This is a genomic window from Ruminococcus sp. D54t1_190329_F1 (assembly GCF_015551645.1).
Taxonomy (GTDB): Bacteria; Bacillota; Clostridia; order Lachnospirales; family Lachnospiraceae; genus Blautia_A; species Blautia_A faecis.
Window position 1 is genome coordinate 57,672 of the sequence record NZ_JADNDC010000002.1, and the last position, 57,671, is coordinate 115,342.

General features: G+C 44.1%; 47 protein-coding genes, 3 pseudogenes and 1 other annotated feature (2 of these 51 cut by a window edge). Of the genes and pseudogenes, 43 read left to right on the forward strand and 7 right to left on the reverse strand.

The window, feature by feature from the left end:
- The 3 genes from I2D69_RS01150 to I2D69_RS01160 all read left to right on the forward strand — a co-directional run.
- Window positions 1-689, forward strand: partial view of a class I SAM-dependent methyltransferase gene (locus I2D69_RS01150; RefSeq protein ID WP_148461235.1) — the 3' portion only. It extends 73 nt beyond the left edge of the window; 689 of the gene's 762 nt are visible here — the last part of the coding sequence; the start codon falls outside the window, past its left edge; its stop codon occupies window positions 687-689.
- 71 nt (window positions 690-760) lie between these two features.
- Window positions 761-1,639 carry an Hsp33 family molecular chaperone HslO gene (gene hslO / locus I2D69_RS01155; RefSeq protein WP_195379265.1) on the forward strand — a complete coding sequence of 293 codons (879 nt, stop codon included), beginning with the start codon at window positions 761-763 and terminating at the stop codon, window positions 1,637-1,639.
- Window positions 1,640-1,750: 111 nt separating this feature from the next.
- Window positions 1,751-3,667: an NAD(+) synthase gene (locus I2D69_RS01160; protein ID WP_173769580.1), complete on the forward strand. Its 1,917-nt coding sequence runs from the start codon at window positions 1,751-1,753 to the stop codon at window positions 3,665-3,667.
- Between the two features lie 87 nt (window positions 3,668-3,754).
- Here the strand turns inward: I2D69_RS01160 and I2D69_RS01165 are convergent, their stop codons facing one another.
- Complete coding sequence (locus tag I2D69_RS01165; protein WP_173717448.1) at window positions 3,755-4,216, reverse strand: hypothetical protein; 462 nt, start codon at window positions 4,214-4,216, stop codon at window positions 3,755-3,757.
- A gap of 184 nt (window positions 4,217-4,400) precedes the next feature.
- On the opposite strand from I2D69_RS01165, the gene addB reads away from it, so the two are divergent.
- Both addB and addA read left to right on the forward strand, forming a co-directional pair.
- Window positions 4,401-7,733 carry a helicase-exonuclease AddAB subunit AddB gene (gene addB, locus I2D69_RS01170; protein WP_195379266.1) on the forward strand — a complete coding sequence of 1,111 codons (3,333 nt, stop codon included), beginning with the start codon at window positions 4,401-4,403 and terminating at the stop codon, window positions 7,731-7,733.
- Window positions 7,733-11,488: a helicase-exonuclease AddAB subunit AddA gene (gene addA, locus I2D69_RS01175; protein ID WP_195379267.1), complete on the forward strand. Its 3,756-nt coding sequence runs from the start codon at window positions 7,733-7,735 to the stop codon at window positions 11,486-11,488. Before addB ends, addA begins: the two co-directional genes overlap by 1 nt.
- 272 nt (window positions 11,489-11,760) lie before the next feature.
- Here addA and I2D69_RS01180 read toward each other — a convergent pair whose 3' ends face one another.
- Complete coding sequence (locus I2D69_RS01180) at window positions 11,761-13,170, reverse strand: RsmB/NOP family class I SAM-dependent RNA methyltransferase (protein ID WP_195379268.1); 1,410 nt, start codon at window positions 13,168-13,170, stop codon at window positions 11,761-11,763.
- Window positions 13,171-13,476: 306 nt separating this feature from the next.
- On the opposite strand from I2D69_RS01180, the gene I2D69_RS20395 reads away from it, so the two are divergent.
- The 3 genes and pseudogenes from I2D69_RS20395 to I2D69_RS20605 all read left to right on the forward strand — a co-directional run.
- Entirely contained in the window at window positions 13,477-15,978 is a 2,502-nt protein-coding gene (locus tag I2D69_RS20395; RefSeq protein WP_173718778.1) for a LuxR C-terminal-related transcriptional regulator, read from the forward strand.
- Between the two features lie 75 nt (window positions 15,979-16,053).
- Window positions 16,054-17,547, forward strand: coding sequence for a hypothetical protein (locus I2D69_RS01190; protein WP_148461243.1), 1,494 nt, complete (start codon window positions 16,054-16,056; stop codon window positions 17,545-17,547).
- Between the two features lie 332 nt (window positions 17,548-17,879).
- Window positions 17,880-18,689: pseudogene (locus tag I2D69_RS20605) on the forward strand (RluA family pseudouridine synthase); the annotation flags it as partial.
- A 9-nt stretch (window positions 18,690-18,698) separates the two neighbouring features.
- On the opposite strand, the pseudogene I2D69_RS20610 reads toward I2D69_RS20605, so the two are convergent.
- Window positions 18,699-18,875 (reverse strand): annotated as a pseudogene (locus I2D69_RS20610) (DUF6783 domain-containing protein).
- Here I2D69_RS20610 and I2D69_RS20615 point away from each other — a divergent pair.
- The 25 genes and pseudogenes from I2D69_RS20615 to I2D69_RS01320 all read left to right on the forward strand — a co-directional run.
- Window positions 18,813-19,115: pseudogene (locus tag I2D69_RS20615) on the forward strand (DUF6783 domain-containing protein); the annotation flags it as partial. The pseudogenes I2D69_RS20610 and I2D69_RS20615 sit on opposite strands and share 63 nt — an antisense overlap.
- Window positions 19,112-19,624, forward strand: coding sequence for an HD domain-containing protein (locus I2D69_RS01200; protein ID WP_173716379.1), 513 nt, complete (start codon window positions 19,112-19,114; stop codon window positions 19,622-19,624). The pseudogene I2D69_RS20615 and the gene I2D69_RS01200, both read left to right, overlap by 4 nt.
- Window positions 19,625-19,897: 273 nt before the next feature.
- Window positions 19,898-20,251, forward strand: a complete 354-nt coding sequence (locus I2D69_RS01205) for a PadR family transcriptional regulator (protein ID WP_173716380.1) — start codon at window positions 19,898-19,900, stop codon at window positions 20,249-20,251.
- Between the two features lie 5 nt (window positions 20,252-20,256).
- Complete coding sequence (locus I2D69_RS01210) at window positions 20,257-20,982, forward strand: DUF1700 domain-containing protein (protein WP_173716381.1); 726 nt, start codon at window positions 20,257-20,259, stop codon at window positions 20,980-20,982.
- Complete coding sequence (locus I2D69_RS01215) at window positions 20,979-21,845, forward strand: DUF4097 family beta strand repeat-containing protein (protein WP_195379270.1); 867 nt, start codon at window positions 20,979-20,981, stop codon at window positions 21,843-21,845. Before I2D69_RS01210 ends, I2D69_RS01215 begins: the two co-directional genes overlap by 4 nt.
- A gap of 93 nt (window positions 21,846-21,938) precedes the next feature.
- Window positions 21,939-22,124, forward strand: a complete 186-nt coding sequence (locus I2D69_RS01220) for a PspC domain-containing protein (protein ID WP_021924744.1) — start codon at window positions 21,939-21,941, stop codon at window positions 22,122-22,124.
- Between the two features lie 207 nt (window positions 22,125-22,331).
- The gene (locus I2D69_RS01225) at window positions 22,332-22,520 is read left to right on the forward strand and encodes a small, acid-soluble spore protein, alpha/beta type (protein WP_118583262.1); all 189 of its coding nucleotides are present in this window, start codon (window positions 22,332-22,334) and stop codon (window positions 22,518-22,520) included.
- Between the two features lie 359 nt (window positions 22,521-22,879).
- Complete coding sequence (pdxS, locus tag I2D69_RS01235) at window positions 22,880-23,755, forward strand: pyridoxal 5'-phosphate synthase lyase subunit PdxS (protein WP_173770640.1); 876 nt, start codon at window positions 22,880-22,882, stop codon at window positions 23,753-23,755.
- A 1-nt stretch (window position 23,756) separates the two neighbouring features.
- Window positions 23,757-24,356, forward strand: coding sequence for a pyridoxal 5'-phosphate synthase glutaminase subunit PdxT (gene pdxT / locus I2D69_RS01240; RefSeq protein WP_148461249.1), 600 nt, complete (start codon window positions 23,757-23,759; stop codon window positions 24,354-24,356).
- 173 nt (window positions 24,357-24,529) lie between these two features.
- Window positions 24,530-25,834 (forward strand): O-acetylhomoserine aminocarboxypropyltransferase/cysteine synthase family protein, encoded by a 1,305-nt coding sequence (locus I2D69_RS01245; protein ID WP_195379271.1) that lies wholly within the window; start codon window positions 24,530-24,532, stop codon window positions 25,832-25,834.
- 322 nt (window positions 25,835-26,156) lie between these two features.
- The gene (locus I2D69_RS01250) at window positions 26,157-27,839 is read left to right on the forward strand and encodes a GGDEF and EAL domain-containing protein (protein ID WP_195379272.1); all 1,683 of its coding nucleotides are present in this window, start codon (window positions 26,157-26,159) and stop codon (window positions 27,837-27,839) included.
- Window positions 27,840-28,164: 325 nt separating this feature from the next.
- Entirely contained in the window at window positions 28,165-28,860 is a 696-nt protein-coding gene (locus I2D69_RS01255) for a polyphosphate polymerase domain-containing protein (protein ID WP_195379273.1), read from the forward strand.
- A gap of 110 nt (window positions 28,861-28,970) precedes the next feature.
- The gene (locus tag I2D69_RS01260; protein WP_173770636.1) at window positions 28,971-29,642 is read left to right on the forward strand and encodes a DUF4956 domain-containing protein; all 672 of its coding nucleotides are present in this window, start codon (window positions 28,971-28,973) and stop codon (window positions 29,640-29,642) included.
- A 137-nt stretch (window positions 29,643-29,779) separates the two neighbouring features.
- A complete protein-coding gene (locus I2D69_RS01265) occupies window positions 29,780-31,681 on the forward strand; it encodes a CotH kinase family protein (protein WP_173770635.1) in 1,902 nt (633 codons plus the stop codon).
- Between the two features lie 294 nt (window positions 31,682-31,975).
- On the forward strand, window positions 31,976-32,947 hold the full coding sequence (locus tag I2D69_RS01270; RefSeq protein WP_173770634.1) for a hypothetical protein: 972 nt from the start codon (window positions 31,976-31,978) through the stop codon (window positions 32,945-32,947).
- Between the two features lie 265 nt (window positions 32,948-33,212).
- Window positions 33,213-33,917: an ABC transporter ATP-binding protein gene (locus I2D69_RS01275; RefSeq protein ID WP_173770702.1), complete on the forward strand. Its 705-nt coding sequence runs from the start codon at window positions 33,213-33,215 to the stop codon at window positions 33,915-33,917.
- A gap of 7 nt (window positions 33,918-33,924) precedes the next feature.
- Complete coding sequence (locus I2D69_RS01280) at window positions 33,925-37,995, forward strand: FtsX-like permease family protein (protein WP_195379274.1); 4,071 nt, start codon at window positions 33,925-33,927, stop codon at window positions 37,993-37,995.
- Window positions 37,996-38,138: 143 nt separating this feature from the next.
- Window positions 38,139-38,420 (forward strand) — a binding site (T-box leader).
- A gap of 38 nt (window positions 38,421-38,458) precedes the next feature.
- Complete coding sequence (locus I2D69_RS01285; RefSeq protein WP_148461253.1) at window positions 38,459-41,110, forward strand: valine--tRNA ligase; 2,652 nt, start codon at window positions 38,459-38,461, stop codon at window positions 41,108-41,110.
- Window positions 41,111-41,124: 14 nt separating this feature from the next.
- Window positions 41,125-43,137, forward strand: a complete 2,013-nt coding sequence (locus tag I2D69_RS01290; RefSeq protein ID WP_148461254.1) for an LTA synthase family protein — start codon at window positions 41,125-41,127, stop codon at window positions 43,135-43,137.
- A 373-nt stretch (window positions 43,138-43,510) separates the two neighbouring features.
- Complete coding sequence (locus I2D69_RS01295; protein WP_178090561.1) at window positions 43,511-44,803, forward strand: folylpolyglutamate synthase/dihydrofolate synthase family protein; 1,293 nt, start codon at window positions 43,511-43,513, stop codon at window positions 44,801-44,803.
- Between the two features lie 67 nt (window positions 44,804-44,870).
- Complete coding sequence (locus tag I2D69_RS01300; RefSeq protein WP_021925740.1) at window positions 44,871-45,023, forward strand: hypothetical protein; 153 nt, start codon at window positions 44,871-44,873, stop codon at window positions 45,021-45,023.
- A gap of 15 nt (window positions 45,024-45,038) precedes the next feature.
- On the forward strand, window positions 45,039-46,403 hold the full coding sequence (locus I2D69_RS01305) for a hypothetical protein (protein WP_118583241.1): 1,365 nt from the start codon (window positions 45,039-45,041) through the stop codon (window positions 46,401-46,403).
- Window positions 46,404-46,526: 123 nt separating this feature from the next.
- Window positions 46,527-46,871, forward strand: coding sequence for an STAS domain-containing protein (locus I2D69_RS01310; RefSeq protein WP_148461256.1), 345 nt, complete (start codon window positions 46,527-46,529; stop codon window positions 46,869-46,871).
- Complete coding sequence (gene spoIIAB, locus I2D69_RS01315) at window positions 46,871-47,296, forward strand: anti-sigma F factor (protein WP_148461257.1); 426 nt, start codon at window positions 46,871-46,873, stop codon at window positions 47,294-47,296. The genes I2D69_RS01310 and spoIIAB overlap by 1 nt, the downstream gene beginning before the upstream one ends.
- Window positions 47,297-47,308: 12 nt before the next feature.
- Window positions 47,309-48,031, forward strand: a complete 723-nt coding sequence (locus tag I2D69_RS01320) for a SigF/SigG family RNA polymerase sporulation sigma factor (RefSeq protein WP_148461258.1) — start codon at window positions 47,309-47,311, stop codon at window positions 48,029-48,031.
- Between the two features lie 93 nt (window positions 48,032-48,124).
- On the opposite strand, the gene sstT is transcribed toward I2D69_RS01320, so the two are convergent.
- From sstT to I2D69_RS01335, 3 genes are all read right to left on the reverse strand, one after another.
- A complete protein-coding gene (sstT, locus tag I2D69_RS01325) occupies window positions 48,125-49,348 on the reverse strand; it encodes a serine/threonine transporter SstT (protein WP_148461259.1) in 1,224 nt (407 codons plus the stop codon).
- A 202-nt stretch (window positions 49,349-49,550) separates the two neighbouring features.
- A complete protein-coding gene (locus I2D69_RS01330) occupies window positions 49,551-50,051 on the reverse strand; it encodes a QueT transporter family protein (protein WP_148461260.1) in 501 nt (166 codons plus the stop codon).
- 253 nt (window positions 50,052-50,304) lie between these two features.
- Window positions 50,305-50,928, reverse strand: a complete 624-nt coding sequence (locus I2D69_RS01335; RefSeq protein WP_148461261.1) for a helix-turn-helix transcriptional regulator — start codon at window positions 50,926-50,928, stop codon at window positions 50,305-50,307.
- 176 nt (window positions 50,929-51,104) lie between these two features.
- Between I2D69_RS01335 and I2D69_RS01340 the strand changes: the two genes are divergently transcribed.
- The 10 genes from I2D69_RS01340 (at window position 51,105) to I2D69_RS01385 (ending at window position 57,107) form a co-directional block, all read left to right on the forward strand.
- Window positions 51,105-51,296: a DUF6462 family protein gene (locus tag I2D69_RS01340; protein WP_148461262.1), complete on the forward strand. Its 192-nt coding sequence runs from the start codon at window positions 51,105-51,107 to the stop codon at window positions 51,294-51,296.
- A gap of 15 nt (window positions 51,297-51,311) precedes the next feature.
- The gene (locus tag I2D69_RS01345; RefSeq protein ID WP_148461263.1) at window positions 51,312-51,632 is read left to right on the forward strand and encodes a hypothetical protein; all 321 of its coding nucleotides are present in this window, start codon (window positions 51,312-51,314) and stop codon (window positions 51,630-51,632) included.
- Window positions 51,633-51,721: 89 nt separating this feature from the next.
- Window positions 51,722-52,798 (forward strand): AAA family ATPase, encoded by a 1,077-nt coding sequence (locus tag I2D69_RS01350; RefSeq protein ID WP_195982653.1) that lies wholly within the window; start codon window positions 51,722-51,724, stop codon window positions 52,796-52,798.
- Window positions 52,799-52,872: 74 nt separating this feature from the next.
- A complete protein-coding gene (locus I2D69_RS01355; protein WP_148461265.1) occupies window positions 52,873-53,301 on the forward strand; it encodes a hypothetical protein in 429 nt (142 codons plus the stop codon).
- On the forward strand, window positions 53,276-53,701 hold the full coding sequence (locus I2D69_RS01360; protein ID WP_148461266.1) for a hypothetical protein: 426 nt from the start codon (window positions 53,276-53,278) through the stop codon (window positions 53,699-53,701). Before I2D69_RS01355 ends, I2D69_RS01360 begins: the two co-directional genes overlap by 26 nt.
- Before the next feature lie 15 nt (window positions 53,702-53,716).
- A complete protein-coding gene (locus I2D69_RS01365) occupies window positions 53,717-53,998 on the forward strand; it encodes a hypothetical protein (protein WP_195379275.1) in 282 nt (93 codons plus the stop codon).
- A 63-nt stretch (window positions 53,999-54,061) separates the two neighbouring features.
- Window positions 54,062-54,943, forward strand: a complete 882-nt coding sequence (locus tag I2D69_RS01370; RefSeq protein ID WP_148461268.1) for a sigma-70 family RNA polymerase sigma factor — start codon at window positions 54,062-54,064, stop codon at window positions 54,941-54,943.
- A 345-nt stretch (window positions 54,944-55,288) separates the two neighbouring features.
- Window positions 55,289-55,693, forward strand: a complete 405-nt coding sequence (locus I2D69_RS01375) for a RusA family crossover junction endodeoxyribonuclease (protein WP_227198737.1) — start codon at window positions 55,289-55,291, stop codon at window positions 55,691-55,693.
- A 323-nt stretch (window positions 55,694-56,016) separates the two neighbouring features.
- On the forward strand, window positions 56,017-56,220 hold the full coding sequence (locus tag I2D69_RS01380; protein ID WP_227198736.1) for an antA/AntB antirepressor family protein: 204 nt from the start codon (window positions 56,017-56,019) through the stop codon (window positions 56,218-56,220).
- 230 nt (window positions 56,221-56,450) lie between these two features.
- Window positions 56,451-57,107 carry a Rha family transcriptional regulator gene (locus I2D69_RS01385; RefSeq protein WP_148461271.1) on the forward strand — a complete coding sequence of 219 codons (657 nt, stop codon included), beginning with the start codon at window positions 56,451-56,453 and terminating at the stop codon, window positions 57,105-57,107.
- 164 nt (window positions 57,108-57,271) lie between these two features.
- Here I2D69_RS01385 and I2D69_RS01390 read toward each other — a convergent pair whose 3' ends face one another.
- Window positions 57,272-57,671, reverse strand: the 3' portion of a protein-coding gene (locus tag I2D69_RS01390; protein WP_148461272.1) for a Uma2 family endonuclease. It continues 143 nt past the right edge of the window; 400 of the gene's 543 nt are visible here — the last part of the coding sequence; the start codon falls outside the window, past its right edge; its stop codon occupies window positions 57,272-57,274.

The window sequence follows — 57,671 nt, forward strand, 5'->3', positions numbered from 1 at the left end:
CCTGGGGCAAATGGCTGAAGCAGCAGCTTGCAGCGCAGGGAATCACAGACGGACTTGTGCTAGATCTTGGCTGCGGCACGGGAACCATGACTGAGATACTGGCAGAGGCTGGCTATGACATGATCGGAGTGGATAATTCCGGGGAAATGTTGGCAGAGGCCATGGAGAAACGGGTAGAGTCCGGGCATGACATCCTGTATCTTCTTCAGGATATGCAGGAGTTTGAACTTTATGGAACCGTACGGGCTGTGGTAAGCGTGTGTGACAGTCTGAATTACATAACAGAGGAAGAGGAGCTGGAGCATGTGTTTGCCCTGGTAAATAATTATCTGGATCCTCAGGGAATTTTTCTGTTTGATATGAATACGGTTTATAAGTATCAGACTATGATCGGGAATACTACGATTGCTGAGAACCGGGATGAGGGAAGCTTTATCTGGGAGAACAGTTATGATGAGGAGACCGGGATTAATACATATGAGCTGGCTCTGTTTATTCCAAGAGAGGACGGACTTTATGAGAAGGATGAGGAGGTTCACTATCAGAGAGCCTATTCTTTGGAGAAGATCAAGGAACTTATTGGAAAAGCGGGGATGGAGCTTCTGGCAGTGTATGATGCTTATACACTGGAGCCACCGAAGGAAGATAGCGGCAGGCTTACCTTTGTAGTAAGGGAACATGGTAAATGATAATATAATAATAAGATAAATAGCTATAGGATTACGATTAACATTATAACAGTATAGATTGGAGAATACACATGAATGATTATATCATCCGCGCGACTGCAGCTAACGACCAGATCCGTGCATTTGCGGCAGTGACCACTGAGATGGTGGAGACTGCAAGAGAGCACCATAATACAAGTCCGGTGGCTACGGCAGCGCTTGGAAGACTTCTGACTGCAGGAGCCATGATGGGCTCCATGATGAAGGGGGAAAAAGATGTTCTGACCCTTCAGATCAAGGCCGGCGGTCCCCTTCAGGGAATTACGGTAACTGCCGATTCCCAGGGAAATATAAAGGGCTATGTAGGAAATCCAGATGTCTGCATTCCAGCAAATTCCAAAGGTAAGCTGGACGTTGCAGGAGCAGTTGGTCCTGGATTCCTGACTGTGATTAAAGATATGGGGCTAAAAGAGCCTTACAGCGGACAGGTTATGCTTCAGACCTGTGAGATTGCAGAAGACCTGACCTATTATTTTGCAACAAGTGAGCAGGTACCGTCCGCAGTTGGACTTGGAGTCCTGATGAATAAGAATAATACAGTACGTCAGGCTGGTGGATTTATTGTACAGCTGATGCCATTTGCAGAGGAAGAAGTGATTTCCAGGTTAGAGCAGAACGTACAGAAGATCAACTCTGTCACCAACCTGTTAGAGGAGGGACATACCCCGGAGAGTCTGCTGGAGAAAGTGTTGGAAGGCTTTGACATGCAGATTAACGAGAAGATGGACACCCGCTTCCACTGCAACTGCTCCAAGGAGCGAGTAGCGAAAGCGTTGATCAGCATCGGCAGAAAAGAATTAAACGAAATGATCCAGGAAGGCAAGCCAATCGAGATGAACTGCCATTTCTGTAATACCAACTACAATTTTACAGTAGAAGAGCTGAAAGAAATTCTAAGAAGATGCAAATAAGCTGAATTGAGACAGAATCACTATTTTCCGTCGTAGACGCACATCTTGCAGAAAGCCTTTTTCAAACATGCTCTAAGGCGTGGAAATGGTTAGATAAGAGAGGACTAGGATATGAATCAGGGATTTATTAAAGTAGCGGCAGGAACGCCGCAGGTTACAGTTGCTGATTGTAAGGCCAATACCAGTGCAATTCTGAAAGTAATCCGTGAAATGGAGACACAGCATGCAAAGCTGATGGTACTGCCGGAGCTTTGCATCACAGGCTATACCTGCCAGGATCTTTTCCTTCAGAGAAGACTGCTGGACAGTGCCTGGGAGAGCCTTCTGACTATTGCAGAGGAGACTGCGGATGTGGATGCGCTGATCTTTGTGGGACTTCCTATGCGGATGAACGGCAAGCTCTACAATGTGGCAGCAGCATTGAACCACGGAAATATTCTTGGATTTGTACCTAAGACTCATATTCCCAACTATAATGAATTCTATGAGCAGAGACACTTTGCTTCTGGGGCGGATGTGTGGACAGATGTGACAGTTGGGGAGGAAAGCGTACCTTTTGCCAGCAATCTGATTTTCTCATGTGAAGGATTGCCGGAGCTGACAGTTGGCGCAGAAATCTGCGAGGATCTGTGGGTTCCACTTCCGCCTAGTGTAAATCTGGCACAGGGCGGTGCCCATATTATCGTCAATCTTTCAGCCAGTGATGAGATGGTTGGCAAGGATTCCTACCGCCGTGATCTGGTGAAGGGTCAGTCTGCCAGACTGGTGTGCGGCTATATTTACGCCACAGCAGGAGAGGGTGAATCCTCCCAGGATCTGGTATTTGGCGGACAGAACCTGATCGCAGAGAATGGCACCATGCTGGCAGAGGCGAAGCGCTTCCAGAACACTGTGATCTACGGAGAAATTGATGTGCAGAGACTGGCAGATGAGAGAAGAAGACTTTCCACCTATCCGGCATCTGATGATGCTGACTGCCAGATCGTACCTTTTGAGGTGGAAGTGGAAGAGACCTCTCTTACCAGGAAGTTTGCCCCCTATCCTTTCGTACCTTCTGTAAAAGAAGAGCGTGATATGCGCTGTGAGGAGATTCTGAACATTCAGGCTATGGGACTTAAGAAAAGAATGAGCCACATCCACTGTCAGAAGGCAATGGTTGGTCTTTCCGGGGGACTTGATTCCACACTGGCATTGCTTGTAATTGCACGTACTTTCCAGCTGATGGGACTGCCATCTGAGAATATCCGCTGCATTACCATGCCATGCTTTGGCACCACAGACAGAACTTACCAGAATGCCTGCAAATTAAGCCAGTGCCTTGGTGCTGCTCTGACGGAGGTAAATATTAAAGAGGCGGTAAATATCCATTTCCGTGATATCGGTCACGACGATTCTGTTCATGATGTAACCTATGAGAACTGTCAGGCCAGAGAGCGTACGCAGATTCTTATGGATATGGCAAACCAGGAGGGAGCACTTCTTGTGGGAACCGGTGACCTTTCCGAGCTTGCTCTTGGATGGGCAACCTATAATGGAGACCATATGTCCATGTATGGTGTAAATGCCTCTGTTCCCAAAACGCTTGTAAGACATCTTGTCCGCTATTATGCAGATACCTGCGGAGAGAAAGAGCTGGAAGAAGTTCTTCTGGATATTCTGGATACTCCGGTAAGTCCGGAGCTTCTGCCGCCTAAGGACGGCAAGATCGCGCAGAAAACAGAAGATTTGGTTGGTCCTTATGAACTTCATGATTTTTATCTGTATTATATGCTTCGTGCAGGCTTTGAACCGGATAAGATCTATCGCATTGCCTGCCGTACCTTTGAGGGTACCTATGACAAGGCTACGATTCTGAAATGGCTGAAAATCTTCTACCGCAGATTTTTTGCCCAGCAGTTCAAACGCTCCTGTCTTCCTGACGGCCCGAAGGTAGGTAGTGTGGCGCTGTCTCCAAGAGGTGACCTGCGTATGCCAAGTGATGCAAGCGCAGCGGTATGGATGGAAGCTCTGGAGAAGCTTGAAGTATAAAACGATTGTGCGGTATGCTTTCCATGTATTTTACAGCTGTATTTCGCGGAGCATGCAGCTGTAAAGGCAGGAAATAATTAGGTTTGTTTATTGCTCTGCCGGCGGAGAACTTACATGGTTCTCCGCCTTTTTTAATGCATCTTCAATGGCAGAAATAAGCAGCTGTGACGTATATTTCCTGTCTGTGGAATATTTCAGGTCGTCCAGGGACTGGCTGTCAACAATCTGGCTGGCCAGTGACTCCAGAGAAGGCTTTACCAGCGGAAACATGGCAGTGGTGCTTTCACTTAAATTTACCAGCTCAATAGACTGGATATTGTTTTGATCTACTGTAACTTCCACGTCAAAAGTATTTTTATTCAAAGTAAGGGAACTGCGGTAAACGCCAGGCGTATAAAGCCCCTCTCCAGCAGCAGAAGTGGTCTGGCTTTTTCCAGGCCCGAACATAAAGTAGATCAGGATTCCCAGAAGAACAGCAAGAATCAGAAAGGCGATGGTATATACCACTTCCTTCATATGTAACACGATGATCCTGGTTTTCGAACTCATGGACTGCGCCTCCTGTATCGCACTGATAATGAAAAAAATAATCCTGGCCGCAAAACCAGGCTCTAATCTTCTTATTCTATCCTATTATCAAAGCATGGAAAATATGATAGAATATAAAACAGAATGATTTTTTATCAGATATAGGCTTTTTTATTCCATACAATTGGCAGAAGGAGGAAAAAACGTGTCCCTACAATTCATCATCGGCAGCTCCGGTATTGGCAAGACGCATTATGCATGTGAACAGATCATCCGGGAATCTATGGAAAATCCACAGCACCTGTACTATATTATCGTCCCGGAACAGTTTACCATGCAGACACAGAAAAACGTAGTCGAAATGCACCCCGGAAAGGGAATCCTGAATATCGATGTGCTCAGCTTTCAGCGCCTTGCCTATCGTATTTTCGAGGAGACAGGCGGTGCCATGGAAGTGCTTCTGGATGACACTGGAAAAAGTATGGTTCTTCAGAAGTTGGTGCAGCAGCATCGCAAAAATCTGCCCTACCTTGGCAACCAGATGAACAAACCGGGCTATCTGGACGAAGTGAAATCTCTGATTTCAGAATTTATGCAGTATGATATCCGGGAAGAAGAACTGCAGGACATGCTGGGAAAAACAGGGGAAGACTCTCTTCTTCATATGAAAATGCAGGATGTGGGTGTCCTTTATCAGGCCTTTCTTCAGTATCTGGAAGGTCATTATATGACCGGCGAAGGCGTGATGGACGCTTTGAAAAAAGCTATTCCTTTTTCTGATAAACTGAAAAAATCCGTACTCCTTCTGGATGGCTTCACCGGTTTTACTCCGGTGCAGATGAACGTGATCCGGGAACTTTTAAATGTCTGCGATAAGGTTCTGGTAACTGTCACCATGGATGCCAGAGAAAATCCTTTACAGATGGGAAAACCACATCAGTTATTCTATATGAGCAGGAAAATGATCCACACCTTGTCCGGTCTGACCAGCAATCTGGATGATCCCGTTCTTCTGAAGGATGAGAGAAAGGGCCGCTTTGGAAATTCCACCTCTCTTGACTTTCTGGAGAAGCATCTTTTTCGCTACAGAAGATCTGTCTATGAGAAGAAACAGGAAGAAATCTGCATATTTGCAGCAGAATCCCCTGTAAAAGAACTGGAAGAGACAGCCAGGAGAATACGCCGTCTGGTCCGTGAAAAAAATCTGAAATACGGAGAAATCGCTGTGATTACCGGAAATCTGGAGGCGTACAAAAGTATTGCATCTCAGGTATTCGAGGAATCCCGGATCCCTTATTTCCTGGATGAGAAGCACACCATTCTGATGAACCCATTTATAGAATATATTCGTGCTGTTCTTGAAATGGTTACAAAGGGTTTTTCCTACGAAAGTGTTTTCCGGTATCTGCGCTGTGATATGTCCGGCCTTGGAAGGGACCAGGTGGATATGCTGGAGAATTATGTGCTTGCCCTTGGAATTCGCGGCTACAAAAAGTGGTCCGAGAAGTGGGTGAGAGTTTACCGGACCATGGATCCGGAGGATATTCAAGTCCTGAACGAATACCGGGAAATATTTGTGAGGGAGGCTGAGATCCTGGCTCAGGGATTTTCCAGTGGAAAGAGAAAAGTATGTGAATATTGTTATAGTTTATATCAGTTTATCGAAAGCTGTGAAATACAGAAAAAACTAAAGAAACAGGAGCTTTTCTTTAAAGAAAAAGGAGAAAAAGCTCTGGAAAAAGAATACGCCCAGATATACGGAATTGTTATGGAACTTCTTGACCGCATGGTAGAGATCCTTGGAGAGGAAGAAATTACAAGAACGGAATTTGTCCAGCTTCTGGAAACTGGTTTTGCCAAGTCAAAGGTTGCGCTGATCCCGCCCAGTATGGATCAGGTCCTTGTTGGAGATATGGAAAGAACCCGTCTGAAAGAAATAAAGGCATTGTTTTTTGTAGGTGTAAACGAGGGGAATATTCCGAAAAATACAGACTCTGGCGGAATTTTGACCCAGATGGACAGAGAATTCTTTGCAGATGAGGGAATGGAGCTTGCACCAGGTCCGAAAGAGCTGATGAACACCCAGCGCTTTTATCTGTATCTGAATCTGACAAAGCCAAGTGAGCATTTGTGCCTTTCCTACAGTTTATCAAATGGAAAAGGAGAACCTATAAGTCCTGCATATCTGATCCACAGTATACAGGCTCTATATCCCGGACTGGAGGTGAAAAATGCAGGTGATGAGGAATTCAGCCTAAACGCCATGGAGCTTCCGGGAACCAGTCTGGAATGCTTCCTGAAAGGTCTTGGAGAGGGCGCTGTGGGACAGGGAAGTCCTTTGTACAGCGAGCTTTACAGCTGGTATCTTAGAAGTCCTAAATATAGGACTTTAGCCAGGAAGCTGGTGGAGGCTTCCAGAACCAGAAAGCCTGCCGATATTATCAGCGAAAGTGTGGCAAAGGTTCTCTATGGAGAGGTGTCGCCCTACAGTGCCACCAGGCTGGAGCGTTATTCTGCCTGTGCTTTTGCCCATTTCCTCCAGTATGGTCTCAAACTTACGGAGCGTGCAGAGTATGAATTCCGCGCCATGGATATGGGAAATATTATGCACAAGGTGCTGGAGTCTCTGATAAAGGAAGTGAACAAAGAAAAGCTTTCTCTGGCAGAGCTTTCTGAGGAAGAGAGGGATGCGCTGGCAGACCGTCTGGTAGATACAATAAGTGCAGATTATGGCAATACCATTCTAAAAAGCAGTGCACGCAATGAATATATGATCCAGCGCACCAAGCGAATGGTACGAAGAACTGTGTGGGCAATTCAGAAACAGCTGAAATCCGGGGAATTTGAGCCGGAAGGTGTGGAAGTTGTTTTTCAGGGCGGTCGGATCGATCGCGTGGATACTATGGAGACAGATGATGGGAAGTTGTATGTCAGGGTTATTGATTATAAGACCGGGAATACTTCTTTTGATCTGGTTTCTTTGTATCATGGTCTGCAGCTGCAGCTGATGATCTACATGGACGGTGCCCTTACCGTAGAGCAAAACAAGCATAAGGATAAAGAGGTGATTCCTGCAGGGGTATTTTATTACAATATTAAGGATCCTATGATTCAGGAAAAAATAGATGCAGATATAGAGACTGTCCAGGAGAAAGTGCTGAAGGAACTAAAGATGAATGGACTGGTTCTGAAAGACAAAGAACTGGTACAAAAAATGGACAGTTCCCTTGTGTCAATTCCCGTATCTTTTAACAAGGACGGAAGTTTCCGGAAAAATTCTTCTGTAGCCTCAAAAGAGCAGTTTGATATTTTAAACCGTTATGTAAAAACAAAGATTTCTCATATCAGACAGTCCATTATGACCGGAGATGCCCAGGTTTCTCCATATATGCTGGGAAAGAAAAATGCCTGTACCTACTGTCCTTACAGTGGCGTATGCGGTTTTGACATGGACATTCCAGGCTATGAATTCCGCAGGCTGAAAAACTTTACAGATGAAGAGCTGTGGGATGCTTTTGTGAAGGAGGTGGATGAATAATGGCAGTGAACTGGACGAAAGAGCAGGAGCAGGTTATTAATTTAAGAAACCGGAATATTCTGGTAAGTGCAGCAGCTGGTTCCGGAAAGACTGCGGTGCTTGTGCAGCGAATTCTAAAAAAGGTGATGGATCCGGAGCATCCTGTTGACATTGACAGGCTGCTGATCATGACGTTCACAAGAGCAGCAGCAGGGGAAATGCGGGAACGAATTGCAAATGCCCTGGAAGATGCTCTCTGTGAGAATCCAGACAATGAGCATCTGCAGCGCCAGACTACCTTGATCCATACGGCGCAGATCACCACGATAGATGGCTTCTGTGCTTATGTGATCCGCAATTATTTCCATCTTATTGGTCTGGATCCTGGTTATCGGACAGGAGAAGAGGGAGAATTGAAGCTTCTGAAAGAGGACGTGATGAAGGAGCTTCTGGAGAACTATTACATAAAAGATGACAAAAAGTTTAAGTATTTTATCGAATGCTACGCATCAGGCAAAACAGATGATGGAATCAAAGAACTGATTTATTCTCTGTATAATGCTGCCATGAGCAATCCATATCCGGATACCTGGCTGGAAGAATGCATAGATAGTTATAGAAATATGGATTTAGAGTCTGTAAAATCATCAGAATGGATGAATTTGTTATGGAAAAACATTACGGAGGATCTTTGCCAGGCAAAGGAACTGATTACCCAGGCAAGAAGCTTTTGCAATGCGCCAGGAGGACCATACCTGTATGATGAAGCACTGCAAAGTGATCTCATCCTCATTCGTGCAGCAGAAGAGAAAGCCGCCGCCGGTGATTTTGACGGAGCAGGAGAGCTTCTTGGCAAACCGGCTTTTGCCGCTCTTTCCAGAAAGAAACCAAAAGATCCTGTAGATGATACGCTGAAAGAGCAGGTAAAATCTCTTCGGGAAAATGCAAAGGATATTTTAAAGGATATTGGAACACGGTATTTTTCCGTAAAGGAGGAGGAACTTCCAGTGCTTCTGGAAACCTGCCGGGAGCCTGTAGAAATGCTGGTGGAGCTTACCAGGGAATTTATCCGTATGTATGGAGAGAAGAAGCGGGAAAAAAATATTCTGGACTTTACGGACATGGAGCATTTTGCGCTGGAAATTCTGATTCAAAGGGTTCATGCAGCGGAAGAAAATGGCGAAAACGACGGTAATTGGACTGGAGAGAGCAAGTATATTTATCACATGAGTCCGGCAGCACGTGAACTTTCCCTGAAATATGACGAGGTCATGGTGGATGAGTACCAGGACAGTAACCTGGTACAGGAAATGATCACTAACTGTGTTTCCGGCTGGGCAGATGGAAGAAAAAATATATTCATGGTAGGTGATGTGAAGCAGAGCATTTACCGGTTCCGCCTTGCCAGACCAGAGCTTTTTATGGAAAAGTATGAACAGTACAGTTTAACGGACAGTACGGAACAGCGAATCGATCTTCATAAAAATTTCCGCAGCCGGTCTCAGGTATTGGATAGTGCAAACTTTATTTTCCGTCAGATTATGGGAACAGATCTTGGTGGAATTGCCTACGATAAAGCCGCAGCTCTTTATCCTGGAGCTGTGTTTCCGGAAGGAAACAAGGAAAGCTTTCTTCCTGCAGAAGTTCTTCTGGTAGAAAAGGATTCTGAAGAACTGGAGGATCTGATGGAAGGAAAGGATGCCCGGGAACTGGAGGCTCTTGCTATTTCCCACAGAATTAAGGAAATTGTGGGAAAAGAGCTGGTACTTGATAAAGAAACCAAAGAATATCGTCCTGCGAAATACGGAGATATTGTAATCCTTCTTCGCACCGCCTCCGGCTGGTCAGAAACCTTTACAGAGGTGCTTTCTGCCCACGGAATTCCTGTGTATGCCGCTTCAAAGACGGGATATTTTTCCGCACTTGAGGTGGTTACGATTCTGAATTATCTGCAGGTCTGCGATAATCCTCTTCAGGATATTCCTTTGACGGGTGTGCTGAGGTCGCCGCTGGTGGGATGTACTACCCAGGAGCTTGCCGTTTTGCGGGAAGAACATCCGAAGGGGATGCTGTATGACAGCGTGTTGAATTTCCTGGAAGAATATGAGGGGCAGGAAAGAACTCTTTACAACAAATTACATGGTTTTATAGTCCTGCTGAATGAAATGCGTGATCTTGCGGTGTACACTCCTGTGCATGAGCTGATTCTTGAGATTCTCCGCAGAACCGGCTATGGTAATTATGCGAAAGCTCTGCCAAATGGTGCACAGCGGAGCGCCAACCTCGCTATGCTGGTGGAAAAGGCAATGGATTATGAGAAGACCAGTTACAGAGGCTTATTTAATTTTGTCCGATATATTGAACATTTGCAAAAATATGAAGTTGATTATGGCGAAGTAAATCTTTCTGGCGCAGGAGAAGGTTCCGTGGAAATCATGACGATCCACAAGAGCAAGGGACTCGAGTTTCCGATTGTAATCCTTGCCGGTATGGGAAAACAGTTCAATATGCAGGATCTGAACGCCAGACTTCTGATTCATCCGGATTACGGTCTTGGCGCTGACGCCATTTTGCCAGACCGGCGGATGATTGTGTCAACACTGTATAAGCAGGTGATCCGCCGTAAGCTTCTGGAAGAGACTCTGGGGGAGGAAATCCGAGTACTTTACGTTGCCCTGACGCGTGCCAAGGAGAAACTGATCATGACCGGAACAATAGGAAATCTGGAAAAAAGGCTGCTTTCTTTATACAGATTCCGCGAAAATGAACAGGAACTTCTTCCGGCAGAAACGAGACTGAATGGAAAAACTTACTGGGATTATGTGCTTCCTGCGCTTGCAAGGCACCGCTGCATGGATGAACTTTTTGAGGAGTTTGGATTGCTGCCATCCCATGATAATCTGCTTTATGATGATCCGGCAGAGTTTCAGGTGAAAAGGATCACAGCGCGGACTTTAACGGAGGCTGAAGTGGTGGAACAGGCTGTCGGGCAGATGGAAGACGATATTCTGGATAACTGGGATTGTGAGAAAATCGTGGATCCTGAAATCAAAGCGGAACTGGAAAAGCGTTTTGGATTTGTATATCCTTATGAATATCGTAAAGATATTCCGGTGAAGGTCAGCGTATCGGATTTGAAAAAGAAGAGTTACCATGAAGATACGGATATTGAAGAAGCTGTATATTTCGAACCGGACATTGTTCCGCTGGTTCCAAGATTTATTGAGGAAAAGAAGGAAACGGAAGAGGCGTTCACAGGTTCGGCAAGAGGTACTGCTTACCATCGTGTGATGGAATGTCTTGAGTACAATAAAACGGATAGTGCACAGCAGCTGAAAGAGCAGATCAACGCATTGGTTCAGAGCAAAAAAATGTCTGAGGCAGAAGCAGAATGTATCAGAATTTCAGATATTCAGTCTTTTGTGAATGGGGCACTGGGGCAGAGAATGAAAGTCGCTGCATTATCGGGGCTTCTTTTCAGGGAACAGCCTTTTGTCATTTCCAGAAGTGCTGCTGAAATAGATGAGGCATGGGATCCCAAGGAACGTGTGCTTGTGCAGGGAATCATAGACGCTTATTTTCTGGAAGGGGATGAGATCGTGCTGGTTGATTACAAGACGGATCGTGTGCGCAGGGGGGAAGAGCAGAAGCTGGTTGATCTGTATCACACTCAGCTGGAGGATTATGCTCAGGCACTTCATAGAATGACTGGGCGCAGGGTGAAAGAGAAGTATATTTATTCCTTTACGTTGAAAAAAGAGATATTGTTAGGATGATTGCTTGTGTTCGCAGAAGGTGCGTGGATGTGGCGTGCCTGATCTGAGAACTGTGCGAAGAACCCGGAAAATCTAAGAGGACAGGATTTTGCTAAAAGCGAAGACATGAGAGGCCAAACTCGCTCCTTCGGAGCTCAGACAGTGTCCTCTCATGTCTTCAACGCAAAATCCTGTCCTCTAAGATTTTCTCGGAACCTCCGCAAAGCCCTCAGACCAGGCACGCCACATCCACGCACGTCGCAGGCGGAAGGGAAAGCGAAAATTTGACAAACTTACACTCTCCACCCCGCTGGATACTTATTTTTCAATGTCCCATTCACAAGTTTTCCAAACCCAAGGGGATACCCTTCCACACAAAGCAAATGCCATCCTTTAGAATGAGCAGCCTCCTCAGGCTCAATTGTAAGAGTTTCCCCTTTCAGATACCGCTCCAGTCTTGGATCATCTACAGAAAGGGAAATCACAGCTTCAGCTTCATTTTTCCGGAAAGCCAGTGCAAGCGGCTGAGCCGGTTCAAACCGGTTTTTCTTCAGATCTCCCAGATAAAGTCCGTTCCGAATAAACGTAAGTCCTCTGAAATTATAGGAAACAGACGGCAGATAATAAACTTTATCTGCCCGGACCTCCACCCGGTTCCAGTCAAACTCCTGGCCATCTAAAGTTTTCAACCCGATTTCTCTGAAAAATTCTTCCATATACTTCCGGACATCTGCAGCCAGACGACTGGTCTTAGAAGTACCAGCGGAAGGTCCAGCCGTTCCCTCCTTTTGCAAGAGGGCTAGAAAATGCCCCTCCCCCTGCATCTTATGGGGAAAAATGCGCACACATTTTTTCAGTTGTGGATTCCCATCTCCCCATTCAGGATTTCCGGTGGAAAAGCCCTCATAATCCTCCATGGAAATCAGAGACAGTTCCGGCCGTTCCCTGAGAAGCCAGGAAATGATCTGCTCATCCTCACAAGGTGCAAAGGTACAAGTAGAATAAAGCATCTGTCCTCCCGGCTGCAGCATGTCTGCCGCATTCAGACAAAGCTGTTTCTGAATTCTGGAAAGCTCCTCAGACTTCTTAGGAGTCCAGTCTTTGGCAAGAGCTTCCTCCTTACGGAACATCCCCTCTCCGGAACAAGGTGCATCCAGAATGATCTTATGGAAAAATTCCGGAAAATTCTTTACCATTTTTTCAGGCTTTTCATTGGAAACAAAAAGATTGGGAATCCCAAACAGTTCCAGGTTTCGAAGCAGTGCTCTTGCCCTGGTAGTGCTGATATCATTTGCAACCAGAAGTCCTTCACCCTTTAGGGCGGAACCAACTGCAGTTGCTTTTCCTCCAGGAGCTGCACACATATCCAGCACATATTCCCCTGGCTCCACCGGAATACGGGAAGCGGGGGTCATGGCACTTGGTTCCTGAAGATAATAAAGTCCAGCCTGATAAAGAGCACACCGGGATGGCCTTACATCCTCATTGTAAAAATAACCATTCGAAACCCATGGGATTTTTTTCACTTCAAAGGGCACAATCTGTTCAAACTCCTCACAGGAAATCTTTGCCGTGTTTACCCGGAGCCCATAAGTACGCGGCTGTTCATAAGCTGCCAGAAAAGGTTCAAAATCATCCCCAAGCATATCCTTCATCCGATGAAGAAAAGCCTGAGGCAGAGCTGATAATCTATCTGAATCCATAGAAAAATCTCCTTAGTACTGAAATAGAATGATATGAGTGTCAGATTTACTGCGTAAATTTCACGAAAACAGTGAAACACATCTTGCAGAAAGCATTTTTTAAACACATTTTAGTATAGCGGAAGAAAAAGAACAAGTCAAACATAAGCAAAAGCAAAAGAATCCATTGGAATTTCCTGTCTTTTCCACTATAATTAAAAATAGAATGATCATTAGAGCGTGTTTGAAAAATTATTCCTACAAATCATACTCCGGAAACGGTGTAAACAGCAATATACTTATAAAACAAGAGAGTGAGGGTATGAAATGCCAAAAGAAAAAATCAGCCTGAATTCTATTTACATATCAGAACGTTTACAAAAATCCCTGCAGCCTGTTTCCAACAGCGCGCTGACAGCCATAACAGCCCCTATGGGATATGGCAAAACAACCGCCGTAAACTGGTATCTGTCCAGACTGGCGAAAGACACTCAGGCTTTGCTGATCCGGATCAGCATCTACTCCCAAAATCTTTCCATCTTCTGGAAAAGTGTGCAAAATGCATTTTCCTTCGCAGGTCTTAACTTTCTGGAAAACTACGACTGCCCGGAAGATGAAGCCTCCGCTGGATTTTTGACGGAAATTCTATGCTATCAACTGGAAAAATGTGAAAATTGTTATATTTTTATAGATGACTTTCATCTGTTAAAAGATGACCGGGCGGCCACTTTCCTGTGCAGAATGGCAGGGAGGATTCCGGAAAATGTGCATCTGATCGTAGCAAGCCGAAATCATTTTATCAGTGATGACTGGATTGTAAGACTTGGAGGAAGACTTCACAGAATAGAAATAGACGATCTGCGTCTAAACGCTGGGGAGCTGTCAGCCTATATTCGCCGCTGCGGAACTAGCCTGACAGACAGCCAGCTTGAGCAGCTTCTGAAATCCAGCGAAGGATGGTTCGCAGCTGTTTACCTGAATTTGTGTTCTTTTTCAAAATCAGGAGAATTGCCAGGAAAAACATCTGATATTTACCAGATGTTTTCCGCTTCCATGCTGAATCCTTTGCCAGAAGACAGAAAAGAATTTTTAAGTGCCATGGGGCTTGCAGATGAATTCACGGAAGAGATGGCAGAATTTATTACAAAAAGAGAAGACGTACACCAGATCCTGAAAACGCTCACCAGGCAGAATGCTTTTGTCACCTGCCTGAATGACGGGCAGACTTACCGCTTTCACCATATGATGAAAGAGTGCGCGTTTCGTGCGTTCAGAACACTGGATGATTCCAGACAGGCTTTCTATTATGAAAGATATGGTGCATGGTATGAAAAATATGGTGCCTATATCCATGCCTTGTCAGCATACCGGCGAAATCAGAATTTTGCAGCTATTCTCCGGGTGGTGCAAAAAGATGCCGGAATCTTACTTGCTTCTCTAAAACCGGAAGAGGTTCTGGAAGTTTTGAACAGATGTCCGGTTTCCGTTTTAAAAGAATATCCGCTTGCAATTCTGGTTCTTATGAGATGCATGTTTAACTGGAAAAATATTCCCAAAATGCTGGAACTGAAAGAACTTCTTCTGGCATCCATCAGAGAACATCCAAAGCTGTCTGAGGAAGAGAGAGGAAATCTTCTGGGCGAATGCGACCTGATCCAGAGCTTTCTTATGTACAATGATATTTCGAGAATGAGTCAGTTTCACCGCAGTGCCAGCGAGAAGATGACAAGACCTGCCATCAGTATCCGAAGTGACGGAGGCTGGACGTTTGGCTCCCCATCTGTACTTATGATGTTTCACAGGAAAAGCGGAGATCTTGACAAAGAGCTGGAAGAGATGAACCAGTGTATGCCTCATTATTACAAGATCACAAACGGACACGGACAGGGTGCAGAAACGATTATGAGCGCAGAGGCTCACTTTATGCGCGGAAATTTTGTTGATGCCCACATAGCATTGGAAAAGGCTTATACCCAGATTCAGGGAAACGGGCAGGAGAGCATTGCACTTTGCTGCGATTTTCTGGCACAAAGGCTGTCTATCTGCATGGACATAAAAATGAGAAATACATTTGAAGAACGTCGAAAAGAACTGCTGCAGGGGCATAATACCACCTGGGTCAATATTTTTGACAGCACCTGCGCCTATTACTATGCAGTCACCGGACAAACGGAGCGGATTCCGGCTCTCTTTGGAGCGCATATGCTTTCTACGGTGAATTTTCTGGCACCTGGGAGACCGATGATGGAAATGATCGAGAATCAGGTTTATCTTGCCCAGGGAGAATATTCGAAGGTGATCGGAAGAAGCGAATCCATTCTTGCCATGTGTCAGGCTCTTCACTACGATCTGGTGGCGCTTCATGTGCAGATCCAGCTTCTTGCGGCCAACTGGAAGCTGGGAAAAACAGAACAGGCGCTTGAACTTTTGAGAGGATCACTTTCCCAGGCTTTTCCAGATGGAATCCTTATGCCATTTGTGGAGAATTATCCATACATAGAGGAGCTTTTGAAGGGAAGCTTTTTCGGAATCAATGAAAATTTTCTTTTCAGGATCACCAGAATGGGGAAAGAATGGGAAATGCGGTGCGATCAGTTAAAAAAAGAGGAGGCGTATCCGCCGGTCTTTAAAGTACTGTCAGATCGTGAGCTGGAGATTACGGAGCTTATGGCGAAGCATATGAGCAACAAAGAAATCGCCCAGAGTCTGTTTTTATCCGAGGGAACTGTGAAGCAGTACATCAATCAGATTTATTCCAAATTACAGATTCCCGGGGATGTCCGGGTGAAGCGCAAGTATCTTTTGGAGATGATGGAAGGGAAAAGCTAACTGGAAGTTAATACTATTTTTGTCAGAGAAAACGTATAGTAAAGGTACAACATATTTCGACAGGAGGAAAATGGTATGAAGAGAAAAATAGTTACAGCGGTCATCGCGTTTATTTTATGTGCAGCAGTTGTTCCCACAGCTGGTATTTACAGCGTAATGGCAGAAAACGAGGATACGCTTCAGGTAGAGGACGGAGCTGACTATGCAGCACTTTCCGGTGTATGGAAAAATGAAGATGCACAGGCTGATGAAACTCTTACCTTAAGTGCAGACGGATTGTTTGTATATCACACCGGAGAAGGCGATGATGTTCAGGGATATCTGGAATATGTGGATGAATACAACGACGGAAATGGCAGATATGACATGTACAATCGCATGGGCATGTGGCTGGAGGGATTTTATCTGGACTCCGCGGATACTCTTCATATGGGAAATGACGGAGCTGCGGTTTTTACCAGAGCAGAGGAAGATCAGGCAGAAGAGAATTCGGAAGGTCAGACTGAAAACGAAGACAGCGTGGAAAAGAAAAGCTATGTCCTCATGTCAAATAAACGCTATACAGGACTGCGCCCTCTTTATAACAATTCCAGTTGGGAAGGAGGGTATTTCTATTCCGATATGACAGAGGACTGTATGACGGTGATCGTCAACTGCAGTGCTTTAAATGACAATGAATTCACCGGTACCCCGGAGGAATATATGGAACAGTTTGCAGGCTTTGTAAGTGAATCGGAAATAAAGGATTTCACAGCAGTACAGAACCAGGAATATACAGAGAAATTCACTTATCCGGCATATGAACTGGAATTTACCACCGGAGCAAATGAAGATACCTGCAAATGGAAAATGCTGTATTTCCAGACGGATACCAATACCTTTGCTTATGCTTACAGAGTTTCAGCGGATTTTGCTGAGGAGATGGAGGCGGAATACCGGGATGCCATTTCTTCTCTGGAGCTGACGGAGATTGAGGGCGTTGAAAATACAGAAACCACTTTCACTCAAGGGGAAGATTATGATCCAAGTGCCGAAGGAGAGAGCCTGGAAATGTTTATCTCTTATTTTGACAGCTGGTACCAGTATGGAGATTTAAATGCCATGAATATCCGGCTTTATGGAGAAGGAACCTGGGAAATCTACAACAGCCTGAATAGTGATAAAACAGGGGGATATTTTTTTGACAGCGGTACTTTTACCACACTTGGCACAACTGCCCTGAAATTGGTCAATGACAGCGGAATCTATGTGGCAGATGTTACTTTGGATGGAGATGGCGATCTGATGCTCAGTCCTGTGATTTCCGGATATGGAAATATTTATGCAGGTGCAGCTTTTTTACGAGAGTCCGATTCTATCGCCTACGAAGCCCAGACAGCTGACGATGGTGAAGGATACGGAGACTACATTCCTGATGAAGATTATGTAGAGGAAAGTGATCCGGGAGATACTTATTACTGGTATGATGGGGAAGGAAATGTAATGTACTTTGATGGTTCCGACAGCTATTATATAGGACCGGATGACGTGTTCTATATTGATGAGGCAGGAAGGCTGATGGAATACTGATAAGCAGGTAAAACTAGTACATCGTTTCGTAAATAACTATACCAATCGCGTAGGATGGGGATTCGAGTGTGCAGATTGCAGAAAGCCTTTTTCAAACACGCTCTGGGACGTGGACAAAAAGAATTTCCTGAAAAATATATGACAAATTTTGCAAGCCGAATACCTATGTGTATTTCGGCTTGCTTATTATTTACTGTTTTAAGATCATAGGGGATTTCATAAGCTTTCATTTTGTGATAAACTATGTGATAAAGCTAAACAAGCTTCGTGTTTTGAGCAGCGGAGATTTCATTTTGACAAAGATATGGGCAGGAGCTATCAAGGATGCAGATATGGAAAGATATCTTGAGATAAGGATCACAGAGTCTGGAAAAGTAGGAGAGGTTTTGCGGGCTGAGGCAGGGCTTACAAAGAGGCAGATCAGTCAGGCAAAGTTCAGGCCGGGAGGTATCCTTAAAAATGGAAAACAGTGCCGTGTAACGGAAATAGCAGTGCCTGGTGATCGGCTTCAGGTATGTCTGGAAGCGAAAGGGATTGATTCAAAGCAACTGGTGTGTCCAGATACAAGTAGTTTCATAGAACGAGGAAAAAAACAATTATTGGATTTCGAAAGACAAGAGCTGGAAGACGGATTAAAACCCCAGAAACTTCAGATCCTTTATGAAGACCAGGATTTACTTGTAGTAAACAAGCCGGCTGGTATGGTGACGCACCCATCCGGAAGCCATTATCAGGACAGCATTTCTAACCTGCTTGCAGCCTATTTTCGTGAAAAAAATGAGACAACACGCATTCGGTCCATTGGACGTCTGGATAAAGAGACCTCCGGGATTTTACTTTTTGCCAGAAACCAGGTGGCGGCAGCCAGATTGCAGAAGCAGAGGGAAGAAGGAAAGCTGCAGAAGAAATATCTGGCGCTTGCAGAAGGAGATTTATCAGAAGCAAATGATTCTGTATTCTGGAAAGAAATTGCTATACCACTTGCCCCGGATCCGGAAAATCCCATGAAAATGACAATTTCTCCAGATGGACTGTTGCCAGGAAGCAGGAATGCAGTTACGTATTATAAAAACATAAAAAATTTCGGTAACGCGACTCTTGTTGAGCTTCAGCTGGAAACCGGACGAACCCATCAGATCCGGGTTCACATGTCAGGGATAGGTCACCCTCTTCTGGGAGATACGATGTACAATCCTAGAGTGTGTTTGAAAAATCATTCCCACAATCTGCACGCCCCACTTTGCGGTATATTTTGCCCGAATTCAGTTGCCGTAGCCCGCTACGGCGCCCTCATCCGGGCAAAATCTCCCACAAATTGTGACGCACATCTTGCAGAAAGCCTTTTTCAAACACGCTCTGGAGCGTGTTTGAAAATGAGTAACAGCAAAGAAAAAAAGAATACGGAAGGCAGAATAAATAATAGGAATGACTGCTTCAAAAGAGCTGCGCTCCATGCCTGGAAGTTGACTTTTTGTCACCCATTTACAGATGAAATAATCACTCTGGAAGCTCCCCTTCCAGATGATTTCTGCCGCTTTTTGAATGCAAACGAGGAGGAAAAAACATGACAGAAACACAGCAAACCATAAATAATGTTATCGCAAAAATGATCGCATATTCCGATGGAAACAAGCATGATATTGCCCATTTCCTGAAGGTATATACATATGCCAGAATGATTGGCGAGATGGAAAATTTGACCGAAAGAAAGCAGGAAATTCTGGAAATCGCAGCCGTGATCCACGACATTGCCTGCCCTGTATGCCGCGTAAAATATGGTAATACAAACGGCTCCAACCAGGAAAAAGAAAGTCCTGAGCTGGTAAAAAATTTCCTTAAGGATGTGGAAATTGATGATGAAATGAAAGAGAGAATCAACTATCTGGTCAGCCATCACCACACTTATACAAACGTAGACGGACTGGACTACCGCATTCTTCTGGAAGCTGATTTCCTTGTAAATGCAGATGAAAGTGAAATGTCTGAGAATGCTGTCGAAACAGCCAGAGAGCGCGTATTTGAGACCAATACAGGCAAAAATTTACTCACAAGTATCTATAAATTGCCTGCCAGGTAAAGCAATAGAAGGCGTTGAAAAAGAAAAAAATTGGGCTTGTAGTGAAGGATAAAAAAGGCTTTCACCTGTGACGGAGAAATTTATCAGTTATTTGAAGTGAAAGAAAATATGTTGAAATATTGGCGTGGCATTGGCTGCGCCTTTTTTTGTGTAAATGATAGAAATATAGAAATTTGTTTTCAAAAATGGTATTGACAAAACTATATTATATATCATATAGTATTGTTAATTAAATAATATTGATGAATTATATAATATGATTGGAGTGATCAGATGGTATTTAACACAGGAGCTGCACTTCTGGATGCTATTGTCCTGGCGGTTGTGTCCAAGGAGCCGGAAGGTACTTACGGATACAAGATCACCCAGGATGTACGCGGAGTTCTGGATATTTCAGAATCCACACTTTATCCAGTGCTGCGCCGCCTGCAGAAGGATGACTGCCTGGAAGTCTACGATCAGGCATATGCCGGACGAAATCGCAGATATTATAAACTGACGGAGAAAGGGCAGGCACAGCTGAATTTGTACAAGATCGAGTGGAAGAATTATTCCACCAAGATAGGCAGTATGTTTGAGGACGCTGGCAGAAATGCGGACAGCGGCCACATGAGGGAGGAGAATTAACAGGTATGGACAGAGCGCAGTTTATGAAACAGCTAGAGAGGCTGCTGTCTGATATTTCGGAAGCAGAAAAGCAGGAGGCGCTGGCTTACTACAACAGTTATTTTGACGAAGCCGGTCCTGAGAATGAGGCTTCCGTGATCAGAGAGCTTGGAAGCCCCGGAAAAGTGGCTGCCATAATAAAGGCAGACCTTGACGAAAGCAATGAGGAATATGCACAGTATACAGAGAATGGATATGAGGACTTGAGGGAAAACAAGGCTTCTTATATGCCGGAGATTCGCCAAAGAGATGGGGAACATGCAGGAAAAACAGATCGTATCCACAGGGGATATCGCCCGAAAGAGAAGGGAAGCAACAGCAGATTTATCCTGATCCTAATTGCCCTGGTATTTCTTTCCCCATTTATCATTACAGCAGCCAGTGGCGTGTTCAGTATTTTACTGGTGGTGATCTTGTTTCCGTTTTTGGCAATTTTTGTATCCGGAGTTGTGGCGTTCGCATTTATCGTAGCAGCCTGCGCCTGCATGAGTGTGGGGGTTGGAACTTTGGTTACCAATACTGCTGTGGGACTTCTGGTAATGGGAATCGGCTGTCTTTTGTTTGCATCAGGAATTCTGTTCTGCATTTTAACAGGATGGCTGGGCTCCACGATTTTCCCATGGATTCTTCGTAAGGTGACAGACTTTTTACAGAAAATCGTGTATCGGAATAAGAAGGAGGAGCAGGCATGAAAAAAGGAACAAAGGGAATGCTGATTGCAGCAGGTGCTTTCGCAGTGGCAGGAATTGGTTTATGTATCGGTGGAATTTCTGTAGCAGCAGTGGAAACAGGCGTAAATGTGTTTGATCAGGCTGGACAGCTGCTTCAGGATAATGATTATCCGCTGGCTGGTTTGATCCATTGGGGAAACGTCCAATATCATTCTTCTGACATAGATTGGGATGCTTTAGATGGAAATACTGTGGATATGGATTTTGCCAGTGATCTGGAAATCAGTTTGAAGTATGATGAGCTCCTTATCCAGGAATACGATGGTGACAAGATTCGGGTAAATGTGGCAAATGATACGAAGAACGATGTGGTGGTTAAGGAAACTTCTGGGAAAATCACGATTACAGATACCCGCAGTGGCAATGTAAAAAAGAAGAAACAGATAAAAGTCAGTATTCCTTCAGTGAAAGAATTTGATACGGTAAGCTTGGGCGTTGACATGGGAACCATTGATCTGGAGTGCGATTTAAAAGTACAGGAGCTTTCGGTGGAAGTTGGTGCCGGAGAATTTTGCGGTTATGGAAATATCACAGCAGCGAATTGTGATCTTCAGGTTGGCGCCGGAACCATCGACATTGATCAGATTGATGTTCAGAAACTGAATGCGGACTGCGGTGCTGGTGAAATTGACATGGTAGTAACTGGAAAAGAGAAGGACTATAATTACGATCTTTCCTGTGGTATGGGTGAGATTGATTTGGAGGATTCTGAGTACAGTGGACTTGGCATTGAGAAAAACATTTCCAATGAAGGTGCCAGAAAAGATATGGTGCTGGAATGCGGAATGGGCGAGATTGATGTGGAGTTTACTGGGGAAAACTAAATCTTGCAGAAAGCTCTTTTCAGACACGCTCTGGTGTAAAGTTATGTAATGGATAAAAAATGAGACAGAAATGTCAGATCGGAGGAATCAATTATGAGCAATAAGCGTTTATACAAATCAACCGTAAACTGTATGCTGTGCGGTGTGTGCGGCGGAATTGCCGAGTATTTTGATATCGACCCAACCCTGGTCCGCCTAGCCTGGGTGATTCTGACCTGCTTCGGCGGCGCCGGAATCTGGGCATATATTATTGCAGCGATTATTATTCCGAAAGCATAAGAAGAACCGCACAAGCTCCACTGCCTGCGAAAACTTAGCTGCGGGAGGCCGAGCTGCTTAGTTGTAGTTGACAGTCAGCTTGGCAGAATATTGCGACGGTTCGCGTGGAATATGCCATGTCAAATTGCATCCACTTTGAATAAATGTATTGTATTTTGTCCATACTCCCTATATACATCCAAACACTGTAAAAAGGAGCATAGACATATGAACAAAGACAAAGAAGTAGAAGCTTACAAATCCGGAAATCTTACCCCTGAAGAACAGACAAAATATGAAATTGCGCAGGAACTTGGCATTCTGGATAAAGTCTTAGAAGGGGGCTGGAAAAGCCTCTCCGCCAAAGAAACGGGCCGGATCGGTGGCATAATGGCGCGAAAGAAACCGAAAAAATAATAGTATATTATTTGCCCCTGCAACCTGTTATCAGGCTCTAGGAGGGGCGGGAAAATGGGGGACGCGTAAGCGTCTCCTTTTCAGAAAAAACGGAGGAAAACTATGCGTATCCTGATTGCAGAAGACGAGGTAGAAATTGCCCGGGCACTGAAGGTTTTGCTGGAAAAAAACAAGTCCTGCAGGACAGTTTGAGAGAAAATATTCAAACTGTCCTTTTAAAATATATAAAAATTGGATATTTATAACGGTACAGTATTCCTGTATGCTTTCAGACAAATAAAAGGCAGTTGAAGAAATGGAAATCTGTTAAAACAGTGCCCCACAATTTTTCTGCACAATACATACAGGAGGAAATCAAAATGAGCCAGGAAAGATATGCATTAAATAAACAGCTTGCACAGATGTTAAAAGGTGGAGTGATCATGGACGTTACCACTCCGGAACAGGCAAAAATCGCAGAGGAGGCAGGCGCCTGCGCAGTAATGGCACTGGAGAGAATCCCAGCAGACATCCGTGCAGCAGGCGGTGTTTCCAGGATGAGCGACCCAAAAATGATCAAAGGAATCCAGGAGGCAGTCTCCATTCCGGTTATGGCGAAGTGCCGTATCGGACATTTTGTAGAAGCGCAGATCCTGGAAGCAATTGAGATTGATTATATTGATGAGAGCGAGGTACTTTCCCCGGCAGATGATGTTTACCATATTGACAAGCGTCAGTTTAAAGTACCATTTGTATGCGGAGCCAAAGATTTAGGAGAAGCTTTAAGGCGAATCGCAGAAGGCGCTTCCATGATCCGTACAAAAGGCGAACCAGGAACCGGCGATGTGGTACAGGCGGTGCGCCACATGCGCATGATGAATAGCGAGATCGCGAAAGTGGTTTCCATGCGTGAGGATGAGCTTTTTGAAGAAGCAAAGAACCTGCGTGTACCGTATGAGCTGGTTGAGTATGTACACAAAAGCGGAAGACTTCCTGTGGTAAACTTTGCAGCAGGCGGTGTTGCGACTCCTGCAGATGCGGCACTTATGATGCAGCTTGGCGCAGAAGGTGTGTTTGTGGGCTCTGGTATTTTCAAATCCGGTGATCCGAAGAAGCGTGCAGCAGCTATTGTAAAAGCGGTCACCAACTATCAGGATTCCAAAATGCTTGCAGAGCTTTCCGAGGATCTTGGTGAGGCTATGGTTGGAATCAATGAGCAGGAAATCCAGCTTCTGATGGCAGAGAGGGGCAAATAAGATGAAAATCGGAATCCTTGCTGTGCAGGGAGCTTTTGCAGAACATAAGAGCAAACTGGAAAAACTGGGTGCCCGGTGCGTGGAGCTGCGGAAAAAAGAAGATCTGGATGGAGGCTTTGACGGACTGGTTTTGCCAGGAGGGGAGAGTACGGTACAGGGAAAACTCCTTCGGGAGCTGGAAATGTTTGAGCCTTTGAAAGAGAAAATCCAGGCAGGAATGCCGGTGCTTGCCACTTGTGCAGGGGTGATCCTTCTGGCTGACCACCTCTCTAATGACGGGCATGTGTATTTCGGAACCATGCCTGTGACAGTAAAAAGAAATGCCTACGGCAGACAGCTTGGCAGTTTTCACACCATCAGGGAAATGAAAGGAATCGGTCAGGTTCCCATGACATTCATTCGTGCCCCTTATATTGAAAAATGTGGGGAAGGCGCAGAAGTACTGGCTGAGGTGGATGGAAATATTGTAGCTGTAAAGTATAAAGAGCAGTATGGACTGGCATTTCATCCGGAACTGGATGAGGATGACAGGATACATGAGGCGTTTCTGAATAGTGTAAAGAAATATGCAAAGAAAAATTCCCCAAACACCTGGCTATAGAATGAAACTATAACCAGATATTATTTTTACATATTAGACAGATAATCCCCAGTATGTTACTATGCATTCATCAACAAAAACAAAGCAACAGCAAAGAAAAACATCAAAAACAATAACAAAACTAACATTAACAAAAAATGATGAAAAATAGTAAACATACGGAGGAAAGAAAAATGGCAGATATCAGAGATTCTAAAAACTGGGGATTTGAAACAAAACAGTTACACATTGGACAGGAGAAAGCAGATCCGGTAACAGATGCAAGAGCTGTTCCAATCTACGCTTCCACATCTTATGTGTTCCATAACTCACAGCATGCAGCTGACCGTTTCGGACTTCGCGATGCCGGAAATATTTATGGAAGACTTACCAACCCTACAGAGGATGTTTTCGAGCAGAGAATTGCTGCTCTTGAAGGCGGAGTTGCAGCACTTGCAGTTGCTTCCGGTGCAGCAGCTATCAATTATACATTCCAGGCACTTGCAAAAACAGGTGAGCACATTGTAGCTTCCAAGACCATCTACGGCGGAACATATAACCTTCTGGCACATACTCTTCCGCAGACCAGCGGTATCACCGCAACATTTGTAGACCCGGATGTAGAAGGCTCCTTCGAATCGGCAATCCAGGAAAACACAAAAGCAATCTTCATTGAAACCCTTGGAAACCCGAACTCCAACCTGATTGATATTGAAGAAGTTGCAAAAATTGCGCACAAACATAACATTCCTCTTGTAGTTGATTCTACATTTGCAACTCCTTACCTGGTTCGCCCGATTGAGTATGGTGCAGATATCGTCGTTCATTCTGCCACCAAATTTATCGGCGGCCATGGAACTGCAATCGGTGGAGTGATTGTAGACAGCGGTAACTTTGACTGGAAGGCATCCGGCAAATTCCCGTGGATTTCTGAGCCGAACCCAAGCTATCATGGAATTTCCTTTGCAGAGGCAACCGCTCCGGCAGCATTTGTAACTTACATTCGTGCAATCATCCTTCGTGATACAGGAGCTACCCTTTCTCCATTCCATGCATTTATGTTCTTACAGGGACTGGAAACTCTTTCCTTAAGAGTGGAGCGTCACGTAAGCAACGCCCTGAAAATCGTAGATTACCTGTCTAAACATCCACAGGTAGAAGCTGTTCATCATCCATCACTGGAGAGTGAGCCAAGCCATTATCTTTATAAGAAATACCTTCCAAACGGTGGCGGTTCCATCTTTACATTTGAGATCAAGGGTGATGCACAGACCGCTCAGAAGTTTATTGATAACCTTGCAATCTTCTCACTGCTTGCAAACGTTGCAGATGTAAAATCTCTTGTGATCCATCCTGCAACAACCACACACAGCCAGTGCACAGAGGAAGAACTTCTTGACCAGGGCATCAAACCAAACACAATCCGTCTTTCCATCGGTATTGAGAAAGTGGAAGACCTGATCGCGGCTCTGGACGCAGCATTCGAGGCAGTAAAATAATTAAAAAATAAATTCATTTTTGTAAAAGGTACTGTATCTCCTGAAATGGGAAATATAGTACCTTTTTTACGGGCTGCAACAAACGAATTCGGGCAAAATATGCCGCAAAGTGTGACGTGCGGATTGCAGGATGATTTTTCAAACAGGCTCTGGCATCTACGGAATGGTTACAGATTATCATAAAAATGTTTGTATTATTTATTCTTCTGTTTATACTTTTTTAACATTTTATGTGCAGAATTGTCAAAAACTGTAGACAGAATTGTGCAAAGTATGGTAAAATATTGATGTATTAGGGGAAAAGGGAAGGCAGTGATTTTGTGTGATAGATATCTCTAATCTTGACAGCCATATATTTGATGCTCTGTCTCAGACTTCAGATAATATGTACATTTATATAGCAGACCTGGAACGCGATTTTTCCAGATGGTCTAAGCCAAGTGTGGATTACTTCAATCTGCCGGGAGAATTTATAGAGAATACGGCGAAGGAATGGGTACAGCATATCCATCCTGCAGACCAGCATATTTTTCTGGAGGATATCGGTCGTATTTTTGAGGGGAAAAGCAACCGGCATAATTGTGAATACCGGGCTTTAAATAAATATGGGAAATATGTATGGGTAAGGTGCCAGGGAATTGTGGAGCGGAATGCGGATGGAAGCCTTGGCCTTTTTGTTGGCACGATGATGAATCTTGGTGTGAATGCCAAGTTTGACCAGCCCACTGGTTTATATACGTTTCATGAGCTGAAGAAGCAGCTTCCGTCATTTATCAGTCATGGAATGGAAGGTGCGGTTCTTCTTTTTGATGTGGACAGACTTCAGAGAATCAATGATATTCTTGGGTATCTGGTAGGAGATGAGGTGCTGCAGCGTCTTGGACAGAAATGTCAGAGTATGGAGGGCGTTATTTCTTATCGAGGACCAGGAGGTAAATTCTATTGTATTACCACGGAGAAATCCGAGAGTGCGCTTGACCGGATTTACCGGGAAGTGCAGAGATTTTCGGAGGAAGTCCCCAGGGAGATGAATCTGGAGATCCAGTTGACAATTTCCTGCGGAGTGGCCTTTTTTCCACAGGATGCAGAGGATTTCGAGACTTTGCATGCAAATGTGGAATACGCCCTTGAGCAGGCGAAGAAAGTGGGACGTGGCAGCATTGCGCAGTTTTCCGGACAAATGCACAGAAAAACAGTGGAGAAATTCCGACTGCAGGAAGTGCTCCGTGAGTCTGTTGCCAATAATTGCAGAGGGTTTGCACTGGTATACCAGCCTCTGGTGAACGGAGAGACTCAGGAGGTTTATGGTGCTGAGACTCTGATGCGTTTTTATCTGCCGGATGGAACCCTGGTTTCCCCAATGGAATTTATTCCCATCCTGGAGGAAGACGGAACCATCAGACAGGTGGGAGAGTGGCTTTTGAATGAGGCACTTGCCCAGGCGGCCTTGTGGCGCATGGAGAATCCTGATTTTGTAATTTCCGTGAATGTTTCTTATATCCAGATACTTCAGGAAGGCTTCAGGGAAATGGTGACACGGATCGTGGAAGAATCCGGCACACCGGAGAAGCAGCTGATCCTGGAGCTTACAGAGAGCTGTAAGGTATCCGATCCCAACGGCCTTCGGGATGATTTTGAATATTTTAAAAATATGGGGATCAATATGGCACTGGATGATTTCGGCACGGAGTACTCATCCATTGCATTGCTTCGCAAGCTGAAACCACAGTGGATCAAGATCGATCATACGTTTGTCCGTTCCATTCAGGATGATGAGATGGATCAGGCGATTCTGGAATATATTATGAATCTGAGTAAGCAGACCAGAATAAAGGTTTGTGTGGAAGGTGTGGAGAATGAGGAAATCCTTTCCGTTGTCCAGACTTATAAGCCGGAATTGCTTCAGGGATACTATTATTCCAGACCTTGTCCGGCGGAGGAATTTTCAAAGAAATATTTCAATGGAAAAGATAAGACAGGCAGCTACGGTTGTCTGAAAAAATAATTCTGATAAGTGTTTTTTTCAAACACACTCTAGCCTCATGCTATAGAGCATGGGGCTTTTTTTGTGTGCATAATGCAATAGATCAAATCCTGTATTTATATGAGATTCTGGTGTATTCCACGAAAGGTTAAAAAACTGCAATAAGAGGTTCTTAAAGTTTCGCAGAATAGTCACATATTTTTTTAAGTACATTTCAGGTTCAGCTTCTATAATTTGGAATCGATATATCCAATATTTGTGTGTTTATTATATTGGATTTGTAAAAAGCGGAGCTTGTATTGGAAAATTACAATATGTCAGACTCCGGGAAGGGAGGATGAAGCAAATGGAGAAAAAAGAACATTATCGTCATGAGTTAAAATATACCATAAACTACTGGCAGTATCTGCAGCTTCGGAGCCGTTTCCGTCAGGTGATGAAAATGGATCCCCATACAAGGGCAGATGGAACCTACAGCATTCGAAGTATCTACTTTGACAATATCCAGGATAAAGCACTGCGGGAAAAAGTGAATGGTATGGCAAAAAGAGAAAAGTTTCGGATTCGCTACTATAATGATAATTTTGAACGGATTACACTTGAAAAAAAGATAAAAAATAACAATCTTTGCATAAAAGTAAGCGCTGGCTTGACGGAAAAAGAGTGCAGAAAACTACTTAATGGTGATTTGGAGTGGATGAAGACACATTCCTCTTCATTGGTTCAGGAACTTTATGGAAAAATGAAGTACCAGCAGCTGCGGCCGAGAGTACTTGTTTCTTATACAAGGGAGCCCTACATTTATGCGGCAGGAAATGTACGGATCACCTTTGACTGGAATGTACGGACCACTATGTACCACGGAAAATTTCTGGAAAAAAAAGTGTATGATGTGGAGACGGGACAGCAGTGTCCGGGAGAGATGATCATGGAAGTAAAGTATGATGCTTTTTTGCCCGGGGTGATACAGAATCTGATCCAGACAGATGGAGTAAGGCAGGAATCTTTTTCCAAATATGCAGCATGCAGAACATACGGATAAAGTGTTCAGTATCATAGTATATTCGCCCGTTGTGGCTGCTCCGGGAAGAAAGTATATTAGATGGATATGATTTCATATTTAAGAATGTAAAATATAGGAGTATAACAATTATGACATTTAATGATATTTTTAAATCCAGTTTCTTGGAAAATATAACAGAATTTTCAGCAACAGATACCCTGATCGCAATGGTGGCAGCTCTTGTCATCGGGATGTTTATTTTTGTGGTTTATAAGAAAACTTTTAACAGTGTAATGTATTCCACCGGTTTTGCCATGACTCTGGTGGGGATGACTATGGTGACTACTCTGGTAATCCTGGCAGTAACATCAAACGTTGTGTTGTCGCTTGGTATGGTTGGTGCTCTTTCTATTGTGCGCTTTCGTGCAGCAATCAAAGAGCCTATGGAGATTGTGTATCTGTTCTGGGCTGTAGCTGCAGGAATTGTAATTGGTGCCGGAATGCTGCCGCTGGCTGTGATTGGCTCTGGTATTATTGGTGTGATCCTGATTCTTTTTGCCAATAGAAAGGTACATGACAATCCATATCTGCTGATTCTGGACTGTCAGGACGAGAATGCAGAAAATGCAGCTGTTTCCCTCATGAAAGAAGCCGTAAAAAAGTATGCCGTGAAATCAAAGACGGTAAATGCACAGGGAATTGAATTTACAGCAGAGATTCGGATGAAAGATGGGGAGACTGCTTTTGTGAATCGTCTCAATGAGATCACAGGCGTGGAAAACGCGACTCTGGTAAGCTATAACGGAGAATATATGTCCTGATGGGAATTGCTCAGAGACAATCCGGGAAGTGCAGAAAAAATCCTGAAAAGTTCTGCGAGGCGTTCGGTGTGAACAGTACTTCCCCTGACAGATTTTCAGGAAAAGGATGAGAAAAAACTGACAGGAGGAATAGACATATGGTTACAAATAAATATATAACAAAAATCATTTCTGCACTTATGGCACTGGCGGTGATTCTCTGTCTTGCGACATCCGCTTTTTCCAAGCAGCTTCAGGCTGTTTACGGAAATAATGCTGTGACCATGGAATACGAAACCGAACTGTTTGATACAGACCAGGTTATGGATATCGATATTCTTATGGATGAGGATGACTGGAATGAGATGCTGGAAAATGCTATTTCTGAAGAATATTATTCCTGCGATGTTGTGGTAAATGGCAAGAAGTTCTATTCTGTGGGAATACGGCCCAAGGGAAATACCAGCCTTTCGTCTATTGCAAGTGCCCCCGATACAGATCGGTACAGCTTTAAACTGGAATTTGATCATTACATTGAAGGGCAGACCTGCTATGGTTTAGATAAACTGATTTTGAATAATAATTATGCTGACGCTACCAATATGAAAGAAGCTGTTGTTTATGATATGTATCAGTATCTGGATGTGGATGCATCACTTTATAATTATGCAAAAATCTGTGTAAACGGAGATTACCGGGGCATGTATCTGGCTTTGGAAGCTGTAGAGGACAGTTTTATGCTGCGCAATTATGGCACAGAAGATGGAAATCTGTATAAGCCGGAAAGCATGGGTGTTGGCGGCGGTGATGGGGAGGAAGGGAAAGATGGAGGCGAATTTCCCGGTATTGACGCAGAAAAGGTAGGAGAAGACAGTCAGGAAAGTGATGGTGAAAAGACAGGAGAAGACAGCCAGAATAGTAACAGGAAGGAAAACGAGGAATCCGGTACAGACAATGGGGAAACGGCGGAAAGTGAAAAAGAAAGCCCATCAGCAAGCAGTGAAAGTCAGATGCCACAGGGAGGCGGTTTCCAAGGTGGTGCACCGCAAATGGGAAATCCGCCGGAGAATATTCAGATGCCCCAGAGTGAAAATGACAAAATGCCAGATGAATTTCAGTTTTCCCAAAATGGTGAACAATCTGAGGATATTGATTTTTCAGATTTTAAGATGGGTGCCATAGGTGGCAGCGGAGGCGCGGATCTGAATTACACAGATGATGACCTTGACAGCTACTCCACTATCTGGGACGGAGAAGTTACCAGCTCGGGCAAAAAAGATCATAAGCGCGTGGTAGAAGCCCTGAAGAATATTAGTGAAGGCACAGATCTTGAGACGTATATGGATGTAGACAATATCTTGAAATATATGGCAGTTCACACCTTTGTGGTAAACGATGACAGTCTTTCCGGTACAATGGCCCATAATTATTATCTCTATGAATACAACGGTAAACTGAATATTCTCCCATGGGATTACAATCTTTCTTTTGGAGGAATGTCCATGGGTGGTGGAATGGGAGGTCAGTCTTCTGGTGCCACATCTGTGATAAACGATGCTATTGACACACCATTTTCTATTACAAACTTCTTTGATGCATTGCTGGAAAATGAAGAATATCTGGCGAAATACCATGAGTACTTAAATGAGCTTGTAGAGAAATATGTAAATGGCGGTGAATTCCAGAAAACTTATGAGCGGATCCGCAGCCAGATTGATGAGCTTGTGGCAGAAGATCCCACTGCATTTTACAGCTATGAAGAGTATGAGGCAGCTGTCGAAATGCTGTATGAAGTAATAAATCTCCGCGGGGAAAGTGTAAGCGGTCAGTTGGACGGCACAATTCCTTCCACAGATGATGGACAGAAGGCGGACTCATCCACTCTTATAGACGGTTCCGGCATTGAACTTAGTGTGATGGGAAGTATGTCCATGGGAGGTGGAGCAGGAGAAGGCATTGGAGTTCCCGGCGGAAGAGGTGATGGAGGGCAGATGAGAGCTCCTGGCGGAAGCGTTGATGAACAGCAGACAGGAGTTCCCGGTGGAAGCGTTGATAAATAGCAGACAGGAACTTCCAGTGGAGGCAGTGATGGACAGCAGATGAGAGCTCCCGGTGGAAGCATTGATGAACAGCAGACAGGAGCTTCCGGTAAAGAGGCTGGTAATTCAGATGGAAATGAAGCATTACAAAAAACAGAGTCAGGTGGTGTATAATAAGAAAAACGGAGTTGAAAAGCCATGGTTAATCCGTTATAATTTTCATATATAAATACATGAAAAAAGTTTTTTTTCAGAAAATTGTATGTTGCTGGTCATGGGGTGGACAGCAACGACTATATGAAGGGGGATTTTTCTATGACGAAAATGAAGAAGATTTGCATACCTGTTCTTGCAGCTGCAGCCCTTGCGTTTTCAGTTCCCGGAACTACGCAGGAGGCAGAGGCTTCCTGTAATACTTACCGTGTGAATGTTGCTACTGGATATCTGGCTCTTCGGACAGATACATCCTATAATAGCGGTAATGAGATTGGAGAGCTTTACAGTGGCGATCTGGTGGAAGTGATGGATTACACTGGTGCCACTGGTTACTGGTATGTATACTCTCCTAAGTATGACGATTTCGGATACGTGAATAATGATTATCTGGATTCTGTGACATCTTCCGTATCTTCCTATGATACAATGTGGACCGTAAGCGTTTCCACCGGATATCTGGCTCTTCGCAATGTACCGGAATATGATGCATCTAATGAAATCGGTGAGCTCTATTCAGGAGATACCGTCTGGGTTTCCGACAGCAGCAATTCTCAGTACTGGTATGTGTATTCCCCGAAACTGGACGGCTATGGATATGTGAACCAGGAGTACCTGTACAGAGAAGAGGGACTGGATACAGATTCCAGCTATTTTGGCGAAATAAGAACGGTCAGTGTTGCCAAGGGCTATCTGGCACTTCGCAATATGAAGGCATATGATGCTTCCAATGAAATCGGGGAATTATATTCCGGTGATACCGTACAGCTTCTGGATACAAGTGATTCCCAGTACTGGTATGTGTATTCCCCGAAATATGATACCAATGGATTTGTAAACAAAGATTATCTGGTGGGTGGAAATGCATATGCTACCTTGTATGTAAAAGTGCCTACCGGCTATCTGGCTCTTCGATCCGCTATGGGATATGATGCGGCAAATGAGATTGGTGAACTGAATACCGGTGATACTGTGGTAGTAATTGATTCCAGTTCGGATAAATACTGGTATGTATATTCTCCACGCCTTATGAAATACGGATATGCGGATTGTAATTATATATTCTGCAATTGATGAGCAGGAAAGAAAAACAGCCTCTGACTTTTTTACTGGGAAAGTCAGAGGCTGTTTTTGAAATAACTATAATTTTTATAACTGCACACTTGAATTCATATCCTACGCGATTGGTATAGTTGTTACTGTTTACTCCGTGACCAGTAACGTATAGTTATCTTTATAGAAATTTCATACTTTCTCTGATTGAACAAAAAAACCTGCAATGCTATACTAAAATTAAAACATATTTGAAAAACAGGAGTGTGATAAATTGCAGGATACCATAGAAAACTATATTCACCTTGAAAAGGTTTCCAAGATTTATGGAACAAAAGAAGTAAAAATAATCGCAGTAGATGAGATCAGCTTTAACATAGCAAAAGGCGAGTTTGCCGTGATCGTAGGTCCCAGTGGCGCTGGTAAGACTACGGTTCTGAATATTCTGGGAGGAATGGATACTGCCACCAGCGGTCAGATCTGGGTAGATGGAAGGAATATAGCGAAATACAATAACCGCCAGCTCACCAGCTACCGCAGGGACGATATTGGATTTGTTTTTCAGTTTTATAATCTGGTTCCCAATCTGACAGCTCTGGAAAACGTAGAACTGGCAGGACAGATCTGTAAGAACCCCATGGATCCGAAAACTGTTTTGGAAGAGGTGGGCCTGAAAGACAGACTTGGAAATTTTCCTGCCCAGTTATCAGGCGGTGAACAGCAGAGAGTTTCCATTGCAAGAGCTCTTGCCAAGAATCCGAAGATGCTCCTTTGTGATGAGCCTACAGGTGCGCTGGATTACCAGACTGGTAAGGCAATTCTCAAGCTTTTACAGGATATGTGCCGCCAAAAGGGGATGACAGTAGTGGTTATCACTCATAACTCTGCATTGACGCCTATGGCAGATCGCGTGATTAAAATAAAAAACGGCAAGGTGGCACAGATGACTTTGAATGCCCACCCAACCCCGGTAGAAGAAATTGAGTGGTAGGTGAGAGATGAAAGCATTAAGAAAAGAATTCTGGATGGAGATCCGGAAAAGCAAATCCAGGTTTATCTCCATTCTTCTGATCGTGGCTCTCGGAGTGGCCTTCTTTTCCGGTATTCAGGCTTCCTCGCCGGATATGCGCTATTCCGGAGATGCCTATTATGACGAAAGCAGCCTGATGGATATCAAGGTTGTGGGCACAATGGGCCTGACATCTGATGATGTTTCTTCTATAGAAAGTATAGATGGCATTGAGTCCGCAGAAGGTGCCTGGTCTACCGATGTGATGTGCGGGGAAGGCCAGAAGCAGAAGGTTCTTCACATTGAATCCATAAATGACACAGTGAATAAACTGGATGTGCAGGAGGGACGCCTTCCGGAAAAAAGTGGAGAGATTTTTCTGGATAGCACATTTGCTTCTACCAATGAATATAAGGTAGGAGATAAGGTGGCTTTGCGTGAAGATGGAGATTCCCCCCTTCTTGTGACCACAGAATATACGGTAGTGGGAACTGGAAGAAGTCCTCTTTATATTTCCTTTAATAGAGGAAATACCACCCTTGGAACTGGTGAAGTCAATGGATTTGGATATGTGCTCCCGGAAGATTTTGACCAGGAAATTTATACGCAGATTTATGTGACCGTTCATGGTGCAAAGGGCCTTACAAGTTATACAGACGGTTATGAGAATCTGATCGCCAAAATCAAAGGTCGTGTTGAAAACATAGCAGATGATCGCTGTCAGATCCGCCTTGCAGCTGTGAAGGCAGATGCACAGGAGGAAATCAATGATGCCCAGAAGAAGCTGGACGATGGGAAAAAAGAGGCAGATGAAAAACTTGCTGACGCAAAAGAAGAATTAGATAAAGGTGAAAAGGATTTAGAAGACGGCAGGCAAGAGTATGAAGATGGAAAATCCCAGTTAGAAGACGCAAAAACAGAGCTTGCCGATGGGAAAAAACAGCTGGAAGATGCGAAGACAGAGCTTGCTGATGGGAAAACCCAGTTAGAAGATGCGAAAGCGCAGCTTGCTGATGGAAAAAGTCAGCTGGAATCTGCCAAGAGTCAGCTTTCCTCCAGCAAAAGCCAGCTTGACACTGCCAGAAGCCAGCTGGATGATGGATGGAGTCAGGTAAATGCAGCAAAAGCCCAGCTTGCTGACGGACAGGCTCAGCTTGATTCCGCGCAGAAGCAGGTAACCAGTGGTCTGGCAGAATTAGAGGAAAATCAGAAGACTTTAGATGAAAATAAAGCGAAACTTGCAGATGGAAAAGCCCAGATTGAGGCAGGCGAGCAGCAGTTAGAAGCCGCAAAGCAGACTTTGACAACAAAGCAAAGTGAACTGGATCAGTCAAAAGCGGAGATCATTGCCGGACAGCAGCAGATCGAAAGTACCAGAACCCAGTTAAATGCCCAGAAGCAGCAGATTACAGATGGACTTTCCCAGGTATCAGCAGGAGAAGCACAGCTTCAGGATGGAATAAGTGCTTTGGAAAGTGCAAAAGCTCAGCTGACGGAGCTGCAGAGTCAGCTTGAGATAGTACGCGCAAGTTACAACGCAGCACTGGAAAATCCGGATGCTTCCCAGGAGGAAATAGATATTCTGGCAGCTCAGGTGTCTGCACTGGAAGAACAGGAGGCGGCGGTAAGCCAGCAGATTCAGGCAAGTGAAGCGCAGATTGAGAGTCAGCGGCAGCAGCTTGCAGCGACCAGAAGTGAGTTGGAAAGCGGGCTTGCAGCAGTCGAGAATGGACTTTCCCAGCTTTCTCAGAAAGAAAGCGAGCTGAATGCTGGACGGGAACAGATAACAGCAGGTCAGGCAGAGATTGACGCCGGATGGATTCAGATTCAGGAACAGGAGAATACTCTTGCTGCTTCGAAAGCTGAGATAGAGGCAGGGGAACAGGAACTGGAAAAAGGTCAGAAGCAGTTAAAGGCAGCAAAGAAAAAACTGAATAAAGCCCAGAAAGAAATTGATTCCAATGCAGAGACTCTGGCAGCAGGACAGGCGGAACTGGATGCCAATGTGGCAAAGCTGAATGACAGCGAAGCGCAGTATGCTTCCGGCCTGGAACAGTATCATTCCGGTGCCCGGCAAATTGCGGAAAATGAGGCAAAGCTTACTTCCGGTGAACAGGAGATTGCAGAAAATGAGGCAAAACTTGCCGATGGTGAGAAAGAAATTGCAGACAATGAGAAGAAGCTTGCAGACGGTGAAAAAGAGATTACAGACAATGAGAAAAAGCTTCAAGATGCGGCTAAAGACTTGAAAAAAGGTGAGAAAGACCTTGCAGATGGAAAGAAAGAGTACGAAGACGCCAAAAAAGATGCGGAGGATGAGATTGCCGAGAATCAGCAAAAGCTGAATGATGCGAAAAAGGAACTGGAAGATCTGGAAATGCCGGAGTGGATGGTCACAGATAGGGAGGATCTTCCGGAATATACGGATTACGGTGATAATGCAGACCGTCTTCGAAACATCGGTCAGGTTTTCCCGGTCATCTTTTTCCTGGTAGCGGCATTGATCAGTCTTACCACTATGACTCGTATGGTGGAGGAGCAGCGAACCCAGATCGGTACCTTGAAGGCATTGGGATATAAGAAGTCTGCTATTGCAGCAAAATATATCTGTTATGCATTTTTTGCAACTCTTCTTGGCAGTGTGCTGGGAATGCTGATCGGAGAGAAAATCATTCCATACATTATTATAACTGCTTATGGAATTATGTATCATAACGTGGCAAATACCATTTCCATTGATTATCAGCCTGGCTTCGCACTGATCGCTTCCGCAGCCTCTGTTGTATGTACAGTTGGAGCGACTCTTTTTGCAAGTGGAAAGGAGCTGCAGGAGACACCGGCCTCTCTTATGCGCCCACCGGCTCCGAAAGAGGGCAAGCGGGTATTGCTGGAGCGGCTCACATTTATATGGAAGCATTTAAGCTTTTCCTGGAAGTCCACAATTCGAAATCTTTTCCGTTACAAGAAGCGCCTAATCATGACGGTCTTTGGAATTGCAGGAAGCATGGGACTGATGCTGGTTGGCTTTGGGATTCAGGATTCCATCAGTGATATTGCCGCTATTCAGTACCGGGAGCTTCAGCATTATGACGGAATGGTGATTGAGGACAGCGATGCTACAGAGGAAGAACATGCAGAGCTGTTTGAATACATGAAGGAAAATGAGCAAATCGCCCATTGCAATCGGGTACAGATGACGAAGATCAGTGCTCCTAAAGGCAGCTCCAGCGTCAGTATTTATCTGTTTGTGCCAGAGAGCCTGAGTGAGTTTGCAAAGGATGTAACCTTAAAGAACCGTATTACCGGGGAAACATATGAGCTTACCGACGAAGGTGCTGCTATTTCCGAGAAAACAGCATCCCTGCTGGGATTAAAGGTGGGAGATATGATTCCCCTAAAAAAGGGAGATAAGGAATATAAGGTGAGGGTGGCTGTGATCACAGAGAATTATATGAGCCATTACCTTTATATGACGCCCAGGGTTTATGAGCAGACGTTCGGGGAAAAGCCGGAGTATGAGAACATTGTGTTTACTATGCAGGAAGACTGCAAGGATGATCTGGAAATGGCAGGAAGCCGGATCCTTGCTAATCCTGGTGCTCTCAGCATCAGTTATACCAGTAGTCTGGCATCACAGGTTGACCGTATGCTGAGCACTCTGGATGCGGTGATCCTGGTGCTGATCGTTTCCGCAGGAATGCTGGCTTTTGTGGTATTGTATAATCTGAATAATATCAATATTACAGAAAGACAGAGGGAGCTGGCAACTTTGAAGGTGCTTGGCTTCTATGACGGAGAGGTCTCCCAGTATGTGCTTCGGGAAAACGTGATCCTGACAGTGCTTGGAATTATGTTTGGAGCAGTGTTTGGAATTCTCATTCACAGGTATGTGATTACTACGGTTGAGGTGGATGCAGTTATGTTTGGACGTAATATTAAGCCGTTGAGCTTTTTATACAGTGGAATTCTGACAAGCATATTTTCCATTGTGGTGAATGGGGTGATGCATTTTAAGCTGAAAACTATTGATATGGTGGAATCCTTAAAGAGTGTGGAATAAAAAATATTGAGAAAACACTGTCTGAGCGGTGTAATTGAGAAATTTTGAAATTAGCTTGACAAGCCGGAAGAATGCAATTATAGTTATATCCATAAAAGTGGCGGCTTTTTCCGGATATTTACAAGGAGATCAGACCGCTGCAGCGAAAAGCGTTGAAGAAGAGGAGTAAGTAAATGCCCTCCCAGAGAGAAATGTCCAGGGATAACTGTGGTGGAAGACATTTTGAGATCCGCATTCACTGAAGGTAGCTTCTGAGCCGGGAAACTGAACAAGCAGTGATATCTGCAGTAAGTTTTCACGCAATTCCAGCGTTACAGGAAAGAGATATGTGTACAACAGAGCGAAGACTGTAAATGAATTCAGGGAAACAGTACTTTGCATTTTGCACATAATGAAGGTGGTACCGCGTTAATTTCGCCCTTCACACAATTGTGTGAGGGGCTCTTTTTTTAGGAGGAAAATCATGAGCAAAGAACTTGCAAAGACCTACGATCCAAAAGGAATCGAGGAACGTCTTTACCAGAAATGGATGGACAACGGATATTTTCATGCAAAAGTAAACCCGGATAAGAAACCATTTACCATTGTTATGCCGCCGCCAAACGTAACCGGACAGCTGCATATGGGACATGCACTTGATGAAACTATGCAGGACATTCTCATCCGTTTCAAGAGAATGCAGGGCTACGAAGCACTGTGGCAGCCGGGAACTGACCATGCAGCTATTGCTACAGAGGTTAAGGTTACTGAGAAACTGAAAAAAGAAGGCATCGACAAGGCAGAAATCGGCCGTGAGAAATTCCTGGAATATGCCTGGGAGTGGAAAGAAGAGTACGGCGGAAAAATTATCAACCAGCTGAAGAAGCTTGGTGCTTCTGCAGACTGGGAGCGAGAGCGCTTCACCATGGATGAGGGATGCTCCAAGGCTGTACAGGAAGTCTTCATCAAGTTATATGAAAAAGGCTACATCTACAAAGGTTCCCGTATCATCAACTGGTGTCCGGTATGCCAGACTTCCATTTCCGATGCAGAGGTTGAGCATGAGGATCAGGACGGATTTTTCTGGCACATCAATTACCCGGTTGTTGGAGAAAAAGGAAAATTCGTGGAAATTGCAACAACACGTCCGGAAACACTTCTTGGAGATACTGCAGTTGCAGTAAACCCGGATGATGACCGTTACAAAGACATTGTTGGCAAAATGCTGAAGCTTCCTCTCACAGACAGAGAGATCCCGGTTATTGCCGATGAGTATGTTGATAAAGAATTTGGTACCGGATGCGTAAAGATCACACCGGCACATGACCCTAACGATTTCGAGGTTGGAAAGAGACACAACCTTCCGGAAATTAACATCATGAATGATGATGCTACCATCAATGAGCTGGGTGGTAAATACGCCGGCATGGATCGTTACGAAGCAAGAAAAGCCATGGTAGAGGATCTGGACAAGCTTGGCCTTCTGGTGAAGGTTGTTCCGCACAATCACAGCGTTGGAACACATGACCGCTGCCATGCAACCGTAGAGCCGATGATCAAGCCTCAGTGGTTTGTAAAGATGGATGAAATGGCCAAAGCTGCTATCAAGACTCTTGAGGATGGAGATCTGAAATTCGTTCCGGAGCGTTTTGACAAGACTTACCTTCACTGGCTGGAGAACATCCGTGACTGGTGTATTTCCCGTCAGCTGTGGTGGGGACACAGAATCCCGGCTTACTACTGCGATGAGTGCGGTGAGACTGTAGTTGCAAGAGAAATGCCGGAAAAATGTCCGAAATGCGGATGCACACATCTTCATCAGGACGAGGATACTCTGGATACCTGGTTCAGCTCTGCTCTGTGGCCATTCTCCACACTTGGCTGGCCGGACAAGACACCGGAACTGGAGTACTTCTATCCAACAGACGTGCTGGTAACCGGATATGACATTATTTTCTTCTGGGTTATCCGTATGGTATTCTCTGCTCTTGAGCAGACTGGCAAGACACCGTTCCATCATGTGCTGATCCATGGTCTGGTAAGAGATTCCCAGGGACGCAAGATGAGTAAATCCCTTGGAAATGGTATTGACCCTCTGGAAGTAATCGACAAGTACGGCGCAGATGCTCTTCGTCTCACTCTGATGACTGGTAATGCACCTGGAAACGATATGCGTTTCTACTGGGAGCGTGTAGAATCCAGCCGTAACTTTGCAAATAAGATCTGGAATGCTTCCCGTTTCGTTCTTATGAATCTGGAAGGAAAGGATGTAACGGAGCCGGAGATCGGTTCTCTTTGCGCTGAGGACAAATGGATCCTTTCCAGACTGAACAATGTGATCAAAGAAGTAACTGACAATATGGAAAAATATGAGCTGGGTATTGCAGTTCAGAAGATCTATGATTTCCTGTGGGATGAGCTTTGCGACTGGTACATTGAGATCGCCAAGGTTCGTCTGTGGAAGGCAGAAGAGGATCCAAAGGCAGCAAACGAGTCTCTCTGGACACTTCGCACAGCACTGACCCAGGGACTGAAGCTGCTTCATCCGTTTATGCCATTTATCACAGAGGAAATTTATTGCACACTGCTTCCGGAGGAAGAGTCCATAATGATCTCTGACTGGCCGGTATATAAGGACGAGTGGAATTCTCCTGAGGCTGAGCTTGCAATCGGAAGTTTCCAGGAGGTTGTCCGTGGCATCCGTAACACAAGAACCAGCATGAATGTTCCGCAGAACAGAAAGACACATCTGATCATTGTTGGAAAAGATGCTGCTATCTGTCAGATGTATGAGAACAGCAAGAAATCCTTTGCAAACCTTGCTTTTGCAAAAGAAATCCATGTTCAGCAGGATAAGACTGGTATCGGTGAGGATGCAGTTTCTGTTGTTGTTTCCAATGCAGTTGTTTATATGCCTCTGGAAGACCTTGTTGACAAGGAAAAAGAACTTGAGAGACTGACAAAGGAGCAGGAGAGACTGACTAAGGAAATCGCCCGCTGTGAGGGAATGCTGAATAATCCAAATTTCGTAAATAAGGCTCCTGCTGCCAAGGTTGATGCAGAGAAGGAGAAGCTTGCGAAGTACAAAGAGATGAAAGATAAGGTTGAAACACAGCTTGAGCAGCTTAAGAGATAAAAAGGAGATTTTGCATGAAGCTGAGCAAATTTTGCAATAAGATTTCCCTGATTCTCCAGGCACTCTGGTGCGCAGTGCTCTATTTCCTTATAGAGGCACTGTGCCGCCATTCTGTAGTGGAGGCCTGGGATTATATGACGGGAAAACCGTTGGTATTTGCTTATAATACGATGTTTATTTTTACTACAATGCTGATCGTTTATCTGTTTCACAGGCGGTGCTTTTGGAGAGTTGTGGTTTCCGTTTTCTGGCTGTTTCTGGGAATCGTAAACTGTATTCTTCTGATGAACCGTGTTACACCATTTACCGGACCGGATCTGCATATGCTGACGGATGGTATTGCGATCATGCAGAAATATCTGCCGTTTTATGGTGTGGTGATCGGATGTATTTTGATCGGAATTGTGGTGCTGGGGCTTTTGATCCTACTGGTCAAGGGACCGAAGTGTGAGCAGAAGATTAAGTACCGGTATGTGATTCCGCTGGTAATTGCTGGTTTTGTGGCTTTTGGAGGCGTGACACAGCTGGCTCTTGAAAAAAGGGTTTTGTCTAATTATTTTGGCAATATTGCGTTTGCTTATGAGGATTATGGTTATCCTTATTGTCTGGCGACTACTATTTTTAATACAGGCATCAGTGAGCCGAGGGATTATTCTGAGGATGAGATTAACCGGATTGAGAAGACAGAGTCCAATCTTCCAAAGACCAAGGAGGATGGAAAGAGACCGAATATTCTGTTCCTTCAGCTAGAGTCTTTCTTTGACCCGACACTGGTAAATTACCTGGATATTTCTGAAGATCCAATCCCGAACTTCAGGAAGCTGATGAAAGAGTATTCTTCCGGATATTACAAGGTTCCTTCTGTTGGAGCCGGTACGGCAAATACGGAATTTGAGACCATTACAGGTATGAGTCTTCACTATTTTGGACCAGGTGAATATCCTTACAAGAGTATTCTTAAGGAGACTACCTGCGAAAGTGTGCCCTATGTTCTGAAAAATCTGGGGTATTCTACACATGCGGTACATAATAATGAAGCCAACTTCTATGGAAGAAGGTCTGTTTTCCCCAATCTGGGATTTGACACCTTTACTTCTGAAGAGTATATGGCAGATGAGAACCTGCAGAATCCTCTTGGATGGGTAAAAGACAGTGTGTTGACGGATGAGATCATTAAGTGTCTGGATTCTACTGACAGTCCGGATTATGTGTATACCATTTCCGTGCAGGGACATGGTGATTATCCAAGCGAGCCCATTCTGGACAATCCTTCTATTACAGTTTCCGGTTCTCCTACGGATGAGCTGAATTGTAAATGGGAGTACTATGTGAATCAGATTCATGAGATGGATCAGTTTGTGAAAGAGTTAACAGATGCTTTGGCGGACTATCCGGAGGATGTGATCCTGGTTATGTATGGGGATCATCTGCCGACTATGGGACTGACTGTGGAGGATCTGAAAAATAAGTATCTTTTCCAGACGGAGTATGTAATCTGGGATAATATGGGACTTACCAAGAAGGATGAGAATCTGGCTTCTTATCAGATCGCAGCAGAGGTTCTGGACAGAGTTGGTATTCATGAGGGTACGATCATGAAATATCATCAGGCAAGAAGAAATACCAAGAATTATCAGGTCGATCTGGAGACACTGCAGTATGATGTGCTGTACGGTCAGCGATATGCTTATGGAGGAGAAAATCCTTTTGAGAGAACAAAGATGCGGATGGGACTTTATGATGTGACCTTAGATTCCATTCGGTTAGTGTCGGATACAGATTGGACTTATTATATCCAAGGCACGAATTTCACCCCGTCCAGTCAGGTGAAGCTGAATGGAGAGTGGTATGATACGGCATATGTAAGTCCGAACATGCTGGTGATCTCGGGTACGGAGCTGTCGGATTTTGACAGACTGGCAGTTGTACAGAGAAGTAACAGTTCGACGAGGAAGGCTCTTAGTAAGAGCTTTGACAGAGCGGTTTATGCATTGTATGATAGTCAGTGGAAGGTGAATTCCCGATAGGAACGTTTCCCGGCTGGGCACCTGGTCTCATCAGGTCTGCTCTGAGCGCGGTGTGCGGCCAAAAAAAATTAAAAACATCAGAATTTTGCTGAAACCGAAGAAAGGAGAGGACAAATTTGCTCCGCTGGAGCTCAGACTGTGTCCTCTCCTTTTTTAACCCCAAATTCTGCCGTATGAGATTTTTTCGGAACCTCTCTGATTTCTTCTGTGCGAGGTTTGTCGGATAAAAAGTTACGATTAGGGGTGGACTTCTGGTGTGACTATTATATAATGGTAGAGTAATGTAACGATTCAGAAGGCAGTATTCTGCCAGGCTTACTATGAGCATGAGAAGTTACGGACGAAATACGATAGATAAATGGTGGTTTAGATTATGAATTACGAGGAAGCGGTTGCTTATATTGAGGAGACTCCGAAGTTTACCAAAAAGAACAGTCTGGAGCATACGAAGGAATGTTTGAGGAGACTGGGGAATCCACAGGAGAAGTTTAAGGTGATACATGTTGCGGGAACGAATGGAAAGGGGAGTACCTGTGCGTTTCTCACATCTATTCTCAGGGAGGCAGGGTATTCCTGCGGTCTGTTTACGTCTCCCCATCTGGTGAAGATCAACGAGCGGTTTCAGATCAATGAGGTGAATATTGATGATGACACCTTTTTGAAAGCTTTTGAGAGAGTGAAAGTGCTGGCGGACGAGCTTGTGGCTGAAGGTAGTTACCATCCTACTTATTTTGAGATGCTGTTTCTTATGGGAATGGTGATCTTTGCAGAGGCAGGGGTGGACTATGTGACTTTGGAAACCGGGCTTGGCGGAAGACTGGATGCGACTACAGCGGTAGAGAATCCTGTGGCTTGCGTGATCACATCTATCAGTCTGGATCATATGCAGTTTTTGGGAAATACGGTAAGAGAGATTGCAGGGGAGAAGGCTGGAATCATTGTTCCGGGAGTTCCTGTAATCTATGATGGAAATGACAAGGATGCGGCAGAAGTGATCGCTGCGAAGGCAAAGGAGCTTGGAAGTCCGGCTTATAAAGTAATTCAGGCTGGAGCAAAGGTACTGGGAAATAATAAAGACGGCATTGATTTTTCCCTGGAGGACGATTATTATGGGGATATCAGGTTCCATATTCCTTTTATTGCATGGTATCAGGTGATGAACGCATCTCTGGCGCTTACAACTATGGAAGTGCTGAAAGACAGGATTCCGGTGACCATGGAACAGCTGCAGGCAGGAATTGCAAATACCAGATGGCAGGGCAGAATGGAGACCATTTTGCCGGGCGTGATCGTGGATGGTGCACATAATGAGGATGGCGTGCGCAGGTTTGTGGAGACTGCAGAGCGGTTTCAGAAGGAGTATCCGCTGACACTTTTATTTTCTGCTGTGAATGATAAGGATTACCAGGATATGATCCATACAATTTGCAGCAGGATAAAATTCCGTAAAGTTGTGACCACAGAGGTTGGGGGATACCGTGAGGTGCCGTCTGCGGAGCTGGCAGAGATCTTTTGCAAAGAAGGCTGTAAGGATGTTGGAAACTCTGATAATATTGAAGAAGCTTTTCATATGGCGCACGAGGCCAAAGGAGAGGACGGAATGTTGTTCTGCGTGGGTTCTCTTTACCTGGTGGGAGAGATTAAGACACTCTTGTTGAAAAAGTAAATTGTCTGCAGAAAAAAGAAAACATGGGATTTCTGGTTGATTTTTCAGGAGTCTGTGGAGGAATTTTATGATCGATTACGAAGAGGAACTGAAGAAATTTGAGCCCTGTCTGGATGTGACAGACGCAGAAGAGGCTATTTACGATAGAGAGCTGACGGATATTCTGGACATTCTTCAGGAAATGCTCAGGGAGTCCAAAAGCGGACGCAGGATGAAATAGAATAGGAGATACTTAATGAACTGTATGAATTGCGGCGCGTTCCTGGCTGATAAGGATCTGGATTACTGTCCTCATTGCGGGTGCAACGTCCTGATCCAGAAAAAGGTGGAGTATCTATCCAAACTTTATTACAATCAGGGCTTGGAGAAGGCCAGTATCCGGGACCTTTCAGGAGCCGTTAACTGTCTGAAGCAGAGCCTTACCTTTAACAAGAGAAATATCCAGGCGAGAAATCTTCTGGGTCTTGTGTATTTTGAAATGGGAGAGGTGGTTGCTGCTCTTAGCGAGTGGGTGATCAGTAAGAATCTGCAGCCTACCCGGAATATTGCGAATGAATATATTAATCGTCTTCAGGCGAATTCGAATAAACTGGATGCTATTAATGAGACAATAAGAAAATATAATAATGCCCTGGCTCTTTGCAGGGAAGGCCATGAGGATATGGCTGCCATTCAGCTTCGCAAAATTCTGAACCAGAATACCAAGCTGATCAAAGGTTATCATCTGCTGGCGCTGATCTATATGAAGAATCATGACTGGGGCAAGGCAAGAAGAACCTTAAAAAAGGCGGCTCGTATTGACAAGACCAATACAACTACATTACGTTTTCTTCGTGAAGTAGATGAGAGAACCGGTGTAACGACCAGACTTGAGAAACAGAAAAAAGGACTTTTTGGTGCCAAGGGCAAGACAGAAGGTTCGGATGAGATTTCCAGAAGTACTGTGGTACAGCCGGCAGTTTACAGGGAAAATTCCAGAATTTCACTGTTTGTGACACTTATGGCGGGTGTGGCAGCAGGTGCGGCTGCATTTTGGTTTCTGGCAGTTCCGGCTATCAAGCAGGGGATTTACAGAGAAGCCAATCAACAGATTGTAAAGTACAGCGAGTCTCTGGTCAGCCAGGGTGCGGAGCTTTCCAAAGCCCAGGGTGAGGCGAAGGAATCCGGAGATGTGGCAGAGGAAATCACCCAGCAGCTTGATGCCGAGCAGAAGAAGAGCACCAGTTATCAGGCACTTCTGAATGCGTATGCAGCTTATACACAGAATGAGTATGATGCAGCTGCGTTGGAAATCCAGAAGGTTTATGAAGATCAGCTGGGAGATGATGTAATGGGAATTTATAATACCATCTGTTCAGCTACTGGTGTGTCTGGAATCACGGAAGACAGTAAGTCTGAGGGCAGCGAAGATTCCTCTGATTCCGAAAGCAATGATGGAACTGACAATACAACAGAAGGCTCTGAAACGGATTCCTCTGGTTATGACAGTTCTTACAATGATGCATCTGGTGACAGTGGGTATGATGAATCCGGATATTCTGATTACAGCGACGAAAACGGATATTATGATGAAAATGGTGATTTTCAGTATTATGAATAAAAATTTCTGAATTACAATAATGAGAAACCTCTGAACCGGGGATGTGCGGGATAGACCTGCACATCTCTTTTTCTTTTTTCTGTGCAGAGGGTCAAAATAGAGTAAAAAAGGGGGATTTTATTTATGAAACCTGTTTTTGAAACTACGGGAACCTGTCTGAATATTAAACTGCCTGAGGAACTGGATCATCCGGCTTCTGAGCTGATCCGGAGAGAATCAGACAGGATTATGGGAAAAATATATATCAGAACCATTTGTTTTGACTTTGGAAATACTGTTTTTATGGACAGTTCGGGCGTAGGTTTGATCATGGGGAGATACCGGGCTCTGGGGATGCGTTCTGGCTGCATGAAGGCCTGCCATGTAAGCGGATATATTGAAAAATTGCTGCGGCTTTCAGGTGTGAGTAAATTTCTGGAACTGGAAAGAACAGAAAATGAGATGCAGCTGGAAGGGAGGGGAGTCTGATGGGAAATTCCAACGAAATGACCATTATTTTTGACAGCCGTCCGGAGAATGAAGGGTTGGCAAGGGTAACTGCTGCGGCATTTTGCACCCAGCTGAACCCCACACTGGAGGAAGTAGCAGATTTGAAAACGGCTGTGTCAGAGGCTGTAACCAACTGTATCATTCATGGCTATCAAGGCGAGGTACATAAGATACGGATGAAGTGTGTCAGAAAAGAGAGAACAATTTATCTGGATATTGAGGATGATGGCATAGGGATTGCAGATGTGGAAAAAGCAATGGAGCCCTTATATACGACCCGCGCTGATCAGGACAGGTCAGGAATGGGGTTTACTTTTATGGAAGCATTTATGGATGAGGTTAAAGTCACCTCACAGGTTGGAAAAGGAACCTGTGTGCATATGAGCAAAAAAATCGGTAATTGATCAGGAGGAAGCATGGATCACACTCTTGCTCTCATTGGGCGCATTCACCAGGGAGATAAAGAGGCAAGAGATACTTTGTTTTCGGAAAATATGGGACTGGTGCATAGTGTTGCCAGGCGTTTTCTGGGGAGAGGGGTGGAAATGGAGGACCTTTTTCAAATTGGAAGCATCGGGCTTTTGAAGGCTGTAGATCATTTCAATCCTGAATTTGATGTGAAGTTTTCTACTTATGCAGTACCAATGATCATTGGAGAGATTAAGCGGTTTCTTAGGGATGATGGAATTCTGAAGGTGAGCCGCTCCATAAAAGAGAATCAATATAAGATCTGTAAAATGAGGGAGGAACTGGAGAAAAAGTTAGGCCGTGAGCCGGATCTAAGAGAACTTTCAGATGCTATGAATATGCCGATGGAAGAATTGGCGATGACGCTGGAATCGGCTGCAGAGGTGGATTCTATTTACAAGACTGTGTATCAGGGAGATGGAACGGATTTGCAGCTTGTGGACAGGCTTCCGGAAAAAGAGGATCGCCATGAAAAGCTTTTGAACCGGATTTTTCTGGAGGAAATTCTGGAAAAATTGGAAGGAGAAGAGAAAAGACTGATTGTATTTCGGTATTTTCAGGATATGACACAGACAGAGGTTGCAAAAAAAATGGGAATGTCCCAGGTTCAGATTTCCAGGATGGAGAAAAGGATATTGAAGAAGCTGAGAGAAATCTCCCACAAATTGTGATGCACATTTTGCAGAGAGCCTTTTTCAAACACGCTCTGGAAAAGGAGAAAAAAGCAAAGTATTTTCTCATATTTTCCAGAGCATTATTGGGTGTTAGAATTTAATCTCTTTTCCTTCCAGACGCCACTGTCTGAACTCTGCAGAAGCAGAGAGAAGCAGGTCAGAAGAGGAGTTAAGGGCTGTCTCAACTGAGTCCTGGATAACTCCGATAATAAAGCCTACGGCTACAACCTGCATGGAAATGTTGTCAGAAATTCCGAAAAGGGAGCAGGCCATAGGAATCAGAAGGAGGGATCCGCCGGCAACACCGGAAGCACCACATGCAGAAAGGGCTGCAAGAAGGCTGAGGATGATAGCTGTTGGGATATCAACGTGGATTCCAAGGGTAAAAGCAGTTGCCATTGTCATAACGGTGATGGTGATAGCAGCTCCGTCCATGTTGATGGTTGCACCAAGAGGAATGGTTACGGAATAGGTGTCACGGTCGAGCCCCATCTCCTCACAGGCTTTCATATTTACTGGAATATTGGCAGCAGAACTTCTGGTGAAGAATGCGGTGATGGCACTTTTTTTCAGGCAGTGCAGAATCAGCGGATATGGATTCTTTCGGATACACCAGTAAACCAGAAGCGGGTTTGTTACAAAGTAGATGAAAAGCATGCTGCCTACCAACAGCAACAGTAGTCTTCCATAGGTATTGAAAATGTCTAATCCATTGGTGGATACGGTGTTAAATACCAGACCGAAGATTCCGAAGGGTGCCAGGTTGATGATCCAGCTGACCACCAGGGATATTCCGTCTGCAATGTCAGCAAGGACTTTTTTTGTGGTGTTATTTGCTGTACGAAGGGCAAGACCAAGAAGGATGGCCCAGGTAAGGATACCTACATAGTTTGCATTCACCAGGGAAGATACCGGGTTGGCAACAATATTCAGAAGAAGGTTGCTGAGGACCTCCACAATACCCTGTGGGGCACTGGCGTCTGCGGCTGCATTGGTAAGTGTCAGGTGTACAGGGAAAATCATGCTGGCGAAAACGGCGATCACAGCTGCCAGTACAGTGCTGAACATGTAAAGGGCAACTACTGTTTTGATAACGCCGCCATGGGATTTTCCTGCGTTGCACAGTGAACTGAGAACCAGAAAGAATACCAGAAGGGGTGCGATAGCTTTCAGGGCACCTACAAATACATCACCAAGGATGGCAATGCTGGTTGCACCGGGGGCTGCAACTCCAAGGATGGCACCAAGAATCAGACCGACGACGATTCGTTTTACCAGTGCAATCCCGGTCCATTTGTTCCATAAATTTTTCATTTGTTTCTTTACCTCTTGCCCTCTTTAATTTGATAAAAGATTAATCAATTAATTATATAGTATGCAGGGAGGATTCGCAATAAAATATATGATGAAATTGATGAAAATGAGAGACTTTTTTGGAAAAAAGAAAAAATAGAGAAAAAAATCCGGGTAAGGAGGATCATAAAAACCTCTTACCCGGGTTTGCAAATTAAAAAAATTATTTAGCAGCAGCCTGTTTGCCAAACAGTGTATTCTTGTACTTGGAAAGTGCAGTGAGAAGTACCATTCCAAAGATTCCGCAGGAAATGATCTCTCCGGCACCTACCGTAAGCATCATAAGTGGAATCGGAAGATTGACGGAATAGCCGTAACGAAGTACGAATGGAACCAGAACTGCATTGGCTACGATTGGTGGAACTGGTGCCAGCCATTTGTTGCTGTTACGAAGTTTGTAGGTAAATACAGCTCCGATGAGGGTAGCGATACTTCCGAATGCAATATCCAGAGGAATTGCACCGCCAAGCAGGTTGGCAAGGATACAGCCTACAAAAAGACCAGGAATGGCAGCTGGTGTGAAGAATGGAAGAATGGTCAGGGCTTCGGAAATTCGAACCTGAATCTCTCCATAACTAAACGGTGCAAACACCAGTGTCAGTACAACATAGACAGCCGCAATTAGCGCTGCCTGCACCAGAAACAGGGTACTCTTGTTTTTCATATTCATTTGTCTCCTTTAGTTTTGTTTTACGAGTGGAAGGTCACGAACACTCGATTCATTTTGCGCCGGGAATCGGCGGAAAAGCCGCTTAAGACCTTATTTTTCTGGGCTTTTCAACGGGCATGAGTATAGCATATTTAGGAGAGAAATGCAAGGGGAAATGTGGTCGTACCCACAATTTACCCACAATGGAATTTTAATAATCAAAAAGTTGCTTTAATGCTGCCAATTGGAGAGGATAATTGGCATTTAATTATTCAAAAGGTTGGATAAGACTTAGGGAACTAACTACCGCGTCATATTGGCTACATAATTCATTTCGGTGCAGATCTCGATATGCACTAAAAAAGTCTTCCCATGAATTATCATCTTTTAATATAGGATTGTTAAAATCGCGCAGGATTTTTTCTTTCCATGCCTGGTATATTGTACTGTCAATGGTTCCATCCAGATAGAGAGCACGAGTCTTTTTCCAAGCTGTTAAAAACGTATTTAAAACAGAATCTGTAAATAAAATTGCAAGGCGAGCTGTTTCTGTGCAGGGATCGGTTTCGTTACAAGCATCAAACCACAAAGAAACTGAGCCATCATCTAACGCAAATAATCTTTTTATATAATCTGAATAGGTTTTTGCTGCAGGTTCTTCATTTCCTGCAGTAGAATCATCTCTTAAGCCAAAGAGCCAGTCAATAGAACAATCACATGTTTCTGCCATTTTTATAAGCGTCGGTGTTGGTGGCACTTTGGAACCATTCTCGTAGGCTGAAATTGAAGCCATTGTACATCCTACCTTTTCTCCAAATTCTTTTTGGGTAGAACCATCTCTTTTTCTCAATTCTCTTAAACGCTCGGGAATAAAATTTATTTTTTTCGTCATAATATTGAGCCTCCATAAAATTATTTTAACGTTATCTTTGTTTATTACATATTATCACTGTACATGTAAAAAATCAATAGAAATTAACAATAAAAACCTGTATTGACAAAATATATATTACAGTTCATAATATCAATATAAATTAATAAATATCAACGATAAAAGGAGAGGACAACATGAGAGAAGCGAGAAAAGAGATGCCAGAAATTAAAACTGGAAAGATTGAACAAGCGTGTGCAAGGTACGGATTAGGACGGAATACCATGCGTAAGGTAGCAGGTGAAGCCGGTGCAGAAATTAAGATTGGTAAATGTTATCTGATCAATTTTTCAAAAGTAGATGCTTACATGGACAGCCTGGCAAACTAAAAATGGTATCGCGAAATGACAGTACAAGAAGAAGTAAACGCGGTTGTGAAAGCTGCAAAAGAGTATCGGTGGGGATCAGAACTTTATGAGCGGATGAGAAACCTAATCATTCGGGCAAATGTGAATATATTTAATATTCTCAGAAATAACCTGCTGCCAGAGGAATATGAGCAATTAGATCTGGAATATTGCGAGTATTTCCGCCCAGGACAAAAAGAGCTGAGCGAATGGGTAAGATCAGAAAGAAAGAGAGGTGAGCATGAAGCGTGGAAGGAAAAAAGAAGACGGCTTCTGGAACAGAAAAAGAAGCTGCTCTTGCGGAGCTTGACAGAGTAGAAAGGGAACTGGCAGAGCTTGGCCCGGATCCAGCTCTGGAGGCAGACAAGAAAAGTAATGCAGTCCTGGATAAGGGAAAAACCAGACCATTGAAAGAAGTTAAGTATCCTGTAGCAGTGAGTGCAAGTGAATTAAAAAAGATGGAAATACCACAAATTGTGTGGATTGTGGATAGGCTTCTTCCAGTTGGCGTTTCAATGATTGGTGCACCTAGTAAGTATTTTAAGAGTTATATGGCTCTGGGACTGTGCCTGGCTGTATGTACAGGTGAAAAGTTCTTAAGTTTTCAGTGTAACAAATACGCCTGTCTGTATCTGGATCTGGAAAGTACAAAGCGTAGACCAAAGAGCCGGTTAAAACAAATTATCCCAAACGGTGACTGGCCTGAGAATTTTTACATATTGACTGCAGAAGATGAAGTAAGCAAGATCAATGAAGGATTTACAGAACAGATTGAACATCAGTTAAATCAGCATCCAGATATCAAACTTATTATTGTAGATGTATTCCAGATGATTCGACAACCTGCTAAAAGAAACCAATCGGGGTATGATCGAGATTATGACGATTTTAAGGTTTTGAAAAGAATTGCAGATAGTCATGAAATTGCATTACTACTCATTCATCACACAAGAAAGATGAAAGATCCAGGGGATGTTTTTAATGAATTGTCAGGATCTGTTGGAGTTATGGGAGCATTAGACTGTGCGTGGATTATCACGAAAGAAGATCGGTATTCTGATGAGGGTACTTTGAATGTTACAGGACGTGATATGGAAAGTCAGAAGCTGAAGATACGTTTTAATAAATGTACATTTCAGTGGGAGTATGTTGGCACAGAGGAAGATGTAAATAAACAGAGAAGAATAGCCTGGTTTGCTCAGAATCCTATTAGAGAAACTATCCAGAAATTGGTGCAGCAAGGGAATGGATATTGGGAAGGTACTGCAGATGATATAAAAACAGCTAGTAAATATTTATCTTGGGAGATTAATGAAGATGTACGAAAAATAGGAAAATTTATTAGAGAGTTTGATGATTTATTTCAGGGGATTGATGGGATAAATGCAGTGCCCGGAAATTCAAAAACAAGAAGGTGGAAATTTAATGCTACTGATGATACTAATAATACTAATAATACCAATGCTACTAATGCTACTGAGTAATATAGGGAGCGATAGGTAGCGTTGTAGCATGGTAGCATGTGTTTTTTTACACAGGCAAAATCAGGTAGTGGAAAATGAAAGATTATTTCAAATATTGTAATGCTTTTGTCATTTTAACAAGAGAAGGAGTGGTTTTAACCTCTGATGATACAAGAATTACCCCAGAAGAGGACAGATATTTGCAGAATTTAAACAGAAGATTAAGTGAAAGAAAGTATAAGCGAGGAAAAGGTAGCATGACATTGGATATTAAAGCTTTAAGAGAACAGCTAAATAAAACCAGGCGTGATATTGATCGGAATGTTTATCTTATAAAATCGGCTGAAGCTAAGATGTTGAGAGTGGATCCGGGTGGCGGTGAATTTTACGATCTGATTGATACAGTAGAAAATGTCAAGAGTGAAATTGAAAAGTTGAAATGTAGTGAAGTACAGTTGATGAAAAAAGCATGGGACTTAGAGCAAAAGGAGCGGTCTGATGAAAGAACAGCAAATATGGATTAAGACAATGGATTCGGCAGCAGAGGTTGGAAACCTTATTCTTGCACTGTTTGAAGAGGATGAGGATTATAGCGGAGAAATGCGTGTTCTGGTTGGAAAGCCAGAAAGTGGGGGATATGAAAAGCTGAGCCACATATATGACTTGTCAAGTATGGCTGTGAATGTTATGAAAGAGCATTATGGAGACAGAAATGTGGAAGTTATCACCAAAGAAAACGGCTATGGTCTGCTGCCAGATTATGAAAAGGGAAGTATGGAAGCGATAGAGGAACAGCTGAAGAATATTGATCATCATTTAGAATCTATCAGTGGTTCTTTGAAAAAGCTTTCTCGCTGTGTAACGGAAGCTCCGGAAAGAGATGTCTTTACTATTTGCGGAGCTGTTTCAACCTCGGAGTACTAGTGAGAAAGGAGAACAATGGTAGAAGAAGTTTTGAAAACAGGTCAGCGCAATGCTCTTTCACCGGAATATCTGGCAAAGAGGTTGAACCTTGGAACAGTCAGGGCATTGCAGAAACAGGTAGAGAAAGAACGCTGGGAAGGTGCTGTTATTCTTTCTACGTCCATTCCTCCGGGCGGTTACTATCTGCCAGAGAATGAAAGAGAGGTAAGGCAGTTTATCAGAACCTTGGAGAACAGAGCTGATAATACCCTGGGAGCACTGAAAAGTGCCAGGGCATATCTGGAAAAAGCAAAATAGCCCACTGCACAAGGCAGCAGGCAACCGGATTGTATGCAGTTATTGTAAAGGGGGTGTTGCCTTGTGTCAAGCCAGAAGATGAGCAATAAGCAGCTTGTGTTGAGAATCAAAGCCGGTGAGAACGTTGCTGATAATATGCTGCAGCTCTGGCAGCAGAACCAAGGATTTATCAGATCTATTGCAAAGAAATATGCAGCTTATGAGGAAATTGAGGATTTGATCCAGCAGGGATATTTTGGAATGTGCAATGCAGTAAATGGGTATGATCCAGAAAACGGTGTTTCTTTTCTGCACTATGCTTCTTTCTGGATCCGGCAGAGTATACATGGCTACATAGAAGATTGCGGAAAAATTGTGAGATTGCCAAGACATTTCCGGGGGAAGTTGACGAAATACAAGCAATTCACTGCTGCCATGTATGCGGAGCTTAACCGGAGACCGACTGATCAGGAACTCTGCTATTATCTGGATGTCGGATATGAGAAGCTGGAAGAACTGAAGCGGGCAGCAGTCTTGGATAAAATGGGGAGTCTTGATGTACCAGTAGGAGAAAACGAAGAAAGTACTCTGTGTGACGTCGTAGCGTGTCCAGATTGCTCCGAAAATGAAATCCTGGATAAAATACAGGCTGAACAGTTAAAAACGGTTATTTGGACTATTGTGGATGATTTGCCGGGAATAGCTCCGGAAGTTCTCAGGGCAAGATTCCAGGAAGATCTGACACTGAAAGAAACTGCTGCAAGGGTAGGGACCACAGTAGAAGCAGTCAGGCAATGGCAGAGCAAGGGACTTAGAGAACTGCGGAAACCTTCCATGAGCAATGAACTCAAACCCTTTATCTGGGATGATTATGTATACAATCAAGCTCTTCGTGGTAATGGTGCAGAGCACTTCAATCGGACTTGGACAAGCAGTACGGAAAGGATTGCCCTGGAAGAATGGTAGGATGGAAATTCCAAAACGAAACGAATCTTTCCTATACGCGCGTAGAATGTCAAGTTTTCTCAGGTTTTTGCTGTAATGTCCATGGGTTTTAAAACGACGAAACAACACGAATCAGGCTGCTTAAAAACAAACACGAATACCTTATAAAACCAACGAATCTGTGGCATGTAAAGGGCGGAATGTTCCGTAAATACTGGCTGGAACGCTCCATAAAAAAGCGAGCGTTCGGAAAAGAAAAACGAACGTTCGGGAAGAAATTGCATTGCAGCGTTGCAAAAGACAAATGCAACGCTGCGATTTCGGGATGTTAAGAAATGTTAAGGTTTTGCGGAGGTTATTCCGGGAATACTCAAGAAAACTCCAGTTTTTAACGCAGTAGTTACTGAAGCTGCCGGGGAGCAGCGTTTTCTCAATGAAGCATATATCAAAGTGCGGATCCAGGCTTTTTATGAGGTCCCCAAGAGCTGTTCCAAGGTAAGAAGGACGGCTATGTTAAACGGGGAACTCCTTCCGGCAAAGAAACCGGATATTGACAACATCGTAAAAGCTGTTCTGGATGCCCTTAATGAGGTGGCATACCGGGATGATACACAGGTCGTGGAGCTGCAGGTAAGAAAGCAGTACAGCGAAAGACCAAGACTGGAGATCTGCAATGAACGGCTGGAAGAGTTTTTATCCTTTGAAAAAGGGAAGGACCAAGAAGGCAGAAGCAAAGAATATTTTGCTTATCAGATGTTTGCAGGGCATTAGAAATAGCAAATGTAGGAAATGTAAAACAGTGGTTATCTGAAATGGGTATCCGTACTGTGGAGCCCCTTTTGACCGAACAAATCGTTATATCCGGTCGAAAACGAGGGGGGATATTTATCAATGAATCGAGGCTTTGCAGCCTTATTCTATCCAGTTGGACGCTGATAAACTTAGCGACAAAACAGCGTCGAGTTTAGGAAAGCGCGGTTGTTGGCTTATCAATGAATCTGGTCTTTACAGCCTTGTATTGTCCCGTAAGCTTGTATCTGCAGAGCAATTACAATACATGGTAATGAGGATGACAAACTTAATAACGATTTGTTATCGAATTTGTAGACTGGTTTCCTAGAATGGCAGAATATGGTTTTGAAGCAGAAAAAGACTTTTGCTCAAAAATGAGCGAAAGTACAGGAGGTAGACCGGTTGCGGATTATGAGATCTCCGTAGACGTGATGAGACATATTTATCTTATAGGAGGAACCGGCGCAGTTAGGAGAAGCCAAAATTGGATTGAGCTCAAAAAATAAGTTTGCCAATAAAATAGTTTGGCAGAATAAGAAAGGCGCTGGCAATTTTTCCTTGGGGTGGAACTAAGAAGAAGCAGCTCAACGCAAAATTGCGTTCACCGCTCAGAGGCATCTGATCAGAAGGAACAAATGGTGGAATCCATTGTCAACAGAGTACCGGTGCAATATTGCTCAAAATTAAGCGGCGATTCTATTGCTGAAAACTCAGCAGTGCAGAAGGGAGAAAATGAATGAACGAACTTGTTTATTTGAAAAATGATGAAGCGGTATGTGATAGTCTACAGGTGGCGGAGAAATTTGAAATGCGACATGATAATGTGCTACGTGCTATTGATAATTTGCAGAAATCGCTCCTCAATTTTGAGGAACCCTCAAAGATGTTTATTGCCAGCAAAAGAAAGGCAGATGATGGACAGTATCATAGAATGTATCTGATGAATCGGGACGGTTTTTCCCTGCTGGTAATGGGATTTACTGGTAAAGATGCCCTTGCATGGAAATTGCAGTATATAAAAGCATTTAACCAGATGGAAAAACTTATCCGGGAAAAGGGGACTGCTGCCTACAGGATCTCTGATCAGGAAGAGAGGATGACCAGGAGGACAGAAACAGATGCTATCAAGGAATTTGTGGAGTATGCCAGAGCGCAGGGAAGTATTCATGCAGATCATTATTACAGCAACTGTACCAGGCTTGCATATAAGATTGTGGGGATCACAGATAAGGGAACTGCGGCCGGATCTCAGCTGGATGATTTGTCCCTGGTGGAGCATCTGATTGCGCATACTTTGAGAACCGGTATGGCAGCAGGACGGGGCTACAAGGATATTTACCTGGACTGCAAACACCGGCTGGAATCCATGAAATATCTGCAGTGTACAGCGTGATAGGTGGGAAATCATTGGTGTGAAAGCATAAAACCGGGGCAAAAACGGATGAAAACCATGTGAGGGTAGAATTTAGGGTAAGACAAAAAGAGCAGAAAAAAGCCGCTTGTTATATTGGCAACAAACGGCTAGGGGATAGAATCCTGAAATGGAAATCCACTATTTTAAAAATTGAGTTGATTGAAATCAATATACAGGTCTTCATAAATACCTACTTTGATCGTGTCAGCAAAGGTGTATTGTTCGGAATCGCTGGTATCGAAGTTGTAGACAATGACAAAGTTCTTGAGTGGATCCACAATCCAATATTCACGAACACCTGCGGTCCGGTATTTGAATAGCTTGGTGAAATAATCCATTCGCCTGCTGCCGGGGGAGACAATTTCAACGATCCAGTCCGGGGCACCAGTACAGCCCTTATCGTTGAGCTTGTTTGGGTCACAGATCACGGAGATATCCGGCTCTACATAGTTTTTATCATTCTCGCTTAGAAATACGGCAAATGGAGAGACATAGATTTTGCAGGAACCTCTCTTGGAATCAATGTAATCTGCAATCTTCCGA

What these genes read in the sequence shown, in the direction of transcription:
- I2D69_RS01340 (WP_148461262.1), top strand. Translation starts at nt 51,105, where the DNA reads ATGAGAGAAGCGAGAAAAGAGATGCCAGAAATTAAAACTGGAAAGATT.
- pdxS (WP_173770640.1), top strand. Translation starts at nt 22,880, where the DNA reads ATGAGCCAGGAAAGATATGCATTAAATAAACAGCTTGCACAGATGTTA.
- I2D69_RS01205 (WP_173716380.1), top strand. Translation starts at nt 19,898, where the DNA reads ATGGTATTTAACACAGGAGCTGCACTTCTGGATGCTATTGTCCTGGCG.
- I2D69_RS01305 (WP_118583241.1), top strand. Translation starts at nt 45,039, where the DNA reads ATGAACTGTATGAATTGCGGCGCGTTCCTGGCTGATAAGGATCTGGAT.
- I2D69_RS01160 (WP_173769580.1), top strand. Translation starts at nt 1,751, where the DNA reads ATGAATCAGGGATTTATTAAAGTAGCGGCAGGAACGCCGCAGGTTACA.
- pdxT (WP_148461249.1), top strand. Translation starts at nt 23,757, where the DNA reads ATGAAAATCGGAATCCTTGCTGTGCAGGGAGCTTTTGCAGAACATAAG.
- hslO (WP_195379265.1), top strand. Translation starts at nt 761, where the DNA reads ATGAATGATTATATCATCCGCGCGACTGCAGCTAACGACCAGATCCGT.
- I2D69_RS01260 (WP_173770636.1), top strand. Translation starts at nt 28,971, where the DNA reads ATGACATTTAATGATATTTTTAAATCCAGTTTCTTGGAAAATATAACA.
- I2D69_RS01360 (WP_148461266.1), top strand. Translation starts at nt 53,276, where the DNA reads ATGAAAGAACAGCAAATATGGATTAAGACAATGGATTCGGCAGCAGAG.
- I2D69_RS01190 (WP_148461243.1), top strand. Translation starts at nt 16,054, where the DNA reads ATGAAGAGAAAAATAGTTACAGCGGTCATCGCGTTTATTTTATGTGCA.
- I2D69_RS01280 (WP_195379274.1), top strand. Translation starts at nt 33,925, where the DNA reads ATGAAAGCATTAAGAAAAGAATTCTGGATGGAGATCCGGAAAAGCAAA.
- I2D69_RS01335 (WP_148461261.1), bottom strand. Translation starts at nt 50,928, where the DNA reads ATGACGAAAAAAATAAATTTTATTCCCGAGCGTTTAAGAGAATTGAGA.
- I2D69_RS01320 (WP_148461258.1), top strand. Translation starts at nt 47,309, where the DNA reads ATGGATCACACTCTTGCTCTCATTGGGCGCATTCACCAGGGAGATAAA.
- I2D69_RS01310 (WP_148461256.1), top strand. Translation starts at nt 46,527, where the DNA reads ATGAAACCTGTTTTTGAAACTACGGGAACCTGTCTGAATATTAAACTG.
- I2D69_RS01180 (WP_195379268.1), bottom strand. Translation starts at nt 13,170, where the DNA reads ATGGATTCAGATAGATTATCAGCTCTGCCTCAGGCTTTTCTTCATCGG.
- I2D69_RS01265 (WP_173770635.1), top strand. Translation starts at nt 29,780, where the DNA reads ATGGTTACAAATAAATATATAACAAAAATCATTTCTGCACTTATGGCA.
- I2D69_RS01385 (WP_148461271.1), top strand. Translation starts at nt 56,451, where the DNA reads ATGAACGAACTTGTTTATTTGAAAAATGATGAAGCGGTATGTGATAGT.
- I2D69_RS01225 (WP_118583262.1), top strand. Translation starts at nt 22,332, where the DNA reads ATGAACAAAGACAAAGAAGTAGAAGCTTACAAATCCGGAAATCTTACC.
- addA (WP_195379267.1), top strand. Translation starts at nt 7,733, where the DNA reads ATGGCAGTGAACTGGACGAAAGAGCAGGAGCAGGTTATTAATTTAAGA.
- I2D69_RS01210 (WP_173716381.1), top strand. Translation starts at nt 20,257, where the DNA reads ATGGACAGAGCGCAGTTTATGAAACAGCTAGAGAGGCTGCTGTCTGAT.
- I2D69_RS01245 (WP_195379271.1), top strand. Translation starts at nt 24,530, where the DNA reads ATGGCAGATATCAGAGATTCTAAAAACTGGGGATTTGAAACAAAACAG.
- I2D69_RS01300 (WP_021925740.1), top strand. Translation starts at nt 44,871, where the DNA reads ATGATCGATTACGAAGAGGAACTGAAGAAATTTGAGCCCTGTCTGGAT.
- I2D69_RS01200 (WP_173716379.1), top strand. Translation starts at nt 19,112, where the DNA reads ATGACAGAAACACAGCAAACCATAAATAATGTTATCGCAAAAATGATC.
- I2D69_RS01285 (WP_148461253.1), top strand. Translation starts at nt 38,459, where the DNA reads ATGAGCAAAGAACTTGCAAAGACCTACGATCCAAAAGGAATCGAGGAA.
- I2D69_RS01290 (WP_148461254.1), top strand. Translation starts at nt 41,125, where the DNA reads ATGAAGCTGAGCAAATTTTGCAATAAGATTTCCCTGATTCTCCAGGCA.
- spoIIAB (WP_148461257.1), top strand. Translation starts at nt 46,871, where the DNA reads ATGGGAAATTCCAACGAAATGACCATTATTTTTGACAGCCGTCCGGAG.
- I2D69_RS01345 (WP_148461263.1), top strand. Translation starts at nt 51,312, where the DNA reads ATGACAGTACAAGAAGAAGTAAACGCGGTTGTGAAAGCTGCAAAAGAG.
- I2D69_RS01255 (WP_195379273.1), top strand. Translation starts at nt 28,165, where the DNA reads ATGGAGAAAAAAGAACATTATCGTCATGAGTTAAAATATACCATAAAC.
- sstT (WP_148461259.1), bottom strand. Translation starts at nt 49,348, where the DNA reads ATGAAAAATTTATGGAACAAATGGACCGGGATTGCACTGGTAAAACGA.
- I2D69_RS01220 (WP_021924744.1), top strand. Translation starts at nt 21,939, where the DNA reads ATGAGCAATAAGCGTTTATACAAATCAACCGTAAACTGTATGCTGTGC.
- I2D69_RS01215 (WP_195379270.1), top strand. Translation starts at nt 20,979, where the DNA reads ATGAAAAAAGGAACAAAGGGAATGCTGATTGCAGCAGGTGCTTTCGCA.
- I2D69_RS20395 (WP_173718778.1), top strand. Translation starts at nt 13,477, where the DNA reads ATGCCAAAAGAAAAAATCAGCCTGAATTCTATTTACATATCAGAACGT.
- I2D69_RS01295 (WP_178090561.1), top strand. Translation starts at nt 43,511, where the DNA reads ATGAATTACGAGGAAGCGGTTGCTTATATTGAGGAGACTCCGAAGTTT.
- I2D69_RS01365 (WP_195379275.1), top strand. Translation starts at nt 53,717, where the DNA reads ATGGTAGAAGAAGTTTTGAAAACAGGTCAGCGCAATGCTCTTTCACCG.
- I2D69_RS01330 (WP_148461260.1), bottom strand. Translation starts at nt 50,051, where the DNA reads ATGAAAAACAAGAGTACCCTGTTTCTGGTGCAGGCAGCGCTAATTGCG.
- I2D69_RS01270 (WP_173770634.1), top strand. Translation starts at nt 31,976, where the DNA reads ATGACGAAAATGAAGAAGATTTGCATACCTGTTCTTGCAGCTGCAGCC.
- I2D69_RS01355 (WP_148461265.1), top strand. Translation starts at nt 52,873, where the DNA reads ATGAAAGATTATTTCAAATATTGTAATGCTTTTGTCATTTTAACAAGA.
- I2D69_RS01165 (WP_173717448.1), bottom strand. Translation starts at nt 4,216, where the DNA reads ATGAGTTCGAAAACCAGGATCATCGTGTTACATATGAAGGAAGTGGTA.